Annotated in this window: 40 protein-coding genes (2 of these 40 only partly in view); 20 read left to right on the forward strand and 20 right to left on the reverse strand. The window is 73.5% G+C overall.

All coding sequences use genetic code 11. From position 1 onward, the window contains the following. Nucleotides 1-1,038, reverse strand: the 5' portion of a protein-coding gene (locus WME98_RS40140; RefSeq protein WP_437946955.1) for an endonuclease/exonuclease/phosphatase family protein. It extends 258 nt beyond the left edge of the window; 1,038 of the gene's 1,296 nt are visible here — the first part of the coding sequence; it begins with the start codon at nucleotides 1,036-1,038; the stop codon falls past the left edge of the window. Nucleotides 1,039-1,535: 497 nt separating this feature from the next. Here WME98_RS40140 and WME98_RS40145 point away from each other — a divergent pair, with 497 nt between their 5' ends. Then, entirely contained in the window at nucleotides 1,536-3,497 is a 1,962-nt protein-coding gene (locus WME98_RS40145; protein WP_437946956.1) for a PE-PGRS family protein, read from the forward strand. A 150-nt stretch (nucleotides 3,498-3,647) separates the two neighbouring features. Here the strand turns inward: WME98_RS40145 and WME98_RS40150 are convergent, their stop codons facing one another. After that, nucleotides 3,648-4,037 carry a KGG domain-containing protein gene (locus WME98_RS40150; protein WP_437946957.1) on the reverse strand — a complete coding sequence of 130 codons (390 nt, stop codon included), beginning with the start codon at nucleotides 4,035-4,037 and terminating at the stop codon, nucleotides 3,648-3,650. Nucleotides 4,038-5,409: 1,372 nt separating this feature from the next. Between WME98_RS40150 and WME98_RS40155 the strand changes: the two genes are divergently transcribed. Continuing rightward, the gene (locus WME98_RS40155) at nucleotides 5,410-6,435 is read left to right on the forward strand and encodes a phosphatase PAP2 family protein (RefSeq protein ID WP_437946958.1); all 1,026 of its coding nucleotides are present in this window, start codon (nucleotides 5,410-5,412) and stop codon (nucleotides 6,433-6,435) included. A 57-nt stretch (nucleotides 6,436-6,492) separates the two neighbouring features. Here the strand turns inward: WME98_RS40155 and WME98_RS40160 are convergent, their stop codons facing one another. The 5 genes from WME98_RS40160 to WME98_RS40180 form a co-directional block, all read right to left on the reverse strand. Further along, a complete protein-coding gene (locus tag WME98_RS40160; protein ID WP_437954073.1) occupies nucleotides 6,493-8,256 on the reverse strand; it encodes an ABC transporter ATP-binding protein in 1,764 nt (587 codons plus the stop codon). Between the two features lie 235 nt (nucleotides 8,257-8,491). After that, complete coding sequence (locus tag WME98_RS40165; RefSeq protein WP_061621483.1) at nucleotides 8,492-8,827, reverse strand: 4Fe-4S dicluster domain-containing protein; 336 nt, start codon at nucleotides 8,825-8,827, stop codon at nucleotides 8,492-8,494. Next, complete coding sequence (locus WME98_RS40170; protein ID WP_437946959.1) at nucleotides 8,824-10,476, reverse strand: FAD-dependent oxidoreductase; 1,653 nt, start codon at nucleotides 10,474-10,476, stop codon at nucleotides 8,824-8,826. Before WME98_RS40170 ends, WME98_RS40165 begins: the two co-directional genes overlap by 4 nt. A 274-nt stretch (nucleotides 10,477-10,750) precedes the next feature. Further along, the gene (locus WME98_RS40175) at nucleotides 10,751-11,824 is read right to left on the reverse strand and encodes a hypothetical protein (RefSeq protein WP_437946960.1); all 1,074 of its coding nucleotides are present in this window, start codon (nucleotides 11,822-11,824) and stop codon (nucleotides 10,751-10,753) included. Between the two features lie 766 nt (nucleotides 11,825-12,590). Continuing rightward, nucleotides 12,591-13,754, reverse strand: a complete 1,164-nt coding sequence (locus WME98_RS40180; RefSeq protein ID WP_437946437.1) for an integrase core domain-containing protein — start codon at nucleotides 13,752-13,754, stop codon at nucleotides 12,591-12,593. Nucleotides 13,755-14,079: 325 nt separating this feature from the next. Between WME98_RS40180 and WME98_RS40185 the strand changes: the two genes are divergently transcribed. After that, nucleotides 14,080-14,469: a hypothetical protein gene (locus WME98_RS40185; protein ID WP_437946961.1), complete on the forward strand. Its 390-nt coding sequence runs from the start codon at nucleotides 14,080-14,082 to the stop codon at nucleotides 14,467-14,469. Between the two features lie 122 nt (nucleotides 14,470-14,591). On the opposite strand, the gene WME98_RS40190 is transcribed toward WME98_RS40185, so the two are convergent. Both WME98_RS40190 and WME98_RS40195 read right to left on the reverse strand, forming a co-directional pair. Next, complete coding sequence (locus tag WME98_RS40190) at nucleotides 14,592-15,908, reverse strand: P1 family peptidase (RefSeq protein ID WP_437946962.1); 1,317 nt, start codon at nucleotides 15,906-15,908, stop codon at nucleotides 14,592-14,594. Nucleotides 15,909-15,993: 85 nt separating this feature from the next. After that, nucleotides 15,994-17,286 (reverse strand): cytochrome P450, encoded by a 1,293-nt coding sequence (locus WME98_RS40195; protein WP_437946963.1) that lies wholly within the window; start codon nucleotides 17,284-17,286, stop codon nucleotides 15,994-15,996. A gap of 553 nt (nucleotides 17,287-17,839) precedes the next feature. Between WME98_RS40195 and WME98_RS40200 the strand changes: the two genes are divergently transcribed. From WME98_RS40200 to WME98_RS40210, 3 genes are all read left to right on the forward strand, one after another. Further along, nucleotides 17,840-21,118 (forward strand): ATP-binding protein, encoded by a 3,279-nt coding sequence (locus tag WME98_RS40200; RefSeq protein ID WP_437946964.1) that lies wholly within the window; start codon nucleotides 17,840-17,842, stop codon nucleotides 21,116-21,118. A 95-nt stretch (nucleotides 21,119-21,213) separates the two neighbouring features. Then, entirely contained in the window at nucleotides 21,214-21,594 is a 381-nt protein-coding gene (locus WME98_RS40205) for a response regulator (protein ID WP_437337835.1), read from the forward strand. 528 nt (nucleotides 21,595-22,122) lie between these two features. After that, on the forward strand, nucleotides 22,123-22,653 hold the full coding sequence (locus WME98_RS40210; protein WP_437946965.1) for a hypothetical protein: 531 nt from the start codon (nucleotides 22,123-22,125) through the stop codon (nucleotides 22,651-22,653). Between the two features lie 122 nt (nucleotides 22,654-22,775). On the opposite strand, the gene WME98_RS40215 is transcribed toward WME98_RS40210, so the two are convergent. Next, nucleotides 22,776-25,313 carry a hybrid sensor histidine kinase/response regulator gene (locus WME98_RS40215; RefSeq protein ID WP_437946966.1) on the reverse strand — a complete coding sequence of 846 codons (2,538 nt, stop codon included), beginning with the start codon at nucleotides 25,311-25,313 and terminating at the stop codon, nucleotides 22,776-22,778. Between the two features lie 565 nt (nucleotides 25,314-25,878). On the opposite strand from WME98_RS40215, the gene WME98_RS40220 reads away from it, so the two are divergent. Genes WME98_RS40220 through cheB form a run of 7 tightly spaced genes read left to right on the forward strand, consistent with a single transcriptional unit; the run spans nucleotide 25,879 to nucleotide 35,575 of the window. Then, nucleotides 25,879-26,217 (forward strand): response regulator, encoded by a 339-nt coding sequence (locus WME98_RS40220; protein ID WP_437954074.1) that lies wholly within the window; start codon nucleotides 25,879-25,881, stop codon nucleotides 26,215-26,217. Further along, on the forward strand, nucleotides 26,214-28,388 hold the full coding sequence (locus tag WME98_RS40225) for a chemotaxis protein CheA (RefSeq protein ID WP_437946967.1): 2,175 nt from the start codon (nucleotides 26,214-26,216) through the stop codon (nucleotides 28,386-28,388). Before WME98_RS40220 ends, WME98_RS40225 begins: the two co-directional genes overlap by 4 nt. After that, nucleotides 28,385-28,822 (forward strand): chemotaxis protein CheW, encoded by a 438-nt coding sequence (locus WME98_RS40230; RefSeq protein WP_437946968.1) that lies wholly within the window; start codon nucleotides 28,385-28,387, stop codon nucleotides 28,820-28,822. Before WME98_RS40225 ends, WME98_RS40230 begins: the two co-directional genes overlap by 4 nt. After that, nucleotides 28,812-31,349: a methyl-accepting chemotaxis protein gene (locus tag WME98_RS40235; RefSeq protein ID WP_437946969.1), complete on the forward strand. Its 2,538-nt coding sequence runs from the start codon at nucleotides 28,812-28,814 to the stop codon at nucleotides 31,347-31,349. The genes WME98_RS40230 and WME98_RS40235 overlap by 11 nt, the downstream gene beginning before the upstream one ends. After that, the gene (locus tag WME98_RS40240) at nucleotides 31,346-33,703 is read left to right on the forward strand and encodes a HEAT repeat domain-containing protein (protein ID WP_437946970.1); all 2,358 of its coding nucleotides are present in this window, start codon (nucleotides 31,346-31,348) and stop codon (nucleotides 33,701-33,703) included. The genes WME98_RS40235 and WME98_RS40240 overlap by 4 nt, the downstream gene beginning before the upstream one ends. A gap of 10 nt (nucleotides 33,704-33,713) precedes the next feature. Continuing rightward, a complete protein-coding gene (locus WME98_RS40245; RefSeq protein ID WP_437946971.1) occupies nucleotides 33,714-34,544 on the forward strand; it encodes a CheR family methyltransferase in 831 nt (276 codons plus the stop codon). Beyond that, nucleotides 34,541-35,575 carry a chemotaxis-specific protein-glutamate methyltransferase CheB gene (gene cheB / locus WME98_RS40250; RefSeq protein WP_437946972.1) on the forward strand — a complete coding sequence of 345 codons (1,035 nt, stop codon included), beginning with the start codon at nucleotides 34,541-34,543 and terminating at the stop codon, nucleotides 35,573-35,575. Before WME98_RS40245 ends, cheB begins: the two co-directional genes overlap by 4 nt. 18 nt (nucleotides 35,576-35,593) lie before the next feature. Here the strand turns inward: cheB and WME98_RS40255 are convergent, their stop codons facing one another. Continuing rightward, nucleotides 35,594-36,817: a putative sensor domain DACNV-containing protein gene (locus WME98_RS40255; protein WP_437946973.1), complete on the reverse strand. Its 1,224-nt coding sequence runs from the start codon at nucleotides 36,815-36,817 to the stop codon at nucleotides 35,594-35,596. 118 nt (nucleotides 36,818-36,935) lie between these two features. Further along, a complete protein-coding gene (locus WME98_RS40260; RefSeq protein WP_437337845.1) occupies nucleotides 36,936-37,859 on the reverse strand; it encodes a Ku protein in 924 nt (307 codons plus the stop codon). A gap of 231 nt (nucleotides 37,860-38,090) precedes the next feature. On the opposite strand from WME98_RS40260, the gene WME98_RS40265 reads away from it, so the two are divergent. Then, nucleotides 38,091-38,690: a cysteine hydrolase family protein gene (locus WME98_RS40265; RefSeq protein WP_437946974.1), complete on the forward strand. Its 600-nt coding sequence runs from the start codon at nucleotides 38,091-38,093 to the stop codon at nucleotides 38,688-38,690. 68 nt (nucleotides 38,691-38,758) lie between these two features. Here the strand turns inward: WME98_RS40265 and WME98_RS40270 are convergent, their stop codons facing one another. The 3 genes from WME98_RS40270 to WME98_RS40280 form a co-directional block, all read right to left on the reverse strand. Beyond that, complete coding sequence (locus WME98_RS40270) at nucleotides 38,759-39,304, reverse strand: hypothetical protein (RefSeq protein WP_061626643.1); 546 nt, start codon at nucleotides 39,302-39,304, stop codon at nucleotides 38,759-38,761. Between the two features lie 30 nt (nucleotides 39,305-39,334). Continuing rightward, nucleotides 39,335-39,799 carry a BON domain-containing protein gene (locus tag WME98_RS40275; RefSeq protein ID WP_437337846.1) on the reverse strand — a complete coding sequence of 155 codons (465 nt, stop codon included), beginning with the start codon at nucleotides 39,797-39,799 and terminating at the stop codon, nucleotides 39,335-39,337. Between the two features lie 305 nt (nucleotides 39,800-40,104). Then, nucleotides 40,105-45,435, reverse strand: a complete 5,331-nt coding sequence (locus WME98_RS40280; RefSeq protein WP_437946975.1) for a sigma 54-interacting transcriptional regulator — start codon at nucleotides 45,433-45,435, stop codon at nucleotides 40,105-40,107. Between the two features lie 137 nt (nucleotides 45,436-45,572). On the opposite strand from WME98_RS40280, the gene WME98_RS40285 reads away from it, so the two are divergent. The 3 genes from WME98_RS40285 to WME98_RS40295 all read left to right on the forward strand — a co-directional run bounded on the left by WME98_RS40285 (nucleotide 45,573) and on the right by WME98_RS40295 (nucleotide 49,011). After that, nucleotides 45,573-46,286: a hypothetical protein gene (locus WME98_RS40285; RefSeq protein WP_437946976.1), complete on the forward strand. Its 714-nt coding sequence runs from the start codon at nucleotides 45,573-45,575 to the stop codon at nucleotides 46,284-46,286. 134 nt (nucleotides 46,287-46,420) lie between these two features. Beyond that, a complete protein-coding gene (locus WME98_RS40290) occupies nucleotides 46,421-47,530 on the forward strand; it encodes a Kazal-type serine protease inhibitor family protein (protein ID WP_437946977.1) in 1,110 nt (369 codons plus the stop codon). A gap of 275 nt (nucleotides 47,531-47,805) precedes the next feature. Further along, nucleotides 47,806-49,011 carry an MFS transporter gene (locus WME98_RS40295; RefSeq protein WP_437946978.1) on the forward strand — a complete coding sequence of 402 codons (1,206 nt, stop codon included), beginning with the start codon at nucleotides 47,806-47,808 and terminating at the stop codon, nucleotides 49,009-49,011. A 49-nt stretch (nucleotides 49,012-49,060) separates the two neighbouring features. Here the strand turns inward: WME98_RS40295 and WME98_RS40300 are convergent, their stop codons facing one another. Then, nucleotides 49,061-50,407: a hypothetical protein gene (locus WME98_RS40300; RefSeq protein WP_437946979.1), complete on the reverse strand. Its 1,347-nt coding sequence runs from the start codon at nucleotides 50,405-50,407 to the stop codon at nucleotides 49,061-49,063. A 90-nt stretch (nucleotides 50,408-50,497) separates the two neighbouring features. On the opposite strand from WME98_RS40300, the gene WME98_RS40305 reads away from it, so the two are divergent. Continuing rightward, nucleotides 50,498-51,493 (forward strand): TetR/AcrR family transcriptional regulator, encoded by a 996-nt coding sequence (locus WME98_RS40305; RefSeq protein WP_061629633.1) that lies wholly within the window; start codon nucleotides 50,498-50,500, stop codon nucleotides 51,491-51,493. Nucleotides 51,494-51,552: 59 nt separating this feature from the next. On the opposite strand, the gene WME98_RS40310 is transcribed toward WME98_RS40305, so the two are convergent. From WME98_RS40310 to WME98_RS40325, 4 genes are all read right to left on the reverse strand, one after another. After that, a complete protein-coding gene (locus tag WME98_RS40310) occupies nucleotides 51,553-52,506 on the reverse strand; it encodes a class I SAM-dependent methyltransferase (protein WP_437946980.1) in 954 nt (317 codons plus the stop codon). A gap of 70 nt (nucleotides 52,507-52,576) precedes the next feature. After that, entirely contained in the window at nucleotides 52,577-53,860 is a 1,284-nt protein-coding gene (locus tag WME98_RS40315) for a winged helix DNA-binding domain-containing protein (protein ID WP_437946981.1), read from the reverse strand. 83 nt (nucleotides 53,861-53,943) lie between these two features. Continuing rightward, entirely contained in the window at nucleotides 53,944-54,504 is a 561-nt protein-coding gene (locus WME98_RS40320; RefSeq protein ID WP_437946982.1) for a hypothetical protein, read from the reverse strand. 149 nt (nucleotides 54,505-54,653) lie between these two features. Beyond that, entirely contained in the window at nucleotides 54,654-55,556 is a 903-nt protein-coding gene (locus WME98_RS40325) for an alpha/beta fold hydrolase (protein ID WP_437946983.1), read from the reverse strand. Between WME98_RS40325 and WME98_RS40330 the strand changes: the two genes are divergently transcribed. Both WME98_RS40330 and WME98_RS40335 read left to right on the forward strand, forming a co-directional pair. After that, nucleotides 55,555-55,800: a hypothetical protein gene (locus WME98_RS40330; protein ID WP_437946984.1), complete on the forward strand. Its 246-nt coding sequence runs from the start codon at nucleotides 55,555-55,557 to the stop codon at nucleotides 55,798-55,800. The two genes, WME98_RS40325 and WME98_RS40330, sit on opposite strands and share 2 nt — an antisense overlap. A 499-nt stretch (nucleotides 55,801-56,299) precedes the next feature. Then, nucleotides 56,300-57,671, forward strand: partial view of a CHAT domain-containing protein gene (locus WME98_RS40335; protein WP_437946985.1) — the 5' portion only. Its footprint extends 176 nt past the window's final position; only the first 1,372 of its 1,548 coding nucleotides appear in the window; it begins with the start codon at nucleotides 56,300-56,302; its stop codon lies off the right edge, out of view.

Genomic DNA, 57,671 nt, shown 5'->3' on the forward strand with positions numbered 1-57,671 from the left:
GAGCAGCCGGTCGTAATGGGCGGGCAGGCGCGCCGAGATCGAGGGCGCTTTTGCCGGGCCGGTGTTGAGATCGCCGAGCAGCGCGGTCGCGCCGCGGCCGCCCGTCTTCCGATCGATGTAGTCGAGGAGCGCGTCGATCTGCGCGGATTGGTCCTTTTGCCACGACGTGTTGCGGGGGTGCGGGACGCCCTCCAGGCTCGCCGTGAGGTGGGTGCAGAAGACGTGGAGCTCGCCGACGGAAGGGGGCGAGATGCGGGCATAGAGCACGGCGCGCCGATCGATCGCGGACGGGAGCACCAGCGCGTCGCGCTCGAGGATCTCGGCGTTCGTCAGGATGGCGGTGCCGGAGGCCCCGGCGTAGGCCTCCACGGCCGTCGCGCCGCCGGCGCGCGCGGGGGGACGCGCGCCGGCGGCGCTGTTCGTGCGTGTGCGAAGGCACGCTCGAGCAAGCTCGTCAGGCCCCTGCCGCGGGTTCGCGGAGAGGCAGTTGAAGCAGTCGGGCGACAGGCTGGTGAGCCTCGCCGAGCAGCTCTGGAGGAGGCACGGGAGCAAGGCGTGCTGGGTCAGGCCGGCGCAGCTCTTCGCGGCGCACGCGACGAGCGGCTCGGTCTCCTGCTGCGTGCAGCCGCCGTCCTCGTGGCCGGGGGGCAGCCGGAAGGTATGCGGCAAGGCGCTGGACGTGGCGGAGACGAGCCGCTGCCAGTGCTCCTCGAGCCAGAACTCCTGCACGCAGAGCAGGTCCGCGGGCTGCTCGGCGAGCGCGCGGATGAGCGGCTCCGCCCGCTCGTCGACGTATTTGAGCACGCCCATCGCGAGCCCGCCGTTGTAGGTGGCCACGCGAAACGGCGACGCCTGCTTCGGCCCGGCGCTGCCGCGCGCCGCGTCCTCCGGCGCGCCCGGCTGCGGCGCGGCGGCCGGCGGCGCGACGCCGCCCTCGGGCGCGCCGGCGCTCTCCCGCGCGCGGCTCTTGTCGCCGCTGCACGCGGAGAGCGCGAGCGCACCGAGGATCGCCGCGCTCCGAAGCCAAGCCGTCTGCATCAGGCTGCTGCACGATGCAGATCGCGTACCGCGGCCGCCCGCCGCCCCGCACGGCGCGCGCGGCCGAGGACGTCCCGCCTTCGCGCGTGGGCGCGGTGAGGCATTCCGCCACAATGGGACAAAGCTGCACCGGGCAGGGCGGCCGCGCGTCGAGCGCCGGCGCGCATCGTTGTGGGGGAGCGACGCGCGGTGCGCGCGCTCGAGCTGGGGGAGCGAAGCGCGGGACGGGCGCTGAGGCGAACCGCGGCGCGCTGTGGAATCGGGACGTGCCGTGGAGGCGGAACCGGAGGTAGCAGGTTGTCGCCCCGGATTTCGCCGAGACAGCTGTTGATTCGAACGGCGGGCACGCGTACTCCAGCTTCACGACACAGCGGATAGGACGTTCGACACCCCACAGCGATGGGGTACCGGACCATCCTTGGCTCCACCGAACGCCTCGCGGCGAGGGTTCTTCGTCGAGACATGGAGGAATGATGAGAGAGCGCTTCGTGACGAGAGTGGCCCAGATTGCTCTGCTGACGAGCATGGGGCTCCCCGTGGGCTGCGGCGGCTGCGACTCGGAGCCTGACGATGGCATCACCGCTTCATCGAGCGGCGGCGGTGAGGGCGGTGTCGGCGGGGAGGGCGGCGTCGGCGGGGACGGGGGCGCCGGCGGGGACGGGGGCGCGGGGGCCAGCGGTGGCGACGGTGGATCCGGCGGGCAAGGCGGCTCCGGTGGCGCGGGCGGCGACGGTGGGCAAGGCGGCTTCGGCGGAGAGGGCGGCGCCGGCGGCTCGGGCGGCGCGGGCGGCGCCGGCGGGCAAGGCGGCGCGGGCGGCGCCGGCGGCTCGGGCGGCGCGGGCGGCGCCGGCGGCTCGGGCGGCGCGGGCGGCGCCGGCGGGCAAGGCGGCGCTGGCGGCACCGGCGGCACCGGGCCGGGCGGCGTCGGCGGCTTCGGCGGCGCGGGCGGCACCGGCGGCGCCGGGCCGGGCGGCGTCGGTGGCTTCGGCGGCGCCGGCGGCAGCGGCGGCGAAGGCGGCGAAGGCGGCGGCGGCGAGCCTCCCGAGTTCCTCGGAGACGCGCTCTGGGGCGCCAGCGCCGGCGAGGAGAGGGGCGAGCGCGTCGAGGCGATCGCGGCGGATCAGGGCGAGAACGTCGTCCTGGTCGGCGGCTTCCAGACCGCGATCAACTTCGGCGGCGACGCCGACCGCCTCGTGAGCGCGGGCCAACACGACATCTTCGTGGTGAAGCTCGACCCGGCCGGGGGCCACCTCTGGAGCAAGCGCTTCGGCGACGCGTCGGATCAATACGCGATCGCGGTGGCCACGGATTCGAACGGCAACATCGTCATCGCCGGCGAGTTCGAGGGGACCCTCAACTTCGGCGCGGACCCGGGCACGGCGCTCGTGAGCGCCGGCGAGCGGGACATCTTCGTCGCCAAGCTCGACCCCGACGGCAACCACCTCTTCAGCAAGCGCTTCGGCGACGCGGTCGACCAGTACGCCTCGGCCTTGGCCGTCACCGCGGAGGACGAGATCGTGGTCCTCGGCGTCGCCGACGGCGCCATCAACTTCAGCGAGGATCCCGGGGCCGAGCTCACGGGCACCGGCAGCGACGCCGCCGTCGTCGCGAAGCTCGACGTCGCCGGCGGCCACCTCTGGAGCAAGCGGTTCGGGTCCCTCGAGAGCTGGCAGCGCCTCGCCAGCCTCGCGACCAGCGGCTCGGCCCTCTACGTGGCCGGCGCGTTCGGCGGCAGGCTCGCGATCGACCACCGGCTCCTGGAGAGCGCCGTCAGCGGCGTGACGTCGGGCGCCGGCGGCGCCGGCGGCGGCGGCGAGCCGATCTACAGCATCGACGGGCTCGTCGCCCGGTTCGATCTGGCGTCGGGCAGCCTGGTCTGGGCGAGCTCGCTGGGCGCCGCCGGCGAGCAGTACGCGAAGTACGTCAGCGTCGGCGTCGACGGCCACCCCGTGGTCCTCGGCAACCACCGGGCGCCGTTCCGGGTCGGCTCCATCGACGTCGAGCACACCGAGGCGGCGGGATACGACCTCTACGTCGCCCGGCTCGACGCCGATGCGGGGGAGCCGCTCGCCGCGCGCGCGTTCCTGTCCGACGGCGACGAGTTCGTGTGGGGCTTCTCGCAGGATCCCTGGGGCAACCACGTGCTGAGCGGCTACTTCACGAGGTCGCTCTCGCTCGGCGGAGAGCCCCTCTCGGTCGGCGCGCCCTCGACGGGCGACGCGTTCGTCGCGAAGCTCAGCCCGGATTTCTCCGAGGAGCTCTGGTCCGATGTCTACCGGGATCAGTTCTTCTCGTACGCCACCGCGCAGGCGGTCACCGCCGGCGGAAACACGGTGGTGGCGGGCCTCTTCTGCGGCGAGCGGCTCGAGCTCGGCGGCGGGCTCCCCGCCCTCGAGCACAGCGCGCCCGCGCGCGATCGCAACAACGGCGACGTCTTCCTCGTCACCCTCTCGCCCTGACGCCCTCGAACGGCCGCGCGGAGCTTCATCGAGCTCCGCGGGGCGGTGCGCGCGAGCAGGTGGCGAGCCCAGCTACCGCGCGTACCTGCGCGCCGGCCCCAGCTGCCGCGCGTACCCGCGCGCCGGGGCCGCCGGCAGCGGCGGCGCCGATCAGTGGGCCTCGTGGCTCTGCTGGCCGGCCTGGACGTGCTGCTCGTGGCTGCCGCCCTGCTCGCGCTCGCCCTCGGCCTGCGCGGCGCTCGCGTTGCTCGAGCCGTCGCCGCGCGCCTCGCCGCCCTTACGGCCGATCTGGGCCATGTGCCCGCGGTTCTGGCTCACGGCCGCGCCGCCCTTGCGGCCGATCGCGGCCATGTGCTCGCGGTTCCGGCTCACGGCCGCGCCGCCCTTGCGGCCCGCGGCGCGGGCCTCCTCGGAGCTGAACTCGTGGGCTGTGCCCTTCTCGTGCGCGGCCTTGCCACCCATGCTCGCGATGGCACGCTGCTGCTTCTGGTCCATCGCCGCGAACCCACGACTGCTGCTCTGCCCTTGTTGCTGTGCCATGATAGGTCTCCTTGGTGTCTGGCGCATCGCTCGGCGCCGGCGCGGGACAACGCAGCTGCGGCACCCCGCCCGATCTTCGCTGAACGATGTCGGCTGGAGGGGTAACTGCAACGTGGATGCCATGGAGTAGAACCCATGGAAATTGGGCCTCTCCAGCGCGGATCCAGCGAGAGCTCCCGGGGATCGCCGCGCGAGCCCGCGGTCGTCCCGGGGGCGTCTCGCCCAGGGCGAACGACAACGGTGCGCGTCGGCGCAAACGCGTCGCGACGCGGATCGCGGGCTTCTGCGCCGCTCAGCTCGCGAGGCGCGCTGCTCAGCCTGGCCGATCCAGGTTTTCAGCAGGAGATCCGCGTCGCGGCAGACTGCCCCACCGGCCGTGGGCGCGCGGGCCATCGCGCCTCGTCCGCGCGCCGCCGAGATCCGCGGCGAGCGGACGCGCGCGAGCTCACGAGCTCAGCGCGTTGCGTCTGGCCTTCAGCGCTCGCCGTCGCGCGGACGAGGCGGCTGGCCGCGCTCCCCGTCGGCGCCGCGCGGCCGGCGGTGCGCCGCCGTTCATCCGGAGAGATCGCCGAAGAAGACGAGAAGGTGGGAAGGCGGGAAAGTCATCCACGTCGCCTCACCGTGCCTTACCCACCGTGACGCTCCACCGCGCGATACCGCGCGACACCGCACCGCGACGCCGTCACGGCGCCGCGCCGCCATCGGGATCGCCGGGGCCAGCGCGGGTGGGCCTTGACGATCGAGAGCGGCCGCGCGTCCTGACCGCGACGGGCACGCCGCTCAAGGCCCATCGTCAGGCCGAGGTGCACGCCGCTCGGGGAGGCGCAGCGCGAGCGACGCGCACGCCGCGAAGCGACGCTCGCCCGGGCGCGCCCTCGGCGGGTCGACATTGCGCTTCTCGCGATCGTGATCACCGCATCACCGGCGCCCGACAGGCGCGGTGGGTACGGCGAGCGCGCAGATCCTGCGGAGCTGCAGTCGCGCAGATTCTGCGCGCTCCGGAGCTCGGCAGTGAGGATCAGAAAGCGAAAGCGCACGGTGGGACGCGTAGGAGCTGCGCCGCTGCGTCGCCGCGTTCGCACGCGCGAAGCGGCGCGCTGCGCGTTCGCACGCGCGGCGCGGCGTCGGGCCGCGCCCGGGGCGCGTCGCTCCGGCGCGCGGCGCGGCGCCCGCGGCTGTCGCGCAACGCGAAGCAGCCCGTCAAAAACTCGACGTCCGCGTGGCCTCCGAGTTGCTCTCCAAGATGCGCGCGCGCGCGCTCGTCACGGATGTCACGGCGACGCCACACGTGATACACAGCGACCTGACGCAACGGACGCAACGGACGTAGGCGACCCACGCGCGCATCACGCCATCCCTGGAACATTCCCGTATGCAAGAGAGGCTGACAACGGACTGTGATAAAGTCGCCGGCTCCCGCGGCCTGGTCGACATCGAGCGCCCCGGCACGCTCCTGAAGGACGCGCTGCGCGGCCTGGTCGCCGTGTTCGCCCTCCAGGACGCGATCCTCATCGGCTACCTCGTCGTGACGACGGTCTGCCTGCTCGGCGCGCCGCCCTCCGAGGTGCAAGCGCAGTGCGTGCACCGCAATCTGGCCGCCATCGCCGCGCTCGTGTCCCTCTGCGTGTTCGTGCGCCGCGCGACGTTCGTGCCCAGCCTGCTGCGGAGCGTGGTTTACCGGCTCTCGCTCGTCGGCACCTTCCTCCTCAACTACCTCTCGCTCCGGACCATCCTGCCGACGGTCCGGAGCGACAGCCTCGACGCGGAGCTCCTCCAGCTCGACCTCCTCCTCTTCCGGTTCGAGCCGGCGCTCTGGATGGAGCGCTTCAACACGCGCCCCATCGTGGAGTGGTTCTCCTTCTTCTACTTCAGCTACTTCTTCATCTGCTTCACCTCGATGGTGCTGGCGGTCTGGGTGGCCCGCCCCGGCCGCGGCACGACCGAGTACGCGGTCGGCACGTCGATCGTCTACTGCGTTGGCCAGCTCGGCTACATGGCGGTCCCGGCGTACGGCCCGATCCAGGCGCTGAGCCACCTCTATCAGGGGCCGCTCGACGGCGGCTTCTTCTGGGGGTGCGTGAGCAGCATCGTGCAGGCCGGCGGCGCCATGAAGGACGTCTTTCCCTCGCTGCACACGGCCGCGCCGCTCTGGTTCGCCCTGTACACGTTCCACCGCGCGCGCACGGACCGGCGCCTCTTCTGGCTGGCCGTGGTGGCCGCGTTCTTCTCTTTCAACATCATCATCTCCACCATGCTCCTCCGCTGGCACTACGCGGTCGACGTGGTCGCCGGCGTCGCGCTGGCCACGGGGGCGGCGTGGCTCACGCCGCGGCTCGTCCGCTGGGAGGAGGGCCTCCGCGCCCGCATGGACCAGCCGCAGCCGTGGACCTTCCGGTAGCGGCGGCGCCTCCGGCGGCGGCGCCGCCGCCCGCCTGAGCCGCCCGCGCGCCGCGCCTCACGTGGCCGGGACCGCGCTCTGCGCCGGGGCCGCCTGGGCCCGCGGCGCCCCCCGGCGCTCCTCGGCGCCCCCGTCGGGCAGGAAGCCGTCCGACTGCTTGCTCCAGAGCCGCTTGTAGGCTCCGTTCCGCGCCAGCAGCTCGGCGTGGGTGCCGTCCTCGATGATCCGGCCGTCGTCGAACACGAGGATGCGATCGAGGTGGACGATCGTCGAGAGGCGATGGGCCACGACGAGCACCGTCTTGCCCTTCATGACCCCGTCGAGCGTGTCCTGGATAGCCTTCTCGGTGATGGAGTCGAGGCTCGACGTCGCCTCGTCGAGGATGAGGATCGGCGCGTCCTTCAGGATGACCCGCGCGATGGCGATGCGCTGGCGCTGGCCGCCCGAGAGCTTGACGCCGCGCTCGCCGACCATGGAGCGATACTGGTCCTTCATCTGCGCGACGAACTCGTGCGCGCGCGCCTTGCGCGCCGCCTCGACGACCTCCTCGTCGGTCGCGGTGAGGCGCCCGTAGCGGATGTTGTCGAGGAGCGTCCGGTGGAAGAGGCTCGGGTCCTGCGGGATCAGGCTGAGCTGCGCGTGCAGCGCGTCCTGCGTCATGTCGCGGATGTCCACGCCGTCGATCAGGATCTGACCGGAGTCGATGTCGTAGAGGCGCAGGATGAGGTTGACGAAGGTCGATTTGCCGGAGCCGGAGAAGCCGACGAGCCCGACCCGCTGGCCGCGCGGGATCGTCACGCTGAGCCCCTCGAAGATCGTGTCGTCCGGCGTGTAGCCGAAGGTGACGTTCCGGAGCTCGATCCGGCCGCGCTCGATGCGCGGCGCGACGGCGCCCGGCCGGTCGACGAGCTCGTGGGAGCGGATGATGGTGTTCACCCCGTTCGCGACGTTGCCGACGAACTCGAAGAACTCGAGGAAGCGGCGGCTCAGGTTGCGCGCCTCGTTGATGATGAGGAGCGACAGGCTGGTCGCCATCACGAACTCGGCGACGCCGATGGCGCCGCGCTGCCAGAGCGCGAGCGCGTAGTAGAGCGTCCCCACCTTGAGCAGCGCGGCCGACGCGAACTGGAACCAGCGCACGCGCTCGGAGTACCAGTTCGACCGGCGCACCGCCCGGAGCTCCCGGACGAGCTGCTCGTCGAGGTACTCGCGCTCGAAGCCGAGCCGGGCGAAGAGCCGCGCGCTCGTGAGGTTCGTGACCGAGTCGACGACCTTGCCCGTGGTCTCGCTCCGCGCGCCCGCGGCCCGCACCGCGTGCGGCTGGCAGCGGGTCGCGAGCCAGTACGAGATGCCGACGAACAGCGCCGCCCAGGCCGAGACGAACGCCGCGAGCTCCGGGTGAGCGCGGTAGAGCAGGCCGATCGAGACGGAGAAGACGATGGCGATCGGCCAGAAGTCGAACAGGATGGCCCACAGCGTCTGCGAGACGCCCATCGACGTCTCGCTGATGCGGTGCGCGAGCGCCCCGGCGAAGTTGTTGCTGAAGTACCGGTGGGAGTGGTGCTGGAGGTAGGCGTAGAGATTGCGGGTCACGTTCTGGCGCTGCCACGGCCCGACGAGGATCTGGCAGAGGCCCGCGACGCGGCTGAACAGGAACTCGCCGGCGATGAGCGCGACGAACAGCGTCAGCGGGCTGCGCAGCTGGCCGCTCAGCGCGGCCCGGTCGCCGTCCGGCGCCTGCGTCACGCCCTTGATCACCTGCCCGATGGCATAAGGGATCATGATCCCGAACGAGGCGTGGGCCGACTCGAACACGAACATCGCCAGATACCAGGCGCGGTATCGGCGGACGAAATGAAGGATGAACCGAAAGGGCGTGTCCGGCAGCGCCGGAGCGCCGGGGGCGCGCTGCAGAGAGGTCTTGGATTCCACCGCATTGTCCTGGGCGCCTCGCGCGCCCTCATGGGCCGACGGTCGTCTGCTCTTCCACCCCGCGCGGCGCCCGCCCCGCGCGGGCAGGGAGAGCGCCGGCGCAGGGAGCGTCACGCTGTTGTGTTCACTGCCCGGCCGTCACGGCGCGGAACCGGAACGTGGGGTCGCGATCCGTACCGCCGGGCCGCGCGGCGCGCCACCCGAGGTGGTGCGCGTAGCTCCCGAGGCGGCCATCCTGCGCCAGCCGCTCCTCGGCGACGGGATCGCGGCGCTCGGCGAGCGGGCTCACGTAGAGCGCGTCGGTCGGGCAGTAGAGCTCGCACATGAAGCAGGTCTGGCAGTCTTCCTGGCGCGCGATGACGGGCGCCTCGCCCGGCCGCGCCTCGAAGACGTTCGTGGGGCAGACCTTGACGCAGAGGTTGCAGTCGATGCAGCGGGCGTCGCTCAAGAGCTCGATCATGCGAGGTCTCCTCGATCAGGGGCGTCAGAGGCGTCAGGGGCGGGCGGGCCGGACCCGTGCGTGGGCCGGCGAGGCTCGACCCAGATGGACGAGAGCCCGCCGGTCGCGAGGCAGTGGGCCTGGTCCGGGTCGGTGTGCGGCAGGTCGGTGCGCTGGTGCAGGCCCCGGGACTCGGCGCGCGCGAGGGCGCTCCTGTAGCAGAACCGCGCGGTGGCCAGCAGCGCGGCGGCCTCGCGCGCGCGGACCCGGGCGGCGCCTGCGGCGTGGAGGTGCGCCTCGGCGTCGCGCCACGCGCCGTCGAGCCGCTCGACCGAGGCCGCGAGCCGATCGCGCCGGCGGAAGAGGTTCTTGTCGAGCGGCAGCACCTCCTGCTGGACGAGGTCGATGATCTCTTTGGCGCCGAGCCCGCCCGCTGTCCCGCCGGGCCGGAGGCCGACGGTCCCGGCGGGGCGCGCGGCCCGCGCGGCGGCGCGGTCGCCGAGGCGCTGCGCGAAGCGCGCGGCGGCGCGGCCCGCCCAGGTGCCGCTCGAGATGGCCCAGGCCGCGTTGGGGCTCCCGCCGCCGCTCGAGGCGCCGACGATGAGCTCGCGCGAGGCCGCGTCGCCCGCGGCGTAGAGCCCCGGGACGCCGGTCGCGCACCCGTCGTCGACGATGCGGATCCCGCCGCTGCCGCGCACCGTGCCCTCCGAGCGGAGGGTGACGGGGAACCGCTGCTTGAAGGGGTCGATCCCGAGCCGATCGTGGGGCAGGAAGCAGTTCGGCTGTCCGTCGCGCAGCCAGCGCTGGATCTCGGGGCCGGCGCGGTCGAGCACCGCGTACACCGGTCCGTGGCGCAGCGCCCTGGCCACCGCGAGCATGCGATTGCCCCGGCTGTCGATGATCTCGCCCGATTCGGTGGTGAAGGTCGCCCAGAAATAGGGCAGCCCCTTGGTGACCGAGGCGTAGGCGGGGCTGATCCCGTATTGCGCCGAGAACTCCATCCCGGAGAGCTCGGCGCCCACCTCGGCGGCCATCAGGGTGCCGTCTCCGGTGTTGACGTCGCAGCCGAGCGCCTTGCTGAGGAACGCGCAGCCGCCGCTGGCGAGCACCACGGCGCCGGCGCGGATGCGCCACGCGGCGTCCTGCTGGCGGGCGTGGCCGGCCGCGCCGGCGACCACGCCGTCGCTGGCGAGGAGCTCGAGGGCAGGGGCGTGGTCGAGGATGCGGACGCCCGCGCGCCGGAGCTGGCGTCGCAGGAAATACATGTAATCGGGGCCCCGCAGGTTGGCGCGGTATTGAAGGCCGCTGTCGTCCAGCGGAAAGGGATAGCCCCACTCGGCGAGGCGGTTGATCTGCTCCCAGGTCGCGTCGAGGACGCGCGCCATCCAGTCGCGGTGCGCGAGCCCGCCGCTCCGCGCGAACCTCGCCTCGATGGCGCGCTCGCGCGCGTCGCCCTCGGGCGTCACGTACCAGGCGCCGGTGTTCGCGGGGGCCGTGGCGCCGGAGGTGCCGCAGTATCCCTTGTCGACGAGCGCCACGCTGCGCGCGCCGCTCGCGACGGCCCCGAGCGCGGCCCACGCGCCGGCGGGGCCGCCGCCGATCACCAGGACGTCGGCGACGTCGTCGATCTCGGAGGCGAGGTGTGGGGACGGCGTCGCAGGGGTGCTCATCGGGGATCCGCCGCGGCGGGCCCAAGCACCGATCGGGCCAGCGCTGCGGCCGGCGCGGGCGTGCGGCAGGGGGCTCCGCTGCTGCCTCAGCAGCAGCCGGGTGGTGATCGGCTGCTGCGGCGCGCGCAGGACAGGGGTGGCAGGCCGGGAGCGGCCGGGCGGCGGGTGCCCCGGCGCAGTCACGCCGGTGAGGGTCGAGCGGGCAGGGCACGTCCCGCAGAGCGCAGGCGATCGCGTCAATGTCGTGGTGAAATCGCCCTCGACGCGCCTCCCGCTACTCGGCCTGCTCCGGGCGTACCAGGACGGCGGCTGACAGCAGGCCGCTCAGGCCGTCGCCGTTCGTGGAGCGCGCCGTGATCGAGCACGCAGCCTGAGCCGTCGGCGGCTGCCAGTCGTACCTGTGATAGTAAGAGAGACCGGTGTACGTGATGGCGCCACCGCAGCTGTCGGTGACCTCGACCGGCCCAGGAGACGAATCGCCCCACTCGACGCGCAAGAGCAGCTCGACGCGACCGGGCGCCGTGATGGGCTCTTGGCAGGTGCCGTCGGCGAGGTACGAGTTGACGAAGCAGGAAGCATCAGGCCACTGCAACGTCAGGCGCATCTCTGGCCTGGCGATGAATCGGCCGTCGATGATCACGGCGCCCTGGGCCTGGCTCTCCTCGAAGATCATGATCGAGAACGTCTCGCTCGCGGAGAGCTCGCCGTCTGTCACGCTCACGCTCACCTCACAGGTGCCGGCGGCGGGCTTGGTGAAGTCGGTCACGAACGCCGTGGGCGCCGAGAACACCCCATCGGCGCAGTCGCTGGTCCACTCGACGGCGAGCGCGTCGTCGTCCAGATCGACCGCGGAGATCGAGAGCTGCGCCGGCTGGTTCACCACGGTCGAGAGCGGGTAGGTCAGGCCCAGCACGATCGGGCTGTGCTCGATGTCGTGTGCCTCCGCGAGATCGAGGATCCGGAGGATGGCTTGCGTCGCTGCGCCGCCCTGGATCTCGACCGAGACCGGAGCGCTGGTGCCGACGAGCTGGTCTCCGACGAAGGCGTTGCCGACGAGCTGGTGCGAGCCCTCGGGCAAGAGCAGGGTGCCGCTGAAGTTGCCGTCGGGATCGCGCGCGAGCTCGGCCTCGGGGCCGCTCAGAACGGTGACGGTGACCCGTGTGATGTCGCCCGCGGTCGTCGGCGCTGCCTGGACGCTCAAGCGCGCGATCCCCAGGCGGGAGCCGTCGGCTTCTCCCGCGTCGAGGGGGTCGCCATGCTGCGCGCAGCCGCCGACCGGCAGCAGCGCGGCGCAGAGGACCAGACCCATCGCCGACAGAACGCTCGTCCTCGTCTTGCCGATTGCCATATCAACATTCCCTCCAGAAGAATGGATGAGACGCCAGCTCGCCTGGCGCTCGCTGCTGAGGCGGGTGGGCGAGTCAGATGCGCCTCTGGGATCGAACATTCACACGCCTTCTCCTCCGACCGACCCCCGCGGCTCCGCGGGCTGCCGCGCGGACAGGGGCGCGTCGGTCTCGCGAGATGGGGGAACGCGCGGCGCGGGCCCTTCGCCAGAGGACCGCGCTCGGGAGGAGTGCGCCGGGGTCCTGCGGGACGGCGCCGGGGGGCGTGGCGCGGAGCCCCCGGCACGGCGGTGGGTCGCCGGGGGGCGGCGGCGGGAGCCCCCGGGGCGGCGAGGGCCATCCCCGGCTCGGAGGGCGCGTGCCCCGCGGGGACTGCGGGGGGCGAGGCGGGGGGCGAGCCGGGCAAGGCGGGGGATGAGTCCGGCGAGGTGGGGAGCGAGATGGCGGAGGCGGGGGGGCGAGTCGGGCGAGCCGGGGGTGACGGCACCGGAGGCGGGGAGGCGAGCGTCGGAGGTGGGGAGGTGAGCGCAGCAGGCGGGGAGGCTGTACGAGCGGAGCCCTGGTAACACTTCTGACCGGGAGCCGCGGTGACACTTCCTTAGAGCTACGGGCCGCTGCTCCGGGAGGACTGGAAACAGAGGCCGGATCCTCGTCGACGCGACACGCTCACCGCGCTCTCTCGGACCGCCAGGATCTATACACGAACCGCTTCCCGCGGTCTCGGTACACGCGAGCCTCTCCTCACGTTCCGGCGTGAGTGCGCGCAGGTCACCGTGCCTTGGCGAGCTGCAGCTCCTTGTTCTTCAAGGTGACCTGCGCGAGCAGAACCGGCCCGTAGTACAGCTCCCAGACGTCGTCGGCGATCGGAAGCAGCCCCACGGGCTCGTTGGCGATCAGCTTGGAGACGAAGGTGTTCGCGCCACCGAACTGCAGCCGTCCCATGTCCCCCACGCGTCGCACGGCCATCGTGTCCGGATACTCCGGCGAGGAGGGCTTGCTCGGCATCGTCCGCCGCGACGGCGTGTAGCGCGAAGCCGGCGTCCTCTGGCCGAGCGCCTCGTGGGGCCGCTGGTCATTGTACTCGTGCCGGAAGCGGTCGAAGACGCGCTGCTGCGCCGCGAGCGTGGCTCCGGGCGGCGATGTCGCCTCCGCCTTCAGCGTCTTGTGCATGCGCTCGTGACGGCCGTTCTGCTGCGGCTTGCCGGGCTCGATGCGCTCGGGAGCCACGCCGAGCTTGATCCAGCTCACCGACAGCGCCGAGAGCCCTCCGATGCCCAGCGTGGCGAACGGCGGGCCGTTGTCCGAGCGGATACGGTTCGGCAGCCCGAACTCGCGGAACGCGCGCTCGAAGTGCGGCCGCACCGAGGCCTCGTCCGGCTTCGCTACGCCCTCGCACTTGAGCAAGTACCGCGACGCCTGGTCCGTCAACGTCAGCGGGTGGCACCGGGTCTTGTCGCCAAGCGCAAAGTGCCCCTTGAAATCGACGCACCATGTGTCATTAGGCTGCTCCGCTGGAGCCAGCGTCGACGGCATCGCTGACGTCGGCATCACCACGCGGCGCCGCCGGGGCCGGATCAGCCCGTGTTTCTTGAGCAGCTCGCCGATGGTGCTCGTCGCCGGCAGCCCCTCAAGGCCCATGCTCTCCAGCCGGGCGCGCAGCTTCTTCGGACCCCAGGTGGGTCGCACCTTCCGCAGCTCGACCAGCGCGTCGACGATCGCCGCTGGCGTCGCATGCGGGAACGTGTGCGCCACGGGCCGCCGCTCCTCCAGACCACGAGGTCCGGATTGCTCGTAGCGCTCCACCCACTTGTACCCCGTCTTCCGGCTGATGCCGAACCGTCGGCACAGCTCCGCGAACGTCTCGTCCGACTCGTTGACCTGCGCGATGAACTGAAGCCTCTCGTCCACTGAACATGTCTCTTTCCAGGGCACCAGCGATCCTCCGTCGCCGACCCTCTACGACATGTGTCACCCAGGCTCCCGGTCCGTCCGGGTGCTACCCAGGCTCCCGGTCTGAACCGTTACCCAGGTCACCGGTCCGTACCGGGAGACGGAAAGGCCGGCGATGGGGAGCGGGGGCGTGGTAGCACTACTGCGGGAAGTCGGGCTGCGAAGCGAACCACCAAGACGCCAAGAAACCAGAGGAGTAGAGGGAAAAATGCCGGGACGTGCTTCCTCTCTCCTCCTTGGCGCCATGGTGCTTTTCTCCTGAAACGGGGCCACTTCCCGCGGCAGTGGCAGAAGAGGGGGTGCCGGTGTGACCACGGTCGTGCTCAGGATTCAGGGGAAACATCTCGATGTGGATCAGTGCCTTACGTGGATTCCAGAGACCGCCCTCGAGCAGGTCTGGCGCGCGGGCGAACGGCGACACGGCGGCAAGGTCAGCGCGACCTCCGGGTGCAACGTCCTGCTGGCGGAGAACGAGGACACGTCGCTCGCGGTCGAAGAGGCGATGAGGGTGTTTCTCTCGCTCGCGCCGCAGGTCGCTGCGCTGGTACAATCCGGGGCGACGGCGGTGGTCGACTTCGCGCTGTTCATCGAGGCCATGAGCGCCAGATCCATCGAGCTCGAACCGGGCGTGCTGCGCTCGGTAGGGCAGTACGGCGTGGGCCTCGTCGTCAGCGCATACCCCTGCGCCGACCCATGAAGACCTATCAATCAATTCTCCTCGGAGGGCAGGCCGACGCTGCGCTCCTCCACCGACGCCGGAGCAGATCCGCGCGCTGAACCCTACGAAAGGCAGCGCCCCGCGCGCTGAGCAGATCCGGCTCAGCGCGCCTCTCGCACCGGTGGCTCCGGTTCCCTGAGCCTCCCGTACCTCCTCATCACCTCGCGCAGCCGGTCGAGCGGGATGGCGTAAGCGACGTGGTCGTCTTGCCCGAACGTCGTCGTCGCCATGGTCAGCGCGTTGAGGATCGCCTCTTCCACCGCCTCCACGGCCGCCTGGAACAGCGGGTTGAGGCGCCCGTCGTCCACCTCGCGGAGGGTCCGGGTCAGCTCCCTCGGCTCGGCCGCGATCCGGTTGCCCGTCGCGAAGGCCAGGAACAGGTCGCCGCTCCCGTCGCGGGAGATCGTGCCCGTGCGCCCCACCGCGAGCGAGACGCGGCGCGCGACCCGCCCGAGCTGCCGCGCCGACAGGGGCGCGTCGGTCGCGACCACGGCGAGCAGCGAGCCCTCGCTGTGGTAGTCCGGCACGGGCAAGAGGTCGCGGATCTCCTGGCCGACCGGCACGCCGTCGATCCGCAGCTCGCCCCGCGCCCCGAAATTGGCCTGCACGATGGCGCCCACGATGAACCCGCCGGCGGCCTCCGGCACGACGCGCGAGGCCGTGCCGATTCCGCACTTGAAATCGTAGCAGATCATGCCCGTTCCCCCGCCGACCGCCCCCTCCTGGACAGGCCCGTCCGCCGCCTGCTCCGCCGCCGTGAGCACGTCCTCGGCCGACACGTGCAGCCCCCGGATGTCGTTCAACGCGCTGTCGTCGCACTCGCCGACGATGGGCCCCACCGTGGGCTCGTCGATGCCGATGGCCGGATAACGCCGGAGCATGTACTGGACCGCCCCGTCGAACGCGCGGCCCACGGCGAGCGTGTTGGTGAAGACGATGGGCGACTCGAGGACGCCGAACTCGTTGACGTAGTGCAGCCCGGTCATCTCCCCATTGCCGTTCAGGACGAAGCTCGCGGCAGGGAGCTTGTGGTGCCAGAAGTCGTCCGACGTCGGCAGGATGACCGTCACGCCGGTCCGCACCGGCCCCTTGCCCGGGACGAGCCGGCCAGCGCCCCGATGGTGGGTGACGTGCCCGACCCGCACGCCGGGGACATCGGTGATCGCGTTCAGCCTGCCCGTGGGCAGGCGGCCGATGACGATGCCGAGCTCGCGGGCGCGGCGGCGTGCGCCGTCGGCCGGCGGCGCCGCCGCTGGCCGCGCGGAGGGCGAGGGGGGCGCGGCGGGAGGGGGAAGGGAAGGGGAAGGGGAAGGCGCGGAGGGCCGGGGCCGGGGCCGGGCGCACGACAGCAGCCCGGGCGACGAGACGAGCGCGGCGGCGAGCGCCGCGCCGGCGGCGAGGCTGAGGCGACGGGGCATCGGCGCGAGGATAGTCGATGGCCGCGCGCGTCGCCGGCGCCCGCCCGCGCGGATTCGCCGTCGGCCGGCAGGAGGAGCCGCCCGGTCACGCCGCGCCGAGCGTCACGGGCAAGGACGTGGGCTTCCGGAAGAACATGCTGGGCGCATAGCTCGGGCGCGCCTCGGCGGCGAGGCGCAGGCCGGGGAACGCAGCGCGCAGCGCCTGCACGGCGCACCGCACCTCGATGCGCGCGAGCGAGGCGCCGATGCAGGTGTGAACACCCCAGCCGAAGCCGAGGTGCCGCGCGCGCGGGCCGGCGGCAAAGCGATTCACGTCGAACCGCAGCGGATCCGGGAATATCGCCGGATCGTGGTTCGCGGCGCCGAAGAAGGCGAACGCCGTGGCCCCCGCGGGGATCTCGACGCCGCCGACCACCGCCGGCGCCGTCGCGCGCCGCGGCTCCATCTGCACCGGGGCGTCGATCCGGAGCGTCTCCTCCATCGCCGCCTGGAGCAGCGCCGGGTCGCTGCCGATGGCGTCCCACAGCGCGGGCGTTTCGAGCAGGCGGAGCACGAGCGAGCCGATCAGGCTCGCCACGGTCTCGTAGCCGGCGAAGAACAGGACGATGAGGTGGGAGATCATCTCTTCCACCGACAGGGGCGCCTCGCCGTCGACACGGGCGCCGATGAGGGCGGTGATCAGGTCGTCGGCAGGCGCGCCGCGGCGTCGCTCGATGAGGTCGGCCAGATATCGCTCGTAGGCCACGCACCTCCGCGCCGCCTCGACCTGGCGCGCCTTGTCGAGCGCCGGGTCGTAGAGCTTGAGTCGGTCGTCCTGGCAAGCCCTGAGCAGCGGCGCGTCCACGAGCGGTATCCCGATGAGGGCGGTGATGATCTGCAAGGGGAGCGGGAAGGCGAGCGCCTGCATCAAATCCACCGGGCCGTCGCCCGGCGCCATCGCGCGGACCAGCGCCTCCGCCGCCTCGGCGATCGTCGGCTCGAGGGAGGCGACCCGCGCGGGCGTGAACGCCTTGGAGAAGAGCGCCCGCGCGCGCGTGTGCCCGGGAGGGTCGTTGTTGAAGAGCGCCGGCGGCATCTGGTAGATGCCGCGCTGGAGCTCCGCGGTCACCTCCGGCGGCAGATCCGGCGGCAGTTCGAGGATGTGCGCCGAGGAGAACCCGACCGGCTCGCGGAGCACCTGCGTGAGCTCGGCGTGCCCCACGACGAGGTAAGCGGAGAACGCCTCGCTGTAGGCGACCGGCGCCTCCCGGTGCGCCGCCTGATAGAACGCCAGCGCGGGGCTGTCCGCATAGCTCGACGAGAAGGGCTCGAACAGCGCGCCGACGCGACGCAATCTGTCGGCGACCGGCGGCCCCTGACGCGTGCTCTCTTCGACCATAGTGCCCGAGCGTATCGGGTTCGGTGATCGCGCGAAAGGGCGCTGCGCCCAGCGCGCACGGCCGAAAACGCCGTGGGCGGCGTGCACCCGAGGTTGAAATGGCAGAGCCGCGCGCCCGCCATCGCCGCGCGGCAGGCGCCGAGGCCCGCGTACCCGCCCGCCTGCCCCACGGAGTCCGTGTTGTGGGTGAAATTCCCCTCGACGCTCCAGTCGATGGATTCGACATGAAGATAGATGTTCGTGTCGATGCCGATGTTGCCGACGACGACGACCTCGGGGGGCGCGCTCATGGTGGACGGCCGGCGAGCTTACCAGGCATCGCGGCGCCGCGTCCGGCTGCCCGCCACGCCGCCGGCCGGGCCGGCAGCCGGACGCGGCGCAGCGCGCCCCAAAGCCCCGCCCGCCCGCGTATCCAGACATCGCGACCGTCCACAAAAGCTCGCTCGCCCGCGTCCAGGCGATCGGGCCTTGCGCGAAGGTCGATCTCCACTAAGCGCTTCACGATGAGCTGTTTCCTGCGTGGAGCGGAGCCGCAGGCGGGATGAGCGACGGGATGAAACAGCGGTGCAGCGAGGAACGAGCGGAAGGGCGCGACTTCATCGAACGCCTGGAAGACCTCACGATCGTGAGACCCGTAGACGACTCCGAGGAACGCCTCCTCCAGGACACCGAGCTCCTGAGGCAGGAGCTCGCGCGCGCGAGCCCAGGGCGCGAGTCCGGGCTGATGCGGCTGCTCGCGGCGCGGGTCGCGATGAACAGCGCCTTCCAGTTCTGGGGCCTGCTCGACGCCCGCGGCACGAACTGGGAGTCGAACTACGCCTCGGTCCGCGGCGCCGGCGTGGGGCTCGGGCAGGTGCACGGAGTGCCGTTCTGGGACTGCCGCTGGTGGCAGGGCGCGCCCGAGGCCCAGGAGCGGCTGAAGGACGCGGTGCGGCACGCGGCGCGCGGCGAGTTCGTCCGGTACGACGTGGAGATCCTCGGGGGCAACCGGGGCGAGGAGATCATCACGATCGACTTCAACCTGAAGCCCGTCAAGGACCGGCAAGGCAACGTCGTCTTCATGATCGCCGAGGGGCGCGACGTCACCGAGCAGCGGCGGCTCGAGCGGGAGGTCGCTCGGCACCGGGACGAGCTCGCGACGCTCGACCGCCTCAAGACGGAGTTCGTGGCCAACGTGAGCCACGAGTTCCGCACCCCGCTCACCCTCATCCTCGGGCGCGTCGAGGACGCGCTGGCCCACCCCGGCGCCTCGCTCTCGGGCGATGGCCTCGCCGCGGTGCGCCGCAGCACCCTGCGGCTCCTCCGGCTCGTCAACACGCTGCTCGACTTCTCCCGCATCGAGGCGGGGCGCCTCCAGCGGACGTTCGAGCCGACCGACCTCGCGCGGCTCACCGCGGAGCTCGCGAGCTCCTTTCGCTCGCTGGTCGAGGGCGCGGGCCTGTCGCTCGTCGTGGACTGCCCGCCGCTGCCGGAGCCCATCTACGTCGACCGGGCGCAGTGGGAGAAGATCGTCTCGAACCTCATGTCGAACGCCTTCAAGTTCACGTTCGAAGGGGAGATCGCGGTCTCGCTCCAGCCTTCTCCGGACCACGTCGAGCTGTGCGTGCGCGACACCGGCGCCGGGATCCCGGCGGACGAGCTCCCGCGCATCTTCGAGCGGTTCCACCGCGTCCACGGCGCGCGCTGCCGGAGCATCGAGGGCACCGGCATCGGGCTCGCCCTCGTCCAGGAGCTCGTCAAGGTCCACGGGGGGGCCGTGCGCGTCTCGAGCGAGCCGGGCCGGGGGAGCGCGTTCACCGTGTCGATCCCGAGGGGCCACGCGCACCTGCCCGCCGAGCGCGTCGCCGCGGCCGCCCCGGAGGCCGCGCCCTCGCCGGTCGGCACGAGCCTCCACGTGATGGAGGCGTCGCAGTGGTGTCCGCAGGCGCGCAAAGGCGCGGCGCCCGGAGGCCCCGAGGCGCGCGCCGGAGCGGCGCCGGGGGAGCGCGCCGGGGCCGCGCCGGAGGCCCGCGCCGGGGCCGCGCCGGGGGAGCGCGCCGGGGCCGCGCCGGGGGAGCGCGCCGGGGCCGCGCCGGGGGAGCGCGCCGGGGCCGCGCCGGGGGAGCGCGCCGGGGCCGCGCCGGGGGAGCGGGAGGGCAGCGTCCTCGTCGCCGACGACAACGCGGACATGCGCGACTACCTCGTCCACCTCCTTTCGCCGAGGTGGAACGTGGAGGCGGTCTCCGACGGACGGGCGGCCCTGGACGCGGCGCTCGCGCGCCCGCCGGACCTCGTGGTGAGCGACGTGATCATGCCCGGGCTCGACGGCGTCTCCCTCCTCCGCGAGCTCCGGGCGGATCCGAGGACGAGCATGGTCCCCGTGATGCTCCTGTCCGCGCGCGCGGGCGAGGATGCGGTCGTCGAGGGCCTCGACACGGGGGCGGACGATTACCTCGTGAAGCCGTTCTCGGCGCGCGAGCTCCTCGCGCGCGTCCGGACGCAGATCGAGATGGCGCGGATGCGGCGGAGGGCGGCCGAGGCCGCGGAGCGGGAGCGCGCGCTGGAGCTGCCCCGCTTCCTCGACGCGGCGAGCGTGGTGCTCGCCGATTCGCTGGACTACCCGACGACGCTCGCCCGGGTCGCGCAGCTCGCGGTGCCGGTCCTCGCCGACTTCTGCCTCGTCGACCTGCTCGACGAGGAGGAGGGCACGTTCCGGCGGGTGAGCGTGGCCTGCGCCGACCCCTCGCAGGCCGCCCTGGCCGAGGAGGCGAAGCGCTTCACGCTCAAGCTCGACGGCAACCGCGAACACCCGTCGACGCGGGTGTTCATCGAGCGGGAGCCGCTCCTCGTCGAGCGCCTCACGGAGGAGGACATGCGCGGCATCGCGCACGACGAGGAGCACCTCCGGGTGATGCGGGCCATGGGGGGGCGCTCGTACATGTGCGTCCCGCTGGCGCGGCGGGGGCGGCTCTTCGGGACGCTCACCTTCATCGCCGCGCAGTCAGGGCGCCGGTACAGCCGGGAGGACCTCGCGGGCGCGGAGGAGCTCGCGCGCCGCTGCGCGCTCGCCGTGGACAACGCGCGCCTGTACAAGGACGCCCAGAGCGCGATCGCGCTGCGCGACGAGTTCCTCTCGATCGCCTCCCACGAGCTGAAGACGCCGCTCACCCCGCTGTCGCTGCAGATCCAGATCCTGACGCGCCGCGCGCCGGAGCTCTGCCCCGACAAGGAGCGCCTCGCGTGGCTCACCGACCGGCTCGGGCTCGTCCGCCGCCAGGGCGAGCGGCTGAGGCGGCTCGTCGACAACCTGCTCGACATCTCCCGGATCTCTGCGGGGCGCCTCGCCCTCGACCTGGAGCCCGTCCGGCTGTCGGAGATCGTCCGGCAGGTGGTGGCCCGCTTCCACGAGGGCGGGGAGATCGCGGAGTCCGGCTCCCGGGTGACCGTGAGCGCGGGCGACGACGGCGCCGGCAACTGGGATCGGCTGCGGCTCGAGCAGGTCGTCGACAACCTCGTCTCGAACGCGCTCAAGTACGGTCAGGGAAAACCCATCGAGATCGCCGTCGACTCGGCGGGATCGAGCGCCACGCTCACGATCGCGGACCACGGTATCGGGATCGCGCCGGAGAACCTCGGTCGGATCTTCGGGCGGTTCGAGCGGGCCGTGTCGGCGCGGCACTATGGCGGTCTGGGCATGGGGCTCTACATCACGAGGCAGCTGGTCGAGGCGCTGGACGGCTCGATCGAGGTGAGCTCGGTCCTGGGCGAGGGCTCGACCTTCAAGGTCACCCTGCCGCTGGCCGGCCCTGCCGCCGCGCTGCCGGGGGGCAGGCCGGCCTCCGGGCGCGCCTGAGGCGATCGGCGCGAGCGGGCCGCGGGCCGGCGCCTGGCCGAGGCGCGACAGGACCCTGCTGCCTCGGGGAGAGCTCGGGGAGAGAGCGATTGCGCATGACGATGAGCCGTCCCAACAAGTGCATCCTGATCGTCGACGACGACGCGGCGATCCGCCAGACGTTGAGCGAGCTCCTGGAAGATGAGGGGTATCTGGTCGCGTCGGTCGCGAACGGGCGCGAGGCCCTGGACTACCTGCGGGACGATCCGTCGTCCATCTCGCTGGTCCTGCTCGACCTGATGATGCCGGTCATGGATGGGTTCCAGTTCCGGGCCGAGCAGAAGCGCGACCCGATGCTCGCCTCCATGCCGATCGTGGTGATGACCGCGCGCGGCGGGACGGACCGCGCCGGCATCGACGCGGACGCGGTGATCAGCAAGCCGTTCGACGTGCTCAAGCTGATGGACACCATCGAGCGGAGCTGCCGTAGCGAGTGAGCCGCCCGCGCAGCTATCGAGTTGGCCGAGGCGCGGCGCGGGTAGGGTGCCTCACGGCGGGATCCACGCGACCGAGAGCACGGCTGTCGTGAACAGCAGCGGCAAATAGGCAAGCGGCCTCATCGCCGCGGCGCCGTCTCGGGTTCATCCGCCCGTATCACCCTCCGGGAGCGCTCCACCCTTCAGGCCGCCATGGAGAGCAAGTTCTCCACGTGGCGAATCGGAATGGCACAGGTTTTCGACGTGCTAAGATCAGCTCTTCTGTACAAGGACGTCGCCGGCGGATCTGCTGGACGGTTGTGTGAATGCTCACGCTGAGTGCGCGGATGGCAGATGGCCAATGCCGGCGACGAGGGGTGCTGGCGCGCACGCGGTAGAAACCATCGTGTAAAGCGCTGATGTGGGTAGACGCTCGGCGCCGCGGCACGGTGCCAGAGCGCGAAGGAGAAGACGCTCCGCAGGGGCGGCGGCGTTCGTCGTCTCGTTCGAGCCGGAGCAGCGTAACCTTTGTTGTCAGGAGAAACCTCCATGAAGAGTCTCAGCTTCGCAGCGATTCTGGTCACGGCGTGCGCGGTGGCGGCCTGTTCGGATGACGGCGACCCGGGCGGTGACGGCGGGGCGGGCGGCGGGGGCGGCGCGTCCGGCACCACCACCTCCTCGTCGTCGAGCTCGACCGTCACGACGGGCACGGGGACGGGCGGCAGCGGCGAGGGCGGCAGCGGCGAGGGTGGCGGCGGCGAGGGCGGCGGCGCTGACTGCGCCATGCAGTGCATCGAGGACAACCAGCAGGGGGCCGTGGCGTTCCTCGAGATGACGCTGGAGGCGTGCGGTTGTGCGGAGAGCGCTACGTGCGCCAGCGACTGCGACACGGCTGAAGCGGAGACCGACGCCTGCGGGGACGATGGATCCGCCGACTTGCAGGGGCTCGTCGGAAACCAGGCGTGCCGGGACTGCGTTGGCGGGCTCCAGGACGACGCTTGCATCGATACATCCGCGGAGCAATGCGCCGCGGACGAGGGGTGCACCGCGTACATCACGTGCCTATCCGAATGCCTGTGAGATCGTGAGACGGAAAGGCCGGCCTCGCGCCCCGGGGAGACAAAGCCAGGTCCGCCCGCGCGAGGCCGCCGCGAAACCGCGCAGAAGTCCGCCATCCCTGGCCGGACCGCTGGCGGGCGGAGCTAGACCTCTCCCCGCGATCCAGCGATGTTCGCGAGCACCGCGAGCAGCTCCGCCGGCTCGATCGGCTTCGGGACATGGGTGTTGAACCCGGCACGCAGGGCGCGCGTGCGGTCCTCGGTGCGCGCATACGCGGTGAGCGCGACCGCCGGGGTCCGCCCGCCGCCCGCCGACGGGAGCGCGCGGATCTTGCGGATCAGCGCGTAGCCGTCCTCGCCGGGCATGGCGATGTCGGACACGAGCACGTCGGGCCGCAGCGCCTTGAGCGCGAGCAGCGCCTCGGCGGTGGAGGCCACCGCCGTCACGTGCGAGCCGCACTGCTCCAGCATCGTGACGAGGAGCTCGCGCGTGTCGTCCTCGTCGTCCACCACGAGCACGTTCAGGCCCTCGAGCTCCGGAGGGCGCTCGGTCCCGCCCGCGCCGGGCAGCGACATCCCCCGGCGATCCCGGGCGTGGCTCGCCGCCACCGAGAGCGGCAGCCGGACGATGAACGTCGCGCCCCGCCCCTCGCCGTCGCTCAGCGCCTGGACCGTGCCGCCGTGCATCTCCACCAGGCTCTTCACGATCGTGAGCCCGAGGCCCAGGCCCCCGTGCTTGCGGGTGGTGCCGCTCTCGGCCTGCCGGAACTGCTCGAACACGTAGGGCAAGAACGCGGGATCGATGCCCTGGCCGGTGTCGGACACGACGATCTCGGCCGACGCCTCGGAGCGCTCGAGCCGGACGCGCACGGACCCTCCGCGCGACGTGAACTTCACCGCGTTGCTGAGGAGGTTCCAGACGACCTGCTGCAGCCGGCCCGCGTCCCCCGCGACAGGGCCCACCCCGGGCTCGAGGAGCGGCTCGAGCCGCACCCCCTTGGCGTCGGCGGCCGGACGCACCACCTCGAGCGCGGCGTCGAGCACGGCCACGAGCTCGACCGGCTGCACCTCCAGCCGGAGCTTGCCGGCCATGATGCGCGAGATGTCGAGCAGATCGTCGATCAGCTGCGCCTGCGCCTGCGCGTTGCGCTCCACCGTCTCGAGCGCCTTGTCGCGCCGATCCTCGGCCAGCTTGCCGGTGCGCAGCATCCGGACCCAGCCGAGGACGGCCGTGAGCGGCGTGCGCAGCTCGTGGCTCATCGTCGCCAGGAACTCGTCCTTCAGGTGGCTCGCGGCCTCGGCCTCCTCCCGCGCCGCCTGCGCCGCGGCGAGCAGGCCTTGCCGCTCCTCCTCGGCGCGCTTGCGCGCGGTGATGTCGAAGAACGAGGAGACGACGCCGGCCACCGCGCCGTCCGCGCGGCGGAGCGGCTGCGCGTTCACCGAGAGCCACAGGACCGAGCCGTCCTGCCGCTCCATCCCGAGCAGGACGGCCGATTGGGGCGCGCCGGTCCGGAGCGCGACCTGCGCGGGGAACATCTCGAACGGGAACGGCGAGCCGTCCTCGCGCACGAACCTGCACGCGGGATCCAGCATCGTCGACCCGACGATCTGCGTCACGGGCCGCCCGAGGATCCGCTCGGCGCTCGCGTTCGCGGTGCGGATCACCCCGCGCTCGTCCTGGAGCGTGATGCCCTCCTCGAGCGCGCTGATGATCACCCGGTAGCGCTCCTCGCTGTCCCGGAGCGCCCGCTCCGCCTCGAGCGCGTCGGTCTCGTCGCGCGTGATCAGCACGGCGCCGGCGGGCGATCCGTCGGCCTGCCGGAGCGGCGACGCGGTCCCGGCGAGCGCGCGGATCGAGCCGTCCGGGCGCGTCACGAGCCAGCGCGCGTTCTCGACCTTCTCGCCCCGGATCGCGCGGTAGAGCGGGTCCTCGTCGGGGCGCAGCGGGCGCCCGTCCAGGGCGAGCAGCCCGTTGGCCCGGAGCGCCTCGATCGCGGCGCTCGCGTCCCGGGCGTACACGCCGTGCTGGCGCTGGGCCTCGCCGTTGCAGATGCGCAGCACCCCGCGCTCGTCCGTGGCCATGATGCCGTCGCCGCTCTGATCGATGAGGGCGCGCAGCAGATCGCGCTCCACCGCGGCGACGCGCTCGGCCCGCTCGGCCCGCTCGCGGAGCCGCTTCGAGCGGAGGAGCGCCCCGACGCGCGCCGACAGGGCGGCCGCGGGGCAGGGCTTGACCACGTAGTCGTCGGCGCCCGCGGTGAGCCCCTCGACGAGGTCCTGCTCGTGCCCGGCGACGGTCAGGATGAGGATCGGGAGCCCGACCGTGGCGGGGCGCGACCGGAGGAGGCCGCAGATCTCTGTGCCGGACATGCCCGGCATCACCTGGTCGAGCACGAGGACGTCGGGGAGCTCGCTGCTCGTCACGCGCTCCAGCATCACCGCGGCGTCCGTGAAGACCTGGACCTCGTGCCCGGCGGCGAGCGAGCGCGCCGCAATCTCGGCCTCCAGCGGCGAGTCGTCGAGGATCCACACGACCGCGCTCCGCGCGCGCTCGCACGGCGGCGGCTCCGCGCTCGCCTCCCGGTCGCCGCGCCCCGCCGGCGCCGCGCCGCGCCGCGGCGAGGTGATCGGCTCGCGCGCCGCGTCCGCGAGCACGAAATCCATCGTTGTCCGCCGATTCATGGTTCTCCAGGAGCAGCAGGGACCGCAACGCCCCTCCCCCGCGAGAGGCCGCTCTCCGGGCTGAAACCGGGGCGCGGAGAGGAATTGGCTCTGCGCGAGTCGTTACCGCCCAGTCTCATCTGATCGAGAGCCCACAACGACGCAAGCCCCATGCGCTGAAAAGCGCGCTGCCGCGTTCCGCCGCTTCGCGCGCCTCGACGCGCCTCGACGCGCCTCGACGCGCGGGCTTCCGCTTTGGGACGCGCTCCGGGGCCGCGCGTCGCGCGTCGGGCTTCGGTGTCCGCGCCCTGGGCGGCGCGCGCCGCGCCCTGGCCCGAGCGAGCGCCCCTCGGCGCCGTTGCCGGACGGACGCGGCGCAGCCGGCGTGGACCCGGACGAGCGCTCGTCGCCCGCGCCCGCGCCCGCGTGTCGTGAACCTCGGGGCCAGTCCGACGGGATTTCCCTGATTCGTCCGGGCTCGCTCCGCCGCGCAATTGACACCCAGCACGCGGGCCGGCTATGCCCTGAGCCGAGTGTCGCTGTGGCAGAGATCCTCATCGTCGACGATAGCAGGGTAATGCGTGAGATGGTCGTCGCCTGCCTGCGGGCCGAGCAGTATTCGTTCGCGCACGCGGCGAGCGGGCTCGAGGCGATTGAGACGCTCTCGCTCAGGCCGTTCGATCTCGTGGTGCTCGACCTGAACATGCCCGATATCGGAGGGCTCGAGGTCATCGAGTTCATCCGTGGCCAGGACAAGCTGCGGAGCCTGCCGATTCTGGTGGTGACCACCCGGGGTGATGAGGAGTCCCGGGCCCGCGCGCTCGGCGCGGGTGCCTCGGAGTTCATGACGAAGCCGTTCACGCCCGACGCCATCCTGGCCAGCGTGCGAGCGCTCCTCGGGGAGCGCGTCGCGGGCGCAGGATGAGCGACGCGCTCGATGTGAACGAGTTCGTCGCCGGCTACCTCGTCGAGGTGGAGGAGCACCTCTCCGCGTCGACCGCGAACCTCCTCGCCGCGGAGGCGGCCGTCCGCGCCGGCGAGTCGAACCCGCGGGCGGTGCGCGAGCTCTTCCGCTCTCTTCACACCATCAAGGGCCTCTCCGCCATGGTCGGCGTGGAGCCGATCGTGGACATCGCCCACGCGATGGAGACCGTGCTCCGGGCGGTGGACAGGGCCGCCGGCAGCCTCTCCGCGCAATCGATCGAGGTGCTGCTCCGCGGGCTCCGGGCCATCGAGGAGCGGACCCGCGCCCTCGCCGGGAAGCAGCCGGTGCCGCCCGCGGCGCCCGCGCTGCTCGACGCCCTCTCCGCGCTCGATCTCGCCGACGCGCCGTCCCCGCCCGCGCCGACGATCAGCGCCGACCCCGAGATCCTCGCGAAGCTCGGGGCCGGCGAGCGGGTGCAGCTCGCGCAGGGCCTGGCCGCCGGTCGGCGCGCGCTGCGGGTCGATTTCGTCCCGTCGCCGGCGCGCACGGCCGAGGGGATGAACATCACGACCGTCCGCGAGCGCGTCGGCAAGCTCGCCGAGATCGTCAAGGTCGTCCCGCTCTCGGTCCCGGCCAGCGACAGGGCGCCGGGCGGCATCGCCTTCGCGCTCCTCGTGCTCACGAGCGCGCCCGACGAGGAGATCGCGCGGGCCGCGGTCGCCGACGGCGTCCGCCCGCTCACGGTGGCGCCGCCCGTCCCGCTGGCGGTCGCGGCCCTGGCCGAGGCCGAGCCGGAGGAGCCGGCGGACCGGGAGCCCCAGCTCCGCGGCGTGGTGCGCGTCGAGGTGGCGCGCCTCGACGACGCGCTCGACAAGCTGTCGGCGCTCGTCGTCACGCGGTTCCGGCTCGCCCGGGCGGCCGCCGACCTGCGCGCCCGCGGGGTGGACGTCCGCGACCTCTCGGAGATCCTGCGCGAGCACGACCGCCAGCTGCGCGACCTCCGCGGCGCCATCATGCGCGCGCGCATGATCTCGGTGACGGAGCTCCTCGAGCGCGTGCCGCTCGTCGTCCGCGGCCTCGGCCGCGCGACGGGCAAGCAGGTGCGGATCGAGATCGACGCGGGCAAGGCGGAGCTCGACAAGGCGGTCGCGGAGCGCATCTTCCCGGCGATCGTGCACCTGCTCCGCAACGCGGTCGATCACGCGATCGAGCCGCCCGCGGAGCGCCGGCGGCTGGGCAAGCCCGAGGAGGGCGTCGTCCGGGTCTCCTGCTTCGAGCGCTCCAACAACCAGCTCGAGCTCAGCGTCGCCGACGACGGGCGGGGCATCGACCGCGCGCTCGTCGCGGCGCGGGCCGGCCGCCCCGCGCCGGACAGCGACGCGGCGCTGCTCGACCTCATCACGCTGCCCGGGCTGTCGACGCTCGACCAGGCGACGAAGACCAGCGGCCGCGGGCTCGGGATGGACATCGTGCGGCGCATCGCCGTGGAGCAGCTCGGCGGCGAGCTCTCCGTGAGCACGGCGCGCGGCGCCGGCACCACCTTCACCCTGCGGATCCCGCTCACGTTGACCATCGTGGACGCCTTCTCCTTCCTGTGCGGGGACCAGCCGTTCGTGACGCCCGTCGCGGGCGTGGAGGAAGTCATGGAGATCGACGCGGCCCGCATCTTCCGCGGCCCGGCGCCGGGCCGCGCGCGGGGCGGTGCGGAGCTGCCGGCGCTGGGCCCTGCCCGAGGTGCGGCAGAGCTGCCGGCCCTGGGCCCCGCCCGAGGTGCTGCAGAGTTGCCGGCTGCAGGCCGCGCCCGGGGCGGTGCCGAGCTGCCAGCGCCGGGCCGCGCCCGGGGCGGTACCGAGTTGATCGAGCGGCGCGGCGAGGTCGTGCCGCTCGTCGACCTCGGCGCGCTCTTCGAGCTCGGGGCCTCGTCCGCGACCAGGGCGCTCGTCGTGCGGCGCAACGGCGCGCCCTTCGCCTTCGGCGTGACCCGCGTGCTCGGCCAGCAGGAGGTGGTCGTGCGGCCGCTCGAGGACCCGCTCGTCAAGGTGCCGGGCGTGTCCGGCTCGACCGATCTCGGCGACGGCCGCCCCACGCTCGTCCTCGACCTCGTGAGCCTCAGCGGGCGGCTCTCCGCCGGCCAGGGCGGCCGCGCAAGCCTGGTCCGGGTGGCCTCATGAGCGACCTGCACGTGGTCCTGAAGGTGGCGGACACCGAGTACGCGATCTCGGCGGCCGACGTGCTCCACATGGAGTCGTTCACCGGCGCGACCCGGGTGCCGGGCACGCGGCCGTACGTCGGCGGCCTCATCCAGATCCGCGGCCGCGTCGTGCCGGTCGTGGATCTGCGCGCCCGGTTCGGGCTCCCCACCGTGCAGCCCACGCTCGACTCGCGCGTCATCGTCGTCCAGCGCGGCGGCCGCACCGTGGGCCTCCTCGTGGACAGCGCGCGGGAGGTCGTCAACATCGCCGCCGACGAGCTGCGGGCGCCGCCCGAGGTCATGGCGGAGGAGAGCGCCGGGTTCGTGAGGGCGGTCGCGAAGCTCGGGAAGCGGCTCGTCATGCTCGTCGACGTCGGCAGGATCATCGGTGAGGAGCAGGATCATGGCAGTTGATGCAATCGCGGACATCGACGGCGCGCTCGCGCGGGCAGAGCAGACCGAGCGCTCGCTCCGTCAGGCGATCACGGCCGTGGCCGGCGTCGAGCAGGCGGCCGCGCGGCTGGCCGCCGCCGGCGCGGAGCACGCCGCCGCCGGCAGGCAGCAGGGCGCCGCGGCGGGCGCGCTCGCGGGCGAGATCGAGGAGGCGGCGGCCGCGGCGCAGGCGCTCGCGCGGTCGGGGCAGCGCATCAGCGACGCCGCCGCCGAGGTCGCGCAGGGCGCCGAGGGCACGACGAGCGGCCTCGGGACGCTCGCCCCCGCGCTCGCCGGCGTGCGGGGCGACACCGAGGCGCTCGCCGGCTCCGCGGAGACGACCGCGGCGGCGCTCGAGGAGATCGCCCGCTCGGTGAAGTCGGTGAGCGCCAACGCCGAGGAGCTCGCGTCCTCGAGCGAGGAGCTGCTCAGCTCCGTCTCGGTGACGAGCGGGGCCGCCGACGAGGCGGCGGCCCGCGGCGAGAGCAGCGCCGCGGCGCTCGAGCAGATCGGGGCCACCATCGAGGAGATGTCGAAGGGCATCGCGCGCATCTCGGCCGACGCCCGGGGGTTCGGGTCGCAGATCTCGACCATGGCCGGCGCCGTCGCGGGCGTGGGCGGCTCCCTCGAGCGCGTCGCGCGCGACGCCACCGAGATGGCGAGCGCGGTCGAGGAGACCGCCGCGACCGCGGAGCAGATGGCGCGGTCGATCCGCGGGGTGGCGGAGAGCGCCAAGGCGCTCGACGCGAGCACGTCGTCGACCTCGAGCACGATCACCGAGATCGCGAGCTCGGTCGAGGAGGTCGCGGCCACGGCCGAGAAGAACGCGGCGACCATCGAGGCCAACGCGGTCGCCGCCGAGGAGCTCGCGCGGACCGCGCAGCAGGTCGCGCAGAGCGCCGACCAGATCAGCGGGCTCGCGGCCGGCAACGCCGCCGCCTCGTCGCAGGTCGAGGCCGCCACGCGGCGGATCGTCTCCATCGTCGAGACCGCGCGCGCGACCGCCGAGCAGGGCGTCGCGACCGCGCGCCAGGGCGCGGCGACGGTGGGCAGGTCCATCGCCGGCCTCGGCAGCATCCGGCAGGCGATGGCCGACTCCGCGTCGGTCATGAAGGAGATGGGCAAGCGGGCCGAGGAGATCGGCGACATCGTCCAGACGATCAACCTGATCGCCGACCGCACGAACCTCCTCTCGCTCAACGCCAGCATCGAGGCCGCGCGGGCAGGGGAGCACGGCCGGGGCTTCGCCGTCGTCGCCGAGGAGATCCGGAACCTGGCGGACCGGGCCGCCGTCTCGAGCGCCGAGATCGCCAAGATCGTCCGCGCGCTCCAGGCGAGCGCCCGCGAGGCGGTGGCCGCATCGACCGAGGGCGTGAAGGTCGCGGACGAGGGGACCCGGCTCGCGGGCGACGCCGACCGGGCGCTCGCGTCGATCCTGCAGGGCGTCGAGGAGCTCGGCCGCTCGATCCGCGATATCGACCGGGCGAACGCCGATCAGGTGCAGGCGGTGGGCTCCCTCACGCAGACCGCGGCGCGCATGAGCGAGGAGGGCAGGGCGGTCGCGCGCTCCGCGGCCGAGCAGACCAAGGCGGTCCAGGCGCTCGCGCAGGGGAGCGCCGAGATGCGGCGCATGGCCCGGCAGACGAAGGAGGCGACCGCCGAGCAGGCGCGCGCGCTGCGCGACGCCGTGAAGCTGAACGGGCAGCTCACGTCGAGCGCGGAGCGCGTGTCGCGGGCGATGGACGAGCAGGCGACGGGGGCGTCGCAGCTCGCGAAGGTCGCCGCGCAGATGCGCGCGCTGACGCATCAGACCAGCACCGCCGTGGTCGAGCAGACCCGCGCCCTGGCCGGCGTCACGGCGCTGACGCAGGAGGCCGCGGGGGCGTCGCAGCGGATGGTCGCCGGCCTCGCGGAGCAGTCCGGCGGCGCGACCGAGGTCGCGCGCGCCATGGACGACATCCGGAAGATGTCCGCCCACTCGGCGCGGGGGATCGGCGAGCAGGCGCGGGCCGCGAAGCAGCTGGAGGCGTCCGCCCGCCAGGTCGCGCGGCTCGCGGCGGCGGTGACCGCCGCCACGGCGGACCAGACCAAGGCGACGGCGTCCCTCGCGAAGGAGGGGGAGTCCGTGCGCCGGATCGCCAAGCAGACGGCGCGGGCGGTGGCCGATCAGGCCGAGTCCATCGCGGCGCTCGCGTCGGGCGCGAGCCGGCAGGCGGCGTCGCTCCAGGGCGTCGTCAGGGCGGCCGCCGAGCTGTCGACCCGGAGCGAGCAGCACGCCGCGTCGCTCGCCCGCCTGCGCGAGCCGGTCCGGGAGGTCGCCGCCGCGGCGGCACGGCAGGCGAGGGACTCCGGCGCGGTCGCGGCCGACGCCGGCCACGTGCTCGACCAGGTCGGCCGGATCCGGCACGCGAGCGCCGAGCACGTGGACGCGGTCGCGGCGGTCGCCGCCGCGGTCGCGCAGCTCAGGGCGAACGGAAGCCAGCCCCACGCGCCGCCGGAGACCGCGTGATCTCCCGTCGCCCCGCGCTCTCCGTATCGGACGCGGAGCGACAGCGCGTCGAGCAGGTGGATCGGCTCGCCGCCTCCGGGCCCGCGGGGGTGCCGGCGCTCATCGAGATGCTCGCGGATCCGAGCTGGACCGTGCGGCGGTCCGTGGTCGCGTCGCTCGCCGCGCTCGGCGACGCGGCCGTGGGGCCGCTCTGCGCGTGCCTCTCCGCGCGGCGCGACAGCGAGGCGCGCATCGCCGCGAGCGTCGACGCGCTCGTCGCGTCGCTCGGCGACGTCGACGACCCCGTGCTCGCGCTGACGCGGGACCCTCGCCCCGCGGTCGTCGCCGACGCGGCGCAGATCCTCGGGCGCCGCAGCAGCGCGAAGGCGGTCCCCCGGCTCGCGGAGCTCACGTCGCACGCCGACGACAACGTCGCGGTCGCCGCGATCGAGGCGCTCGGCCGGGTCGGCGGCCGATCGGCGGTCGACGCGCTCGTGGACGCCGTCACGAGCGGCAACTTCTTCCGCGTCTTCCCGGCGATCGACGTGCTCGGCCGCAGCGGCGACCCGCGCGCGATCCCCCCGCTCTCGGCCCTCCTCGACGATCCGCGCTACCTCCTCGAGGCGGCGCGGGCGCTCGGCCGCACCGGCAGCCGGAGCGCCGTGGCGCCGCTGATGCGCCTGCTCGGGCGCCCGAGCGACGCGGTCGCGCGCGTCGCCGCGGTGGCGCTCGCCGAGCTGCGCGAGCGGTACCGCGAGCGCTACGGGACGGCCGGGCCGATCGACGAGGCGCTCCGGGGCGAGGCGCCCGCGCCCGGCGCGGCGCGGCGGCTCTCGCAGAGCCTCGGCGGCGCGGATCCGGCGGAGCAGGTCCTCATCTGCAGCGTGCTCGGCGCGATCGGGGGCGAGGACGTCCTGCTCGATCTGACGCGCCTGCTCGACGCCGAGCCCGCCGTCGCGAGCGCCGCGGCGGAGGCGCTCTTCCAGCTCTCCCGGAGCGCCGACGCCCGGGTGCTCGCGGCGCTGCGCGACGGCGACAGCTCCCGCCGGCTCTTGCTCCTGCCGCTCGTCCGGAGCGCCGCGGCCGCGGGCGACGTGGAGCGCTGCCTCGCGGATCCGGATCCGGAGGTCCGCGCGGCGGCGTGCGACGCGCTGGCGCGGATCTCGGAGCCGAGCTCGGCGCGCGCGCTGTTCCGGCTGCTCGACGACCCGAACCCCCGCGTCGTCCACGCCGCGACGACCGCGATCCAGTGCCTCGGCGGCCCCGACGTCGAGGCGCTCGCGCTCGCCGCGGCCCGCGAGGGGACCCCGGCCGCGCGCCGGACGGCCCTGCGGATCCTCGCCTACTTCGCGCCCGCCTCGGCGCTGCCGATCTTCCTCGATGGCGTCCGCGACCCCGACCTGCGGACGCGCGAGCGCGCGATCCACGGCCTCGCGTCGTTCGCGCAGCCGGAGGCGATCGAAGAGCTCGCCGCGCTCGCCGCCGACGCGTCGGAGCGGGTCCGGGCGGTGGCGATGCGGGCGCTCGGGCAGTCGCAGCGGGCGCCGCGCGTCGTCGACGCGCTCCTCGCGGGGCTCGGCGACGAGGACGCGTGGGTCCGCTACTACGCCTGCCAGGCGCTGGGGAAGCTCGGGTGCGAGGCGGCGGCCGGGCTCATCGCCGAGCGGCTCCGGGACGAGAGCGGCCAGGTGCGCGTGGCGGCGATCGAGGCGCTGTCGGCGATCAAGGGCGATCTCGCGCTCGCTGCGCTGGAGCAGGCGGCCCAGGCGAGCGACACGGACATGCGCCGCTCGGCGCTGATCGGGCTCGGCATCGCCGGGCGGGCGGAGTCTCTGCCGACCTTGCTCGGCGCGCTCTCGTCGCCGGACGTGGCGACCCGGCTGGTCGCGGTCTCGGCGATCTCCGGCTTCTCGTCGCCCGAGGTCCTCCCGGCGCTGGTGCGCGCCGCGGGCGACCCCGACGAGAGCGTGCGCGCCGCGGCGACCGGCTTCATCGCGGGGCGGGCCGGGGTCGACGCGACGCGGAGCCTCATCGCGCTGCTCGTCGCCTCGCCGGCGCAGGGCCCGCTCCTCGCCGCGCTGTCCACGCCGGTGCCGGGGCGCGTCGAGGGCATCCTCGAGGCGCTCGGGACGGCGGACGACGAGCTCTCGCCGGTCCTCACCGCGGCGCTGGCGCGGATGCGGCAGCCCGCGGGGCACGCCGCGCTCCTCCAGGCGCTCGGCCTGCCCTCCGCGCCGGCGCGGAAGGCGGCCGCCACGACGCTCGCCGCGGTGGCCACGCGGGAGGGGTTCGCCGCGGTCGAGCACGTCTCGCGGACCGATCTGGACCCGGAGGTGCGGCGCGTGGCCGCCTCGGTCCTCTCGCAGTGGGCATGACGCCGTGGGTATGACGAGCCGCCTCCCCATCTCGCCGCAGGTCTTCGCGATCTTCAGCGCGCTCATCTCCGAGAAGATCGGGATCCACTACGACGCGGGCGATCGCGAGCTGCTCGGCGACAAGGTCTCGGTGCGCGCGATCGACGCCGGCTTCGACTCGCTGCTCGATTACTATTACTTCCTCCGGTACGACCCCGCGGGCGCGGCCGAGCTGGACGCGCTGATCGACGTGCTGGTCGTGGGCGAGACGTACTTCTTCCGCGAGCTCGCGCAGCTCGAGGTCGCGGTCGCGGAGCTCGTCGCGCCGCGCGTCGCGGCGGGGGAGCGGCCGCGGATCTGGTCGGCGGCCTGCTCGACCGGCGAGGAGCCGTTCACGATCGCGATGCTCCTCGCCGAGCGGGGCCTGCTCGGCGGGGTCGATCTCGTCGCGAGCGACATCAGCGCGCGGGCGCTCTCGCGCGCCCGGGCCGGGGTGTACGGGCCGCGCTCGATCCGGAGCAACGCCCCGCCGCCCCCCTTCGCCACCCGGTGGCTGGAGGTGACGCCCGACCGGGTCGTCGTGAGCGCCGAGCTGAAAGAGGCGATCGACTGGCGGCGGATCAACCTGCTCGAGGCGTCCGACGTCACGTCGCTCGGGCGGTTCGACGTCATCGTCTGCCGCAACGTGCTCATCTACTTCCACGACAACACGGCGCGGTGGGTGGTCGCGAACCTCTCGGGGGCGCTCGCCGCGGACGGGGCCCTCCTGGTCGGGATCTCCGAGTCGCTGCTGCGGCTTGGCACCGCGCTCGCCTGCGAGGAGCGGGGTGGCGTGTTTCTCTACCGGAAGACCGCGCGATGAAGAACCCGGCTGTCCGCGTGCTCGTGGTCGACGACTCCGCCTTCGTGCGCAAGGTCCTGCGGCAGGTCCTCGGCGCGAACGCGGCGATCGAGGTCGTCGACACGGCCATGGACGGCCTGGACGCGCTGGAGAAGATCGAGCGTTACAAGCCCGATGTGGTCACGCTCGACCTCGTGATGCCGAACCTCGACGGCATCGGCGTGCTCGCGTCGCTGCCGCGCGAGGGCGCTCCGCGGGTCGTCGTGGTGACCAACTCCGAGGCGGACAGCGAGCTCGGCGTCAAGGCGCTCCAGCAGGGGGCGGTGGATCTCGTCGAGAAGCCGACGTCGCTCGCGACCGATCGACTCTTCGAGCTCTCGGACGAGCTGGTCCGCAAGGTGCTCGCCGCGGCCGAGGCGCGGGTCCGCCGTGAAGGCCCGCGCCCGCAGCCGCCGCCCGTGTCCGGCGCGATCCCCGCGCTGCCGCGCGCGCGCCTCGTCGTGATCGGCACGTCCACCGGCGGCCCCCAGGCGCTGACGCGGCTCTTCGCGGCGATGCCCGGCGATTTCCCGGTCCCCATCGTCGTGGCGCTGCACATCCCCGCCGGGTACACGGAGTCGCTGTCGCGCCGCCTGAACGACGCGAGCGCCCTCTCGGTCGTCGAGGCGTCGGACGATCTCCAGCTCCGGCCCGGGCTCGCGGTCATCGCGCGCGGCGGGGCGCACCTCGAGGTCCGGCGGCACCGGGACCGCGCCAGCGTCCGCTTCGCGGACGCGTCCAGGGCGTCGCTGTACTGCCCGTCGGTCGATCTGCTCTTTTCGAGCGCCGCCGCAGAGTTCGGCTCGGGCGTGCTCGGGGTCGTGCTGACAGGCATGGGCGACGACGGCCTGGAGGGGTCGAGGGCGATCCACAAGGCCGGCGGCAGGATCCTCGCCGAGGCCGAGTCGTCCTGCGTCGTCCACGGCATGCCCCGCCGCGTGGTGGAGGCCAGGCTCGCCGCAGCCGAGGCGCCGATCGACGAGATGGCCGCGGCCATCGTGCGGCACCTCTGACGTCGGGCGGCCGGCCCGTCACAGCGGCCAGTAAACGACCTTTCCCTCGATCTCCTGGAACGTGGCCGCGTTGCCGTCCTGGGAGACGATGAACGCGATTCGCTCCGGGTACCCCGCCACGAACGCCGCGGCCGCGCGGTGGCGGGTGCCGCGCGCGTCGAGGCTCAGGCTCACGTCCATCCGCTGGTCGGGGGTCGCGGCGTACACCTCGGAGATGATCGACCGCGGCGGGGGCAGCTTCGCGCCGAACGCGAGCACGTCGAGGCCGTGGCTCATCACCACCGCGCCATCGACGGTCGTCAGCCGGACGATGAGGTCGAGCAGCCGGTTGAGGCGCTCGGAGCTCTTGAACCGGTGGTCCGGGCCGCGCGCCGCCCCGTCCGCCGCGGGCTTCTTCCCGTCCGCCTGCCGCGGCTCGCTCGGCGGCTGGCTCTCGCGCGCGGCGGAGGCGGAGAGATCGAGGATGGCCGAGCCGAGGCACAGGGCGGGATCCAGCCGCTTGACCTCGGTGTCGAACGGATTCCCCTCCTCGCCGAACAGCTGCGGCAGGCCCTCGCCCGGCCCGAGCACGACGAGCAGCCCGCCGCGCCCGAGCTCGACCATCCCTTCCACGATGCGCAGGAGATACTTGCTCACGCGGCGGCCGTGCGGACTCGCGAGGTCCCGGAGGACGGCCCGCTCGATCGAGTCGAGCTGCGGCCGGTTCTTCGGCATCCACGTCCGCACCGCGCCGCGCTCGTAGCGGACGATCTCCCACTCGCCGCGGTACACGGCCACGACGCCGGGCTTCGGGACCACCACGCGCACGAGCTGATCGAGCTCGAAGGAGCGCCGGCTATGCGGCGTCGCGATGCCGGCGATCACGAGCGACCCATCGAGCGGCACCACCGACAGGAAGGAGCGCGGCCACGCGCACGCCGAGGCGAGGTTGGCGACGTGCTCCACGTCGAACGCCACGGCGGAGCCGAACCGCACGAGATCCCACGCGGGCTCGTCGAGCTCGAGATCGCCGAGGCTCCCGGCGAACACGACGCCGACCGGGTTGAGCCGCCCCTCCTCGGTCGCCATGGAGGCGAAGAACATCGTCTCGATCAGCTCGGTGAGGACGGCGGCGAAGGGCGGCGGCGCCGCCGCGCCCGGTTCGACCCTGCCCTTGCACGAGAGCGTTTGCGCCGTGAGCTGTGGCTGCTCCTGCAGATCGAGAAATGCGGCCGTGACATCCGCAGGATACTTGGGGCGCATGAGCTCGGTATACCATCCTGCGCCGTCGACGGTCAGGCCGACGGCTGCATGCGGGCTCGGCCCGCCGCCGCGGCGCTGAGCGCCGCGGCGGCGTGCGGTCCGGCCGCGTCGCGCGGCGTCACGCGGCCCGGCGAGAGCCGCTCGCCTTTCGCTTCGACGTCTCCGCCTTTCGCGGCTTCGCGCGGGCGCTCTCCCGTTTGTCGTCGCTCGCGTCGTTGGCGACCTTCGCGCCCTTCTGGCCGAGGCTCTTCTTGAGCAGCGCGATGAGGTCGACCGTGCCGGTGTCGCGGGGCTTCTCCTCCTCCTCCGGCTCCGCGGGCGTCGTGGTCTGACCGGATTTCACCTTCTTCTCGATCATCTTCATCACGTCGTCGCGGTACTCGTCCTTGTATTTTTCCGGCTTCCACTCGGTGGCCATCTCGGCCACGAGCCGCTCGGCCATCTCGAGCTCCCGCTTGCCGAGCCCCTTTGCGTCGACATCCATCTCGGGCAGGTCGAGCTCTTCATCGGACCGGAGCTCGTGCGCGAACCGCAGCAGGTTCAGCACGAGCGCGCGGCCGTGCGGCCGCACCGCGGCGATGTGCTCGCGCGTCCGGATCACGACCTTCGCGATCCCGACCTTCCCCGTCTTCCGCAGCGCCTCGCGCAGGAGCACGTACGCCGTCACCGACGACTTCTTCTTGCTGTTCGTCGACGCGGGGGCGAGATAGTACGGCTTCTCGTAGTACATCGGGTCGATCTCCGAGGCGTCGACGAAGTCGAGGATGTCCACGGTCTGCGTCGCCTCCACGTTCGCGCGGCGCAGGTCCTCGTCGGACATGACCACATACTCGCCCTTCTCGTAGGGATAGCCGCGGACGATATCGTCCCAGCTCACCGGCTCGCCCGTCTCCCGGTTCACGCGCTCGTAGCGGATCGGCGTCATGTTGCGCCGGTCGAGCTGCGTGAAGTGGAGCTCGTTGGGCTCCTCCGCGGGGTAGAGGGCGACCGGGATCTGCACGAGCCCGAAGCTGATACTCCCTTTCCAGATGCTGCGAGGCATGCGCTCTCCTTCGACCCAAGAGGTCCGTTTCAGGTCCGTGTCGGGAGGCAATGCAAGCCAGCGGCCGAAGGCGCGATCCCGGAGGTCCCGCGCGCCGCGCCCGTCCTGGTCGCTCCCGGCCCGCCGCGCCGCGGCGCCGCCGCGGCCGGCGTCGCGTTTCGCCACAGCGGGCTGAGCGAGCGGCGATTGCTGCCCCGCTGGCCGTGGCCCGCTGTATAACCCGCGGTCTCTATGCCGCGGCGGACCCACGACCTCCACGGAGCTGCGCCGGACAACAGCCGGACCGCGCTCCTCCTCATCGACGTCATCAACGACCTGGAGTTCCCGGAAGGCGACCAGCTGCTCGCCCACGCCCTCCCGATGGCGCACCGCATCCGGGCGCTCAAGCAGCGGTGTCGCGACGCGGGCATCCCCGCGGTCTACGTGAACGACAACTTCGGCCGCTGGCAGTCCAACTTCCACCGGCAGATCGAGCACTGCCTGGAGGATGGCGTCCGCGGCCGGGAGATCGCGGCGCTGCTGCGGCCCGGAGAGGAAGATTATTTCGTGCTCAAGCCCAAGCACTCGGGCTTTTACGGCACCACGCTCGAGATCCTGCTCGAGTCCCTCGGCGTGCAGACGCTGATCCTCACCGGCATGGCGGGGAACATCTGCGTCCTGTTCACGGCGAACGACGCGTACATGCGCGATTACCGGCTGCTCGTCCCGTCGGACTGCTTGGCGTCGGAGAGCGAGGAAGACAACCGCTACGCGCTCCACCAGATGCAGCGCTTCCTCAAGGCCGACATCGCGCCGTCCGACGAGGTCGACCTCGAGCGGCTGCCCGCCTGACGCCTCTGGGGGGGCCGGGCGTCGGACGGGCAGCTGCCGAGGTCAGGTGTTCCGCAGGGGCGTTACGCTCAGGCGACGGCCCGCTGCTTCGTCGAGAGGCCCTCTTCGGTGAGGACCGCGATGTCGGTCGCGCCGCCGCGCTCCAGGACCTGCTTGGCGAGCGTCCGCTCGTTGCTGTTCTCGACGTGGACGGAGATCAGGATGTTGCCGCCCTTGATCTTGCCCTCGTACTGCTTGGCCTCGACCTCGGGGATGCCGAGCCCGATGAGGGCGCCGGTCACGCCGCCGACCGCCGCGCCCGCCGCGGCGCCGCTCAGCGCGGCCATGATCGGGCCGGCCGCGATGAAGGGCCCGAGGCCGGGGATGGCGAGCGCGCCGATGCCGGCGAGCAGGCCGATGGTCCCGCCGATCGCGCCGCCGGCGCTGGCGCCCGCGGTCGCGCCCTCGGGCGCCTTCGTGTTCTTCTCGTGCGCGAAGTCCCGCGTACCGTGCTTGTCGGGGAAGAGCGCCGAGATATCGCTGGTCATGAAGCCGGCGCGCTGTAGCTCGCCGACGATGATGTCTGCCTGAGCGAGCGTGCTCACGAGGCCCAGGACCGCTTTCTTCGTTGCCATGGTATCTTCCTTTCAGCCTTTCAGACTGGTTCAGTCAACGTCAACTTCGAGCTGGTTGTCGACCCGCTGGACGCCCGGGGTTCCCTTGGCGACCGCCTCGATGTCGGCCTTTTCTTTGTCGCTCTTCACCGGGCCGCGCAGCGTGACGACCTGCCCGTTCGTGATGATCTTGACGTTCTTGGCGTTCATCGACAGCGTGTCGTTCGCCACCACCGCCTGGCGGATCTTCTGCGTGATCGTGCGATCGGTCTCGTTCTCGCCCTGATCCCCGGGGGTCAGCGCGGCGGGATCGCGATCGCGATCGTTCTTGTCCGTGTTGTCGGCGGCCGCGGGCGTGGGGTTGTTCGCCCTCTGGGCGACCTCGCCCGGCACCGTCGCGGTGTTGTTGTCCGAACGCGTCGTGCCTTCTGCTCTGTCGCAGCCAACCGCGGCCGCGACGGAGAGAGACATCAGCAGAAAGAGTTTCGCTGTGTTCATGCCCGGACCACGTCGCAAGGCTCGGGCCACCTCGGGCCGAGAGCGCCTGTCGGTCCACGGCTGTGGTCGGGGCGGAACATGGACGCCGTTACCCCTGAACATGAGTTGTCTTTTTTCTGCGCCGCATCGTGGGCGGCTCGCTCGCGCGACGCGAGCGCGACGCGGAGCGCCTAGCGAGCTCATGACTGGCGAAGGCCGGAGTGCCTCAGGTGGGGCGAACTGCCCCGTGCCGGCCGCGTCGAATTCAGGAGAATTTGCCTTCTCGGACGAAACCGACCCGCGCGAGGTTGCCTGTGGCGGATAGGGCGTGTGGGCGGAGGTGGTCAGTCGCCGCGGGCGCTCGTCGGGCCGCCGTTCGGGGGCTCTGCCGAGCGTTCTGCCGGAGGCCCTGCCGGTCGCTGGATTCCGAGCCGCCGCAGCTTCCGGTAGAACGTCGCCCTCGACATGCCCGCGTCGCGCGCGGCCTGCAGCGCGTTCCAGCCGGTGCGCTCGAGGGCGGCGAGCAGCGCGGCGCGCTCGTCGGGGAGGGCGCGGGGCGCGCCGCGGCCGCCGCCTTCGCGCGCGCGCGGGAGGTCCACGTCGTCGGGGCCGATCCTGCGGCCGTCGCAGAGCACGACGGCCTTCGTGATCACGTTCTCCAGCTCGCGCACGTTGCCGGGCCAGCCGTGCTGGCTGAGCCGCCGCAGCGCCTCGCGGGAGAGCTGCGGCGCCGGGCGGCCGAGCTGCTCCGCGGCGCGGCGCACGAAGTGGAGCGCGAGCTCCGGCAGGTCCTCCAGCCGGTCGCGCAGCGGCGGCAGCCGGATCTGCACCACCGCGACGCGGTAGTAGAGGTCCTCGCGGAAGCGCCCGCGCGCGGTCTCGGCGAGCAGATCGCGGTTCGTCGCGCAGACGAGGCGGAAGTCCACGCGCACGGCCTCGGCGCTGCCGACGGGGCGGACCTCGCGCTCCTGGAGCACCCGGAGCAGCTTCGCCTGCACCTCGAGCGGCATCTCCCCGAGCTCGTCGAGGAACAGCGTCCCGCCGCGCGCCGCGACCACGAGGCCGGTCCGGTCCCGGTCGGCCCCCGTGAACGCGCCGCGGACGTGGCCGAAGAGCTCCGACTCGAGCAGCGCGGCGGGGAGCGCGGCGCAGTTGATCCCCATGAACGGGCCGCTCTTGCGCGGGCCGGCGAAGTGGATGGCGCGCGCGACGAGCTCCTTGCCGGTGCCGCTCTCGCCGGTCACGAGCACGCTGACCGGCGTGTCGACCACGCGGTCGAGCGTCGCGAACACCGCGCGCAGGGCGGGGCCGCGCCCCACGATGGCGCCGTAGTCGTAGCGGTGCTCCAGGGCTTGCTGGCGGACGAGCACCTCCTCTTGCAGCCGGTCGATCTCGGCGGCCTGTCCGCGCAGGAGCTCCTCGACGCGGCGCCGCTCGGCCTCGAGCTCCACGGTGCGGCGGCGCAGGTCGTCGACGAGCCGCGCGTTGCGCAGCGCGAGCGCGACCTGGTCGGCGAAGGCGAGGAGCAGGTCGACGTCGTCGGGGGCGAAGCGGGCGCGCCGGAAGCGGTTGTCGAGGTAGAGCGCGCCGAGCACGCCGTCCGGCGAGCGGATCGGCACGGCGATCACGGAGCGGAGCCGCATGGCGTGCACCGACGCGTGCTCGCGGAACCGCGGATCGTCCTGGGCGTCCACGGTGACGACGGGCTCCTGCGCCGCGATGGCGCGCTCGGCGATGCTGTAGCTGAACTTGAGGTGGCTCCTGCCGACCTTCTCGCGGTCGACGTTGCGCGCGACGGCCACGCGCAGCTCGCCGCCGGGCTGCTCGAGCAGCACGAAGCCGCGTTCGGCGGCCGTGAGGTCGATCGCGGCGTCCATGGCCATGGCGAGGATGTCGGCGATCTCGACGGAGGAGTTGAGCTTGCGGAACATCGCGAGGAGCCGCTCGAGCTTGGCGGCGCGCTCGGTGGCGGGCTGCGCCTCGGGGCCGGCCGCCGCCCCGGGCGGCGCCGCGGCGTTGGCCGGGGCGGGCCGAGCGGCGCGGCGGCGGGGGTGCGTCCAGAAGGCGTGCTGGAGGGCTTCTGGCAGCGAGCGCGCCATGGCGGTCCAGGCGGCGGTGGCGCGCTGCCGCTGGGCGGCTGCGGCGTCGGGCTCGCCGGCGAGCTCGGCGGCGTCGGCGAGCGCCAGGCGGACGTCGGCGATGAGGTCGGGCTGGGCTGCCCGCTCGGCGAGGCCGAGGGCGCGCTCGAGGAGCTCCCGGGCCGCGGCGAGGTCCTGACCCAGGTTGGGCCGACCGGGGTTGGGCTGACCGGGGTTGAGGGCGGGCTGACCCAGGTTGACCTGACCCAGGTTGGGCTGACCGGGGTTGGGCCGACCGGGGTTGAGGGCGGGCCGACCCAGGTTGGGCAGGGCAGGCTGACCGGGGTTGGGCTGACCGGGGTTGAGCTGACCGGGGTTGAGGGCGGGCTGACCCAGGTTGGGCAGGGCAGGCTGACCGAGGTTGAGCTGACCCAGGTTGGGCTGACCCAGGTTGGGCTGACCGGGGTTGAGGGCGGGCTGACCCAGGTTGGGCCGACCGGGGTTGGGCCGACCGGGGTTGAGCCCGCCCTCACCCAGGTTGGGCTCCCCCAGCTCGTCCCCCGCCTGACCCAGGTTGCCATCCCCCCGACCGCCGTCCCCATCGAGCAGCGCCAGCCGCCCCTCCAGCAGCGCCGCCCGCGCCCCCAGGTCGGGCGCCTCCCGCACCGCCGCGTGCTCGCGCGCCCGCGCCAGCGCCGCCCGCGCGTCGTCCAGCGCCCCGCGCGCAAGGTGCGCCCGGCACAGCTCCAGCTCCTCCTCCACCACCTCGCGCTGCGCGCCCTGCGCCTCGAACCCCCGCCTCGACCGCTCGAAGCAGCGCGCCGCCTCCTCGGCGTCGCCGGCCGCGAGCGCGCAATCCCCGAGCACCGACGCCGCGGCCGCCGCGAAGAACGGCGCCCCCCGCCGCGCCGCCTCCGCCTCCACCCGCGACGCCACGCGCCCGGCCCGCTCGAACGCCCCCACGTCCGCCCAGAGCTTCGCCAGATCGAAATCGAGCACCAGCACCAGGTCCGCCTGCCCCAGCGCCGAGGCGAGCCGCGCCCCGCGCTCGTACGCGGCGAGCGCCTCCCCCAGCTCGCCCGACTGGTGGCACGCCGTACCCACGTTGAGGCTGCAGCGCGCCACCAGATCCCCGAGCCCGTGCTCCTCCGCCGTCGCGAGCGCCTGCCGGTAGCCGACGAGCGCCGCCTCGACCTCCCCCGCGCGGAACGCGTCGATCGCCTGGTACGACAGCGCGCGCACCAGCGCCCGCGGCGCGCGCCGGTCCCGGTGCAGCCCGGCCGCCAGCCCGAGGTGCAGCCCCGCGAGCCGCCGCTCCCCGAGGTAGCTCGCCGCCACCCCCACGTCCTCGTGCAGGCTCGCCAGCACCTCCGGGTCGTCGCACCACGGAAGCGCCGGCTCCGCGCGCGCCCGCGCCTCCGCGTGCGACCCGAGCCGCAAGAGCGCCCGGCTCGCGAGATCGGCGAGGCACGCGCGCTCGCGCGGCGCGAACGACGGCGCCTCCCCGGAGGCCTGCTCCGCCTCCTCGAGCCGCGCGAGCGCCGCCGTCGGATCGCCCAGCTCGAGCAGGCACGCGCCGAGCCGCACGAGCGCCTGCCCCCGCCGCGCCCCGAGCGCCGCCGCCTGCCCCTCCGCGAGCAGCTGCTCCAGCACCTCGCGCGCCCGCGCCGCGCGCCCGCCCCGCTGGAGCGTCGACGCGATCTCGAGCCGCGTCTCCGCCGCCGTGGCCGCCTCGAGCAGCGCCTCGGCCGCCGCGGCCCACGGCCCCGGGTCCGCCTCGCGCTCGGCGCGCCGCGCCAGGAACACGCGCTCGGCCGCCGCCGTGTCGCCCGACAGCGAAAGGTGCAGCGCCTGCTGCTCGACCCGCGCCGGGAACGCCGCCGCCGCCCGCGCGTGCGCCGCGCGGACCGCCTCGCCGCCGAGCGCCGCCAGGAGCGCCGCGATCGGCCCGGCCCGCGTCAGCGTCCAGCCCCCCGCCGCGCGGGCCGCGACGCCGCGCGCGGCGAGCTCGGCGAGGTGCGCGACCGGCAGCCCGAGCGACGGCAGCGCCTCGTCCGCCGCCGCGCCGCCCAGCACGGCCAGCGTCGCCACCGCGTCGCGCAGCGGCCGCGCGAGCCCCCGCAGCCGCAGCGCGTAGCGCGCGCTCGCCCCCGGCGTCGTCGCGTCGAGCCCCCCGATGTCCCCGCTCTCGGCGAGCCGCCCCGCGGTCACCACCAGATCCGCGGGCCACCCGGCGCTCGCGCGCAGCACCGCCTCGGTCGCGTCGCCCAGCCCGATGGCGTCCATCCAGCGCTGCACCGCCTCGCGCCCGAGCGGCGGCAGCGCGACCTCGCGGACGCTCCGCCCCGCCTCCGCGGCCACGGCGGCGAGCGGCGCCCGGCCCCCGCCGTGCGGGATGCGCTCCGCCGCGAGGAGCAGCACCGGATCTTCGGGGCCCAGCAGCCGCGCCAGCGCCTCGAGCATCTCCCGGTCCGCCCCGCTCACCTCGTCGGCGTCGTCGAGCACCAGCACCAGCGGCTCCGCCCCCGAGCCCGACCGCGCGCGCGTCAGGCGCTCGTGCGCGCGCAGCGCGCCGAGCGCGCCGGCCGGGAGCGCCTCCTCCCCGGTCGCGCGGCCGAGCATCGATCGGACCGAGCCCACCCGCGCCCCGGCCCGCGCGAACCCCTCCACGGCCTCCATCCTGAGCTCCGCGCTCCACTTCGCCTCGCGCAGCAGGCGGCTCTTCCCGCAGCCGGGCTCCCCGGCGATCACGCACAGGCGCGGCCCGCTCTCCCCGCGCTCCAGCGCCGCGAGCGCCTCGGCGACCGCGCCGAGCTCCGCGTCGCGGCCGACCAGGTGGGGCGGCTCCGGCGGCGGCGGGGCCAGGGCGCGCGGCGACGCGCCCACCCAGTCGAGCACCTCGCCCGCGTCGGCCGGGCGGTCGCGCGGCTCGGGCCGCACGAGGCGCTCGGCGAGCGCGGCGATCGCCTCCGGCGGCGGCTCCGCGAGCAGCGGCGCGATCGCGCCGAGGGTGCGGCCGAGCGCGAACAGGTCCGCGCGCCCGTCGGCCGCGTCGCCGCGGATCACCTCGGGCGCCACGTAGCCCTGCGTGCCGGAGATCCCGTCGTCGGACCGCTCGCCGACCCGCGCCGCGCACGACAGATCGATCAGCACCGCGCGCCCCGAGGCGTCGACGAGGATGTTGGCCGGCTTCACGTCGCCGTGCCGGATGCGCGCCCGGTGGAGGAAGCGCAGGGCGTCGAGCACGTCGACGATCGCGGCCCGCACCTCCTCGAAGCGCCGGCCTGTCACGTACGCGTCGAGCGGCGCGCCGAGCACCGCCTCCGACGTGAAGTAGAAGCGCGGCTCGCCGGTCTCCCGGAGCATGCCGAAGTCGTGCACCCGGACGAGGTGAGGGTGGAACAGTCCCGCCAGCATCCTGAACTCGCCGCGGAACGCCGCCCGCTCCGCGCTGCGCGCGCGGCCGAGCAGCTTCAGACAGATGTCGCGCCCGAGCGCCTCGTCGCGCGCGAGCCACGCCGTGGCCAGCCCCCCCCGGCCCAGCGGTCGGATCAGGCGGTAGCGGCGGGCGACCAGGCTCCCTTCGGCTGGGATCATCCGCACAGTGTCTCACGGATGTGCCATCTGAGACAGTGAGACAATTGATGAGACACTCGCGGCCGCGATTTCAAGACGATTTCCGATGTTTTTCCGTCGGCACCGCGTTTGCTCTAGGCTCGGGCATGGCGATGCGGATGACAAGCGGACACGAGGACCGGCGGGGCGCGGTCGTCTCGGCGCTCCTCGCGGTGCTCCTCGGCGGCTGTGTCGTGAGCCCGCAGCCGAGCCCGCCGGTCCGCGAGCCTATCCTCGATGGGGGGCTCGTCGGCGTGGTGGACGCGGTCATGCCTTTCGCCGACCAGATCGCGCTCGAAGGGAAGCCGGGCGCGGTCACGCCGGCGGAGGGCGTGATCGTGGTGACGAACCTCGACACGCTCGACGCGCCGGTGGTCGCGGACGTGAACCCCGACGGGAGCTTCATCGCCACCGTGCTCGCCCGAACCGAGCACGTCCTGCGGATGCAGGTGAAGCAGGGCGAGCTCCGGTCGGACCCGGCGGATCTGCGGCTCGCGGGGCCCAGCTCGACCGAGAAGACGCTTGATCACCTGCCGTGCCTCGAGCTCACGCCGGGCGCGTGGGTCACGTTCGAGGCCGACCGCGGCCCCCGCGACGTTGTCGTCCGCAACGGGTGCGCCGAGGACGTGGCCATCGAGGCGCCGCGCCTGCGCCGCGGCGCCGCGCCGTTCAGCGTCAGCCCGGAGGCGCCGTTCGTGGTGCCGCCGGGCGGGTCCACCGTCGTCACCGTGCGCGCGGACGGTGACGGGGACGAGCGCGAGGACGTGCTCTTCCTCGACGTCACGGCGCCCGAGCCCGGGCGCCGCGCGCTGACGCTCACGCTCCCCGACTGATCGGTCGGGGAAGCGACCCACGGATCACGCGCCGCGCTCGCGCGGCGCAAGGGCGCCCTTCCTCGGGAGGGGAGGGGCTCGTGCGTGTCTTTCGCCTCGCCGGCGACGGCGAGGCCTTGTGTTGGAGGAACATCATGAACGTTCAGAATCGCATCAAGAGCAGCCGTATCGGTTCCGTTCTCTGGCTGGCGCTGTCGATGATCCCGCTCACGGTGGGCTGTCAGGTCGAGCTGGGCGGCGACAACACCGGCACCAATTCGGAGGAGGTGTCGGGCGGCGGTCACGGCCGCGCCTGCGGCGGCCTCGCCGGCCTCAGCTGCAAGAAGGGCTACTTCTGCGACTACGAGCTCGAGGCCATGTGCGGCGCGTTCGACATGACGGGCACCTGCGAGCGCATCCCGAAGGCGTGCACGGAGGAGTACAACCCGGTCTGCGGCTGTGACGGCAAGACGTATGGCAACGAGTGCGCCGCGAACTCGGCGGGCGTGTCGGTGGCGTCGCGCGGCGAGTGCGAGCCGCCCCCGGCGCGGGACTGCGGCGGCCTCGCGGGCCTCGCGTGCGAGCCCGGCGAGTTCTGCGACTACGCGCCCGACGCCATGTGCGGCGCGGCCGATCAGACCGGCGTCTGCGCGCCGATCCCGGAGGGGTGCACGAAGGAGTACAACCCGGTCTGCGGCTGCGACGGCAACACCTACGGCAACGCGTGCATGGCGGCCGCGGCGGGCGTGTCGGTGGCGTCGCCCGGCGAGTGCGCGCCTGCTCCGGGAGGGGTGTGCGGCACCCGCGGCGCCGCGGCGTGCGAGCCCGGGTTCTTCTGCGACTTCGCGCCCGAGGCCGCGTGCGGGGCGACCGATCTGCCGGGCGCCTGCGCGCCGATCCCGGAGGCGTGCACGTTCGAGTACAACCCGGTCTGCGGCTGTGACGGCATCACCTACGGCAACGCGTGCGCCGCGAACGCGGCGGGCGTGTCGGTGGCGTCGCGCGGCGAGTGCGCGCCCTCCGAGGTGCAGCACTGCGGCGGCCTCGCCGGCCTCGCGTGCGACCCCGGCGAGTTCTGCAACTACAGCCTGGAGGCCATCTGCGGCGCGGCCGACCAGACGGGCGTCTGCGAGACGATCCCGGAGGTCTGCGATGACAGTTATGACCCCGTCTGCGGCTGCGACGACAAGACGTACAGCAACGCGTGCAACGCGCACGCGGCGGGCGTCTCGGTCGCGCTGCGCGGCGAGTGCCCGCGCGGGTGATGGAGCGCCGCGGGGGCCGGCCGCGCCGCGCCCCCGCGACCCGGTTCGGTAGGTCATCCGCCGCTTCAGAAATCCCGCCAGGGATCTGCCTCGCAAGCGGAGAGAATTTTTAACGCAAAGAGCGCAAAGGCGCAAAAAGGCATAATAATTGTCTTTTTGGCGCCTTTGCGCCTTTGCGTTGAGCTCTCTCTCCGCATCCCTGGCGGGCGGCGCCAGGGTTGTGCGATGGATCGGGGACGGCGCGCGGCGTATGCCTGCGCTGCCCTCCTTTCCCCATGCAGACCTCTTCCTCACCTTCTCGGTCGCTCCGCCGCGGGCTCGTCTGGCTCATGGCGGCGGTCTCCGGCGCCACCGTGGCGAACCTCTATTACAACCAGCCGCTGCTCGGGGACATCGCCCGCGAGCTCGGCGGCGCGGGCGGCTCGCTCGGGCTCGTGCCGACGATGACGCAGGTCGGGTACGCGGCGGGCATGCTCCTCCTCGTGCCGCTCGGCGACAGCCACGAGCGGCGGCGGCTCATCGTGATCATGACGGCGCTGGCGAGCCTCGCGCTGTGCGGCGCCGCGCTCGCGCCGGACCTGCCGTGGCTCATCGCGGCGAGCTTCGCGGTGGGCATCACCAGCGTGGTGCCGCAGCTGATCTTGCCGTTCGCGGCGCAGCTCGCGCCGGACGAGCAGCGCGGGCGCGTGGTGGGGATGGTGATGAGCGGCTTGCTCATCGGCATCCTCCTGTCGCGCACCGTGGCCGGCGTCGTCGGCACGCACCTCGGGTGGCGCGCGATGTTCTGGGCGGCGGCGGGGCTCATGATCGCGCTCGGCCCGGTGCTGCGCCTGGCCCTGCCGGCGCAGCCGCCGGCCGCGACGATGTCGTATCCGGAGCTCCTGCGCTCGCTCGGGCGCCTCGCCCGGAGCGAGCCTGCGCTGCGGCTGCACTCCGCGCTCGGCGCGCTCTCGTTCGGCGCCTTCAGCGCCTTCTGGGCGACGCTCGCGCTCTACCTCCAGAGCATGCCCGAGCGCCACGGCCCGCAGGTCGCGGGCTTCTTCGGCCTCGTCGGCGTGGCCGGCGCCGCCGCCGCGCCGCTCGTGGGCCGGTACGCCGACGTGCGCGGCGATCGCCGGATCAACGCGCTCGCGCTCGGGGTGCTGCTCGCGTCGTTCGGGGTGCTGTGGCTGCTCGGAGGGTGGCTGTGGGGCATCGCGCTCGGCGTCGTGCTGCTCGATCTGGGCGCGCAGGCCAACCAGATCTCGAACCAGGCGCGCGTGTACGCGCTGCGCCCCGAGGCGCGCAGCCGGATGAACACGATCTACATGACCACCTACTTCGTCGGCGGGGCGGCCGGCGCGTGGCTCGGCACCGCCGCCTGGACGCGCTGGGGGTGGCTCGGGGTGTGCGCGGCGGGCGGGGCGATGTCGGCGGCGGCGCTCGGCCTTTTGTGGGCCGGGTCGACGCGGGAGGCGCAGGGCGCGGCGGGCGGGGGCTGAGGGGACGCGCGGCGACCCAGGGGACCGCGGGGAGGCGGCGGTCGCGACGTCAGGGAGTCATCGGCAGCGCGACAAGGATGTTCGCATTGCACATCTCGTTCTGCGTGCCCCACCCGGGCAGAACCGGGTCCTGAGCGTCGCGCGTGTCGAAGGTGCATGTCACCTCGAGCGAGGAGCTCGGGTCGAGCAGCGGCGGCGTGCGGTACCAGTACACGTCTTGCCAGTGGACGTCCCAGTCGTCCACGCGCGCGATGCAGCTCTCCTGCGCCCCCGAGGTCACGCGGATATCGAAGGTGCGCCCGCGCTCGTGCATGTGCGGCATCACGCCGAGCACCTCGATCGGTGGCAGCGCCGGGTCGAGCGTGAGCTCCGCCCGCGTCCTCTTCCACGTGTAGGCGGCGTTCTTCTGGCGGGGAGGCAGCGTGTCCGGGCCGTCCGGCTCGAAGAGGCTCGTCATGAAGCCGTCGTCCCCGATGAACACGGCGCGCCGCTCCACGGTGTCCTCGTATCGGATCCGGAGGCGCGTCGAGTCCTCGGCGGATGCGCCCGCGCGGTCATGGAGGTTGTAATGCACCTGGACGACGAAATGGTCCTTCGAGGAGACCGGCGCCCCGGTGCCGGCGGGGAACTCGATGACGTTCTGCCCGGGCGCCCAGGCGAACAGCGGCTGGAACGGCAGCGCGTCGGACGGGCCGCCGAAGCACTCCCAGCCGGGCCGGTCCGGCGAGGCGTCGTCGAGCTCCGTCATCACATCCTGGTTCGTCTTGCCCTCGACGAGCGACGGCTCCGAGGGAGTCACCCGGTAGACCGTGAGGTGATGAACGATGGACCGGACCCCGGGCGTCACCTGATATCCGGTGATGAAGCGGTCGGCGTCGAGGCCCGGGTCGACAGGAAAGCACCGCCACTCGTCGTAGGCCGCGAGGGGATCGGCGGGGTCGGCCACGGGGGTGATCGGCGGTGTCATGTAGTCGACGCCGCCCTCGAGCGTGGGCACGGGCGGGGTGGGCGGCGCGCCCGCGCGCCCCCCCTCGGCGCGCGCCCCGGTCGCCCAGCGATGGATGATGTCGAGCTCCTCGGCGGTGAGCGTCGCCTCGTCCTTGAAGTCGCCGCACGAGCCGTCGTGCGCCACGAGGAACGGGGGCATATGGCCGCCCTGCACGGCAGCGTCGATCGCGCCCGCGCGCGCCTTCGCCGAGACGTAGTCGTCGAGGCGGAAGGGCCCGAGCCCGCCCTCCTGATGACACGCGGTGCACTTGGATGCCGTGATCGGCGCGACGTCCTGCCAGAACGTCGGCTCCGGCGCCGGCTCCTCCGCCGCGCACCCGAGCGAAAACGCGAGCGGCACGGCGGCCGCGAGGCCGCGCGCTCGGAAAAGCTGGGTCTTCGATCGCATCGGTCGCCTCTCGTCGTGCTGCTTCATGCGGACCTCCAGAAAACTGTTTATCACGTACACTGTATTGTGTGTGGTATACGCAGTTATTCGATGGCTGTCAAACCGAAGCGGCGACGAAAAACTGCGACCGAGTACAGCGGAGGCGGCGACGCCGTGCGCAGCCTCGAGCTCCTCTGGGGGATCAGGCGGCGGCCGAGCCGGGGGCCCAAGCCCGGCCTGAGCCTCGATCAGATCGTCCGGGCCGCGATCGAGCTCGCCGACGGCGAGGGGCTCTCGGCGCTGTCGATGCAGCGGGTCGCCGCGAAGCTCGGGTTCACCACGATGTCGCTGTACCGGTACGTGCCGAGCAAGGCCGAGCTCCTCGACCTCATGCTGGACACCGCGGTGGGGGAGCCGCCCCTCGTCGATGGTGTCCCCGGGGGGTGGCGGGCCAAGCTCGAGGCGTCGGCGCTCGCGGACTGGGCGCTTTACCACCGGCACCCGTGGTTCTTGCACGTGACGCCGGTGCGCCCCGTGATGGGGCCGAACGGGATGGCGTCGTACGAGGCGGTGCTCCGCGCGGTCGCCGGGATCGGCCTCACCGACCGCGAGATGCTCGCCGCCGTCCACCTCGTCGACAGCTACGTTCGCGGCGCGGGGAGGCTCGCGGTGGACCGGGCCGAGGCCGAGCAGGAGACCGGCGTCACCGACGAGCAGTGGTGGTCCGAGCGCGCGTACTTCTTCGATAAGCTCTTCGACCCGGCCCGCTATCCGACGATGGCGAGGATGATGGGGTCGGGCACGTTCGACGAGCACCCGTTCACGGAGGGGATGTTCCTGTTCGGCCTGCAGCGCGTGCTCGACGGCATCGAGGCGCTCGTCCGGTCGCGCTCCGGCCAGTGTGACGAAAGTCGCGAAACGTCACGGCCCGCGGCGCAGGATCGTGACGAAACTCCGGACGAGGCCCCGCGGACGGACGGGGCGCCGACGTGCGCGCAGTGCGGCGGCGCGATCGACCAGCCCGCCACGGGGCGGCCGCGGGCGTACTGCTCGCGGGCTTGCCAGCAGCGCGCTTACCGGGCGCGCAATGCGTCGGATCGGCGGTGATCGCCGCTCGTCCTGCTCGGCCGCCCGAGCGGCTGGAGGCCCGCGCTCGGCCAGCAGCCTCAGCGCGCCGAGAGCAGGAAGGCCGGGGCCCACCAGTAGCGGTGGAGCAGCCGTCGGTCGACGCGCGCGAAGCCGGCCTCGCGCAGCAGCGCGGCCCAGTCGTCGATGGGGTGCTCGAACGTGGTGCGGGTGGCGCCGCGGTCCACGTAGCCGAAGAGCACCGGCATCAGGAACCCCTGGGCGACCGTGTCGCGCTCGGCGCCGGCGTACTCCAGGAGCCCTTCGCGGTAGCGCTCGAGCACGTGCCGCGCGGTATCCGGGGAGAGCGGCTCATCCATGCGCGGCGCGTCGAACTCGGCGACGAGCAGCCGGTCGCAGCGCGCGCGCGCCCAGCGGAGCAGCGCCGGCCGCTCGGCCGGGGCGATCGCGTGGAGGCAGAACGTCGCCTGCGCCACCGACCAGCGCCGCGGCGCCATGTCCGGGTCTGCGGCGAGATCCTGGAGCCGACCGCCGAACGCCTCGACGTCGACCCCTCGGCCGGACAGCGCCGCGGCGCATCGCTCGAGCAGCGGCGCCGCCGGCTCGACGACGGTCACCCGCCGCACCGCCGGCGTCAGCGCGGGCAGCAGCGCCATCCCGTCGCCGGCGCCGATGTCGAGCAGATCGAAGGGCGCCTCCGGGTACTCGCTGGCCAGCGCCGCGCTGGTCTCCCGGTAGAGCGGCACATTGCCGCCGCCGCGGATGAAGGCGGCGAACCCCTCGGCGGACACGTACACGTTGCGCTTGCCCTCCCGGGCGACCCGCGCGAGGTGCTCCGCGGCCGCGTGGAACAGGATGTCCCCCGGCGAGGCCGCCGCGGCGCGCGCGGCGAAGGCCGCGGCGTCCGCGTAGCGCTCGTCGGAGAACGCCAGCATCGCGAGGTAGCAGAGGTCCTCCGGCGACGGCGCGGCGACGGCGGCGGCCGCTGCGTCGAGCCCGGCGGCGCGATGGCGATTCCAGATCGTGTCCAGCATGATGCTCCTTTTTCTGCGCGCGAACGCTGCGATCAGCCGAGCTCGGCGAGGCCCACGGGGCGATACGAGATCATCGTCGTCTCTGCTCCTTTGCCACGCCCTTCGCCCGCACCGCTTTCGCCTTCGCGGGGCCATCGCGCTCGGCCCGCGCCGCCGGCGCCTTCGCGGCGCCGTCGCCCTTCGCGCGCGCCGGCGGCGCCTTCGCGGCGCCGTCGCCCTTCGCGCGCGCCGGCGGCGCCTTCGCGGCCCCACCCTTGTCGAAGCGCACCTCGAACGCGCCGGCGTCCTCCTCGATGAAGCGGAGGAGCGCCTCCCCCTCCTCGGCGAGCTCCTCGCGCGCCGCCCGGGAGAGGGCCTCGAACGGCTCGAGCACGAGCGTGGCCGAGGCCTTCTTCCGCTCGATGCCCCATGTGCCGGCCACGAAGCCGTCCACGAGGAAGGTCGGCAGGATGCGCAGGTTGGCGGACAGGACGATCCGCGCGCGATGCTCGTCCGCGATGATCCGCGTGCGGTCGTCGTGCGCGAGCAGGACGTTGTCGTAATCGGGGAGAAACCGGGCCGGCGCCGTGGTATCCGCGGGCGGCCTCGGCGCGTCGGGCAGGTCGAAGAGCTCCCGGCCCCGCTCGTCGCGGAACGTGCAGAGCTGGTCCCCCAGGGATCGAAGAACGTCCTTGATCCCGGTCAGGCCGGACCAGGTCTGCATGTCGGCCGCGGTCGCCGGACCGAACGACGCGAGGTGCCGGAGCACGAGCGCGCAAGGCCCGCCGCCCTCGCCGAACGGCGCGCCCAGCCACGACGCCGCCGGGGCGAAATCCGCCGTTCCCGGGTAGGCCCACGCGGTCTCGGCGGGCACCTGGACGACCGGCAGGTGCATGCGGACCGCGAGGGCCATGGCCCGCACGTCGCCCTCGGGGTGGAGCGCGGCCAGGTGGTCGCGCAGCTCGTCCATGGTCCGCGGCTCCTCGTCGAAATACGCGCGCGCCTCGGCGACCAGCCGGGCGACGTCGAGGGCGTCCGCGCGGTCGCGGAGGATCGACCGCACCGCGGCGTGGAGCACCGGCGCGACGACCGGGTGCAGCGCCAGGTAATCCTTCGCGCTCACGAGGTGCAGCGTGCCGCGCAGGAACGGCGCCCGGACCACCTCGCGGCGCCGGATCAGCCGGACCAGCTCCTCGCGCCGGAACCCCTCGATCCGCGACCAGAGCCCGATGAACGGCGGCCGCGCCAGCTGCGCCTGGAGGGCGACCAGCCGCTCGATCCCGCGGACGGGCGCGGTCCGCTCGCGCGACAGCAGCATCTGTCGCGCGAGCGTGGCGCGGTTGAGCTCTCTTCGTGTCAGCGTCGTGGTGGGCATGCAGCCCGGCGAGCTTACCCGAAACGAGGCTCACCCCACACGAGCCGCGAGCGCCTCCGCGTCGAGCCGGGCGCCCCGCGGCCTCACGGCTCGGCCCCAGCCATCGGGTGGCAGCTGGTACACGAGAACCCGTCGGGGTGCTTCTCCGGATCGAACACGGGGACCCGGAGCACGTCGGCCATCTCGGGCAGGACCCGCTCGTACATGAAGGTGCCGAACTTCTCGCGCTCCGGGTGCGCCGGGTCCGCGACCCACTCGAAGAACGCCTCCTCGGTGCTGGGGAGCGCGGGGAGTTGCGGGTTCGGCATGGCGTAAGTGCCGCCGTTCGCGTCGGCGCCGTGGCACGTCGTGCAGGTCATGGTCTCGTACTTCGCGTCGTACTCCGCGAAGAGGGCCGCCATTCGCGGCAGGACGACGTCGGTCATGTACTCGGTGCGCTCCTCGAAGCTCATGTCCTCCCACGCGACCGGCTCCGGTTCGCCGCCGTCCCCACCGCCGCACGCGGCGACGAACAGGCAAGCGACCATCGAGATGCGCTTCACGGCCGTGTTGTCCCTGCTCCTCCGGCGACCTGGAGGTGGCGAGCGGTGAGGCAGCGCTGCCCCCGTCTGCGCGTCGCGCATCGCCGGTCCCAAGGTATTCATGGCTCGCATCGTCATGTCTCCTTCTGGCTCAAAGCCGGGCGCCCGGACGGCCCCGACCGGACGGGCGCTGGTTCTACCGTGATGACGAACGAGATGCCGCCCGATCGACACGCCGGGCGATCTCTTTTGTATGGCATCTACGACGGCGTTCAGGCGTGCACGCGCCCGAGGAAGTCTCGCGTCAGCGCCACGATCTCCGGGAGGTTCGTCTCGAGCGCCCAGTGCCCGCCGTCGAGGAGGTGGAGCTCGGCGTCGGGCAAGTCCCGGAGATACGCGCGCGCCGCGCCCTCGGGCATGTAGCCGTCTTGCGGCCCCCAGACGATCAGCGTCGGCGGGCGGCGCTCGCGCAAATACGCCTGGTACCGGGGGAACCATGCGAGGTTGTCCTTCAGGCCCTCCATCAAGCCCACCATGATGTCACGGCGTTCCTCGGTCATGAGCGGCCAGGAGAGCTTCCACAGATCGGGAGGGATCCTCTCCACGAGCCGCTCATCGACCTCGCCGACGAACTCGTGACGGAACCCCTCCTCGCTGACGGACTCGCACAGCTTCTTGCGGCCCTCCGGCGTCGGGTTCGCCCAGTACCCCTTCAACGTCTCGTACTTGGGCCCGAGCTCGTCCTCGTAGATATCGCCGTTCTGGAGGATCAAGGCGGCGACCCGCTCGGGCGCCTTGATCGCCAGGCGCAGGCCGATCTGAGAGCCGTAGTCGTGCAGGTAAAGGGCGTATCGCCCGAGCCCCAGCGCCCTCGCGAACCGGTCGAGCAGGTCGGCGTACCCGTCGAAGCTGTACGCGAAGCCCGCGGGCGTGTCGCTGTAGCCGAAGCCAGGATAGTCGGGCGCGAGCAGCCGCCATCGGTCCGCGAGCGCGGGCATGAGGTTGCGGAATTGAAACGAGGACGACGGATATCCGTGCGGCAGCAGGACGACCGGCGCGTTCGCCGGACCGGCCTCACGGTAGAAGATCCGGACCCCGTCGATCGAGATGGTACGATGTCGAACCGCGAGATCGGGCGTGTGCGCGCTGTTCCTTGAATCTAGGGTGGCCCTCATGGCCGTCCTCCTAGGGCCCGCTCGGCCGGTCGTCGACCCGGCCCCGCGCCGCGCCCGCGCGATCCCGCGCGCGGCGGGTCTTGCGCTCCTCGGCGCGGCGATGCTCGCGTGCGGCGGCGACGCGTGCGACCGGGCCGCCCCCGAGCCGCCGCCCTTGCTCCTCGAGGTCGAGCTCGCCGGATGCGGCGCCGTGCGCGCCAAGGGCGTCTGCGAGCTGCCGGAGGACGGGACGATCCGCGTCTGAGTGCGGGCGCCGGCGCAGGCCCGCGCCGCGCTCGCGCTCGACGGGACGCCCGTCGCGCAGGGGGGCGCGCCGGTCCAGGGCGGCGTGCTCACCCTCGTCCACGCGCCGGACGGGGCGCGCGAGCTCGAGGTGACGGCCGAGGGCGCGGGGGCGCGGGCCTCGTTCCGCGCGCGGCTCATACCGTCGACCGCGGCGCCCGCGCTCAAGCAGGCCGAGGCCCTGCGCCGGCAGGGCAAGCTCGACGAGGCGCTCGCGGTGCTGGGGCGCGCGGATCTACGAGCGGCTCGCGCGGCTCGCCGAGCTGTCGGCGCTCGCGCACGGCCGTTATCGGGCGGCGCTCGGGCGCGGCGAGGCGCTCGAGGCGCTGGGGCGCCTCGACGAGGCGGACGGGGCCTACGCCGCCGCGGAGTCGACGCGCGGGGAGCTCGGCCTGCTCGCGCCGCTCGGCGAGGGCCGCGGGACGTTCCTCGGCCGCTTCGAGGAGAGCGCGCGCCTGCGCGTGGACCTCCTCTTGCGGCGCGATCCGGCGCGGGCGCTCGGGGCCGCGCGGCGGTCGCGGGCGCGCGCGCTCGCGGCGCTCCGCTGGAGCCATCGCCTCGCGTCGCTCAGCGCGGCGGAGCGGGCGCGCTGGGAGGGCGCGCTCGCGGCGTACCGGCGCGCGCGCGAGGCGTTCGACGCGGAAGGCCGGCAGGACTGGCAGCTCGCGGCGGACGAGCTCGAGCGCGCGACCGGCGCGCGGCAGCACCGCAGCCAGGCGATCCGGGCGATGCTCGACGAGGCGCTCGCGGTGCTGGGGCGCGCGGAGCCGGAGCCGGCCGACGACGGCGCGCTGCCGGCGCTGGGGGAGGGGGAGCTGATGCTCGTCTACCGTCGCGTCCGCGACGGCTGGGCGGGCTTCGCGGTCACGCGGGCCGGCGTCGTCGCGGCGCGGCGGCTCGCCGCGACCTCCGCGGCGGCGCCGGCCGGCGAGCGCCCCGCGGCGACGCCGGCCGGGGAGCTGACCGCGGCGACGCCGGCCGGCGAGCTGTCCGCGGCGCTCCTGACGCCGTTCCGGGAGAGCATCGCCGCGGCGCGCCGCCTCCGCTTCGTGCCGAGCGGCGCGCTCGAGCAGGTCGACTTCCACGCGCTGCCCTGGAGCGGCGCGCCGCTCGTCGCGCACGCGCCGGTGGCGTACGGCATGGATCTACCCGGCCGGAGCGAGCGCGCCGCGCCGGGCGCGGGGGGCGGCGCGCTCGTCGTGGCCGACCCGCGCGGCGATCTGCCGGCCGCGCGGCGCGAAGGCGAGATCGTGGCGGCGGCGCTCGCCGGCCAGGGGCTGCGGGTGGAGCGGCTGTCGGGCGGCGCGGCCACGCACCCGTCGCTGCGCGACGCGCTGGAGCGCCCTTCGCTCGAGGTGTTCCACTACGCGGGTCACGGCGCCTTCGCCGGGCGCGACGGCTGGGGCAGCAGCCTGCGCCTCGCCGCGGGCGGCGAGCTCGCCGTGGGGGACGTCCTGGCGCTCCAGCGGGCGCCCGCGCGGGTCGTCCTCTCGGGCTGTGACACGGCGCGCACGGCGCCGACCGCCGGCGACGCGGGGCTCGGGCTGGGCCTGGCGCAAGCGTTCCTGCTCGCGGGCGCCGGGTCGATCATCGCGGCGGCCGAGCCGGCGATCCCCGACGCGGAGCTGGCGCCGGACGTCGAGCTCGCCGGGGAGGAGGGAACGGACGGCGACGGGGGGATGGATCCGTCCGACCCCCAGTGCGGCGCGTGCGCCGTGTACAGCGTGCAGGAGCAGAGGCTCTATGCGATCCTCTCGAGCGAGGGCACGGCGCCCGACATGCGCCTCGATTTCTATTCTCGGAGCCGCGAGCTCGTCGGCATCTACGTGCTCA

The sequence above is a fragment of the Sorangium sp. So ce296 genome (genome assembly GCF_051529605.1).
GTDB lineage: Bacteria > Myxococcota_A > Polyangia > Polyangiales > Polyangiaceae > Sorangium > Sorangium cellulosum_D.

Bases quoted from the DNA above. Each gene is read 5' to 3' on its own strand.
- WME98_RS40150 (WP_437946957.1), bottom strand. From the start codon at position 4,037: ATGGCACAGCAACAAGGGCAGAGCAGCAGTCGTGGGTTCGCGGCGATG.
- WME98_RS40155 (WP_437946958.1), top strand. From the start codon at position 5,410: ATGCAAGAGAGGCTGACAACGGACTGTGATAAAGTCGCCGGCTCCCGC.
- WME98_RS40160 (WP_437954073.1), bottom strand. From the start codon at position 8,256: ATGTTCGTGTTCGAGTCGGCCCACGCCTCGTTCGGGATCATGATCCCT.
- WME98_RS40165 (WP_061621483.1), bottom strand. From the start codon at position 8,827: ATGATCGAGCTCTTGAGCGACGCCCGCTGCATCGACTGCAACCTCTGC.
- WME98_RS40170 (WP_437946959.1), bottom strand. From the start codon at position 10,476: ATGAGCACCCCTGCGACGCCGTCCCCACACCTCGCCTCCGAGATCGAC.
- WME98_RS40175 (WP_437946960.1), bottom strand. From the start codon at position 11,824: ATGGCAATCGGCAAGACGAGGACGAGCGTTCTGTCGGCGATGGGTCTG.
- WME98_RS40190 (WP_437946962.1), bottom strand. From the start codon at position 15,908: ATGCCCCGTCGCCTCAGCCTCGCCGCCGGCGCGGCGCTCGCCGCCGCG.
- WME98_RS40195 (WP_437946963.1), bottom strand. From the start codon at position 17,286: ATGGTCGAAGAGAGCACGCGTCAGGGGCCGCCGGTCGCCGACAGATTG.
- WME98_RS40200 (WP_437946964.1), top strand. From the start codon at position 17,840: ATGAAACAGCGGTGCAGCGAGGAACGAGCGGAAGGGCGCGACTTCATC.
- WME98_RS40205 (WP_437337835.1), top strand. From the start codon at position 21,214: ATGACGATGAGCCGTCCCAACAAGTGCATCCTGATCGTCGACGACGAC.
- WME98_RS40210 (WP_437946965.1), top strand. From the start codon at position 22,123: ATGAAGAGTCTCAGCTTCGCAGCGATTCTGGTCACGGCGTGCGCGGTG.
- WME98_RS40215 (WP_437946966.1), bottom strand. From the start codon at position 25,313: ATGAATCGGCGGACAACGATGGATTTCGTGCTCGCGGACGCGGCGCGC.
- WME98_RS40220 (WP_437954074.1), top strand. From the start codon at position 25,879: ATGGTCGTCGCCTGCCTGCGGGCCGAGCAGTATTCGTTCGCGCACGCG.
- WME98_RS40225 (WP_437946967.1), top strand. From the start codon at position 26,214: ATGAGCGACGCGCTCGATGTGAACGAGTTCGTCGCCGGCTACCTCGTC.
- WME98_RS40230 (WP_437946968.1), top strand. From the start codon at position 28,385: ATGAGCGACCTGCACGTGGTCCTGAAGGTGGCGGACACCGAGTACGCG.
- WME98_RS40235 (WP_437946969.1), top strand. From the start codon at position 28,812: ATGGCAGTTGATGCAATCGCGGACATCGACGGCGCGCTCGCGCGGGCA.
- WME98_RS40245 (WP_437946971.1), top strand. From the start codon at position 33,714: ATGACGAGCCGCCTCCCCATCTCGCCGCAGGTCTTCGCGATCTTCAGC.
- cheB (WP_437946972.1), top strand. From the start codon at position 34,541: ATGAAGAACCCGGCTGTCCGCGTGCTCGTGGTCGACGACTCCGCCTTC.
- WME98_RS40255 (WP_437946973.1), bottom strand. From the start codon at position 36,817: ATGCGCCCCAAGTATCCTGCGGATGTCACGGCCGCATTTCTCGATCTG.
- WME98_RS40260 (WP_437337845.1), bottom strand. From the start codon at position 37,859: ATGCCTCGCAGCATCTGGAAAGGGAGTATCAGCTTCGGGCTCGTGCAG.
- WME98_RS40265 (WP_437946974.1), top strand. From the start codon at position 38,091: ATGCCGCGGCGGACCCACGACCTCCACGGAGCTGCGCCGGACAACAGC.
- WME98_RS40270 (WP_061626643.1), bottom strand. From the start codon at position 39,304: ATGGCAACGAAGAAAGCGGTCCTGGGCCTCGTGAGCACGCTCGCTCAG.
- WME98_RS40280 (WP_437946975.1), bottom strand. From the start codon at position 45,435: ATGATCCCAGCCGAAGGGAGCCTGGTCGCCCGCCGCTACCGCCTGATC.
- WME98_RS40285 (WP_437946976.1), top strand. From the start codon at position 45,573: ATGACAAGCGGACACGAGGACCGGCGGGGCGCGGTCGTCTCGGCGCTC.
- WME98_RS40290 (WP_437946977.1), top strand. From the start codon at position 46,421: ATGAACGTTCAGAATCGCATCAAGAGCAGCCGTATCGGTTCCGTTCTC.
- WME98_RS40295 (WP_437946978.1), top strand. From the start codon at position 47,806: ATGCAGACCTCTTCCTCACCTTCTCGGTCGCTCCGCCGCGGGCTCGTC.
- WME98_RS40300 (WP_437946979.1), bottom strand. From the start codon at position 50,407: ATGCGATCGAAGACCCAGCTTTTCCGAGCGCGCGGCCTCGCGGCCGCC.
- WME98_RS40305 (WP_061629633.1), top strand. From the start codon at position 50,498: ATGGCTGTCAAACCGAAGCGGCGACGAAAAACTGCGACCGAGTACAGC.
- WME98_RS40310 (WP_437946980.1), bottom strand. From the start codon at position 52,506: ATGCTGGACACGATCTGGAATCGCCATCGCGCCGCCGGGCTCGACGCA.
- WME98_RS40315 (WP_437946981.1), bottom strand. From the start codon at position 53,860: ATGCCCACCACGACGCTGACACGAAGAGAGCTCAACCGCGCCACGCTC.
- WME98_RS40320 (WP_437946982.1), bottom strand. From the start codon at position 54,504: ATGAATACCTTGGGACCGGCGATGCGCGACGCGCAGACGGGGGCAGCG.
- WME98_RS40330 (WP_437946984.1), top strand. From the start codon at position 55,555: ATGGCCGTCCTCCTAGGGCCCGCTCGGCCGGTCGTCGACCCGGCCCCG.
- WME98_RS40325 (WP_437946983.1), bottom strand. From the start codon at position 55,556: ATGAGGGCCACCCTAGATTCAAGGAACAGCGCGCACACGCCCGATCTC.